This is a genomic window from Streptomyces argenteolus (assembly GCF_042902585.1).
Taxonomy (GTDB): domain Bacteria; phylum Actinomycetota; class Actinomycetes; order Streptomycetales; family Streptomycetaceae; genus Streptomyces; species Streptomyces argenteolus.
The window spans coordinates 266,915-323,125 of the sequence record NZ_JBIBEG010000007.1; the positions used below are offsets into that span (position 1 = coordinate 266,915).

50 protein-coding genes (1 of these 50 running past the window's edge) are annotated in these 56,211 nt (G+C 70.8%); 23 read left to right on the forward strand and 27 right to left on the reverse strand.

Features of this window, described 5'->3' with window-relative positions; genetic code table 11:
* Positions 1–126: 126 nt before the first annotated feature.
* The 3 genes from ACFY8O_RS24770 to ACFY8O_RS24780 all read right to left on the reverse strand — a co-directional run bounded on the left by ACFY8O_RS24770 (position 127) and on the right by ACFY8O_RS24780 (position 4,607).
* Positions 127–2,346, reverse strand: coding sequence for an NADP-dependent isocitrate dehydrogenase (locus ACFY8O_RS24770; protein ID WP_387905811.1), 2,220 nt, complete (start codon positions 2,344–2,346; stop codon positions 127–129).
* 149 nt (positions 2,347–2,495) lie between these two features.
* Positions 2,496–4,076, reverse strand: a complete 1,581-nt coding sequence (locus ACFY8O_RS24775; protein WP_387905814.1) for an amidase — start codon at positions 4,074–4,076, stop codon at positions 2,496–2,498.
* A 174-nt stretch (positions 4,077–4,250) separates the two neighbouring features.
* Positions 4,251–4,607, reverse strand: coding sequence for a hypothetical protein (locus ACFY8O_RS24780; protein WP_387905816.1), 357 nt, complete (start codon positions 4,605–4,607; stop codon positions 4,251–4,253).
* 209 nt (positions 4,608–4,816) lie between these two features.
* On the opposite strand from ACFY8O_RS24780, the gene ACFY8O_RS24785 reads away from it, so the two are divergent.
* Positions 4,817–5,575, forward strand: a complete 759-nt coding sequence (locus ACFY8O_RS24785) for a hypothetical protein (protein WP_387905818.1) — start codon at positions 4,817–4,819, stop codon at positions 5,573–5,575.
* On the opposite strand, the gene ACFY8O_RS24790 is transcribed toward ACFY8O_RS24785, so the two are convergent.
* The 8 genes from ACFY8O_RS24790 to ACFY8O_RS24825 form a co-directional block, all read right to left on the reverse strand.
* Entirely contained in the window at positions 5,538–7,091 is a 1,554-nt protein-coding gene (locus ACFY8O_RS24790; protein WP_387905821.1) for an NCS1 family nucleobase:cation symporter-1, read from the reverse strand. The genes ACFY8O_RS24785 and ACFY8O_RS24790 overlap by 38 nt on opposite strands.
* Before the next feature lie 115 nt (positions 7,092–7,206).
* Entirely contained in the window at positions 7,207–8,208 is a 1,002-nt protein-coding gene (locus ACFY8O_RS24795; protein ID WP_387905822.1) for a TIGR03842 family LLM class F420-dependent oxidoreductase, read from the reverse strand.
* A 162-nt stretch (positions 8,209–8,370) separates the two neighbouring features.
* A complete protein-coding gene (hydA, locus tag ACFY8O_RS24800; protein WP_145810409.1) occupies positions 8,371–9,771 on the reverse strand; it encodes a dihydropyrimidinase in 1,401 nt (466 codons plus the stop codon).
* A gap of 354 nt (positions 9,772–10,125) precedes the next feature.
* Positions 10,126–11,409 (reverse strand): aspartate aminotransferase family protein, encoded by a 1,284-nt coding sequence (locus ACFY8O_RS24805; RefSeq protein WP_145810407.1) that lies wholly within the window; start codon positions 11,407–11,409, stop codon positions 10,126–10,128.
* The gene (locus ACFY8O_RS24810; RefSeq protein ID WP_145810405.1) at positions 11,406–12,248 is read right to left on the reverse strand and encodes a nitrilase-related carbon-nitrogen hydrolase; all 843 of its coding nucleotides are present in this window, start codon (positions 12,246–12,248) and stop codon (positions 11,406–11,408) included. Before ACFY8O_RS24810 ends, ACFY8O_RS24805 begins: the two co-directional genes overlap by 4 nt.
* 199 nt (positions 12,249–12,447) lie before the next feature.
* Positions 12,448–13,782: a hypothetical protein gene (locus ACFY8O_RS24815; protein ID WP_387905826.1), complete on the reverse strand. Its 1,335-nt coding sequence runs from the start codon at positions 13,780–13,782 to the stop codon at positions 12,448–12,450.
* 132 nt (positions 13,783–13,914) lie between these two features.
* Positions 13,915–14,295 (reverse strand): PPOX class F420-dependent oxidoreductase, encoded by a 381-nt coding sequence (locus ACFY8O_RS24820; RefSeq protein ID WP_387905828.1) that lies wholly within the window; start codon positions 14,293–14,295, stop codon positions 13,915–13,917.
* Positions 14,296–14,493: 198 nt separating this feature from the next.
* Positions 14,494–14,769, reverse strand: coding sequence for a helix-turn-helix domain-containing protein (locus ACFY8O_RS24825; protein WP_387905831.1), 276 nt, complete (start codon positions 14,767–14,769; stop codon positions 14,494–14,496).
* A gap of 41 nt (positions 14,770–14,810) precedes the next feature.
* Here ACFY8O_RS24825 and map point away from each other — a divergent pair, with 41 nt between their 5' ends.
* Positions 14,811–15,578 carry a type I methionyl aminopeptidase gene (gene map / locus ACFY8O_RS24830; protein WP_387905833.1) on the forward strand — a complete coding sequence of 256 codons (768 nt, stop codon included), beginning with the start codon at positions 14,811–14,813 and terminating at the stop codon, positions 15,576–15,578.
* A gap of 31 nt (positions 15,579–15,609) precedes the next feature.
* On the opposite strand, the gene ACFY8O_RS24835 is transcribed toward map, so the two are convergent.
* Together ACFY8O_RS24835 and ggt are read right to left on the reverse strand one after the other, a co-directional pair.
* Positions 15,610–16,302: a glycoside hydrolase family 75 protein gene (locus ACFY8O_RS24835; RefSeq protein WP_387905836.1), complete on the reverse strand. Its 693-nt coding sequence runs from the start codon at positions 16,300–16,302 to the stop codon at positions 15,610–15,612.
* A gap of 150 nt (positions 16,303–16,452) precedes the next feature.
* Entirely contained in the window at positions 16,453–18,258 is a 1,806-nt protein-coding gene (ggt, locus tag ACFY8O_RS24840; RefSeq protein ID WP_145810398.1) for a gamma-glutamyltransferase, read from the reverse strand.
* 379 nt (positions 18,259–18,637) lie between these two features.
* On the opposite strand from ggt, the gene ACFY8O_RS24845 reads away from it, so the two are divergent.
* Positions 18,638–18,919 (forward strand): hypothetical protein, encoded by a 282-nt coding sequence (locus ACFY8O_RS24845; RefSeq protein ID WP_145810396.1) that lies wholly within the window; start codon positions 18,638–18,640, stop codon positions 18,917–18,919.
* Positions 18,920–19,008: 89 nt separating this feature from the next.
* Positions 19,009–19,308 carry a hypothetical protein gene (locus tag ACFY8O_RS24850; RefSeq protein WP_387905840.1) on the forward strand — a complete coding sequence of 100 codons (300 nt, stop codon included), beginning with the start codon at positions 19,009–19,011 and terminating at the stop codon, positions 19,306–19,308.
* Between the two features lie 148 nt (positions 19,309–19,456).
* Here the strand turns inward: ACFY8O_RS24850 and ACFY8O_RS24855 are convergent, their stop codons facing one another.
* On the reverse strand, positions 19,457–20,065 hold the full coding sequence (locus ACFY8O_RS24855) for an ABATE domain-containing protein (protein WP_387905843.1): 609 nt from the start codon (positions 20,063–20,065) through the stop codon (positions 19,457–19,459).
* A 93-nt stretch (positions 20,066–20,158) separates the two neighbouring features.
* Here ACFY8O_RS24855 and ACFY8O_RS24860 point away from each other — a divergent pair, with 93 nt between their 5' ends.
* Complete coding sequence (locus tag ACFY8O_RS24860; protein ID WP_387906114.1) at positions 20,159–20,950, forward strand: MBL fold metallo-hydrolase; 792 nt, start codon at positions 20,159–20,161, stop codon at positions 20,948–20,950.
* Positions 20,951–21,110: 160 nt separating this feature from the next.
* Here ACFY8O_RS24860 and ACFY8O_RS24865 read toward each other — a convergent pair whose 3' ends face one another.
* Positions 21,111–22,115 carry a LysR family transcriptional regulator gene (locus ACFY8O_RS24865; protein ID WP_387905846.1) on the reverse strand — a complete coding sequence of 335 codons (1,005 nt, stop codon included), beginning with the start codon at positions 22,113–22,115 and terminating at the stop codon, positions 21,111–21,113.
* A 132-nt stretch (positions 22,116–22,247) separates the two neighbouring features.
* Here ACFY8O_RS24865 and ACFY8O_RS24870 point away from each other — a divergent pair, with 132 nt between their 5' ends.
* Entirely contained in the window at positions 22,248–23,702 is a 1,455-nt protein-coding gene (locus ACFY8O_RS24870) for an MFS transporter (RefSeq protein WP_387905848.1), read from the forward strand.
* 193 nt (positions 23,703–23,895) lie between these two features.
* Here the strand turns inward: ACFY8O_RS24870 and ACFY8O_RS24875 are convergent, their stop codons facing one another.
* The gene (locus ACFY8O_RS24875; protein ID WP_387905851.1) at positions 23,896–25,137 is read right to left on the reverse strand and encodes a cellulase family glycosylhydrolase; all 1,242 of its coding nucleotides are present in this window, start codon (positions 25,135–25,137) and stop codon (positions 23,896–23,898) included.
* A gap of 722 nt (positions 25,138–25,859) precedes the next feature.
* Between ACFY8O_RS24875 and ACFY8O_RS24880 the strand changes: the two genes are divergently transcribed.
* The 3 genes from ACFY8O_RS24880 to ACFY8O_RS24890 all read left to right on the forward strand — a co-directional run bounded on the left by ACFY8O_RS24880 (position 25,860) and on the right by ACFY8O_RS24890 (position 29,118).
* Complete coding sequence (locus tag ACFY8O_RS24880) at positions 25,860–26,819, forward strand: ROK family protein (RefSeq protein ID WP_387905853.1); 960 nt, start codon at positions 25,860–25,862, stop codon at positions 26,817–26,819.
* A gap of 45 nt (positions 26,820–26,864) precedes the next feature.
* A complete protein-coding gene (gene manA, locus ACFY8O_RS24885; RefSeq protein ID WP_387905854.1) occupies positions 26,865–28,064 on the forward strand; it encodes a mannose-6-phosphate isomerase, class I in 1,200 nt (399 codons plus the stop codon).
* Between the two features lie 631 nt (positions 28,065–28,695).
* Positions 28,696–29,118 carry a hypothetical protein gene (locus tag ACFY8O_RS24890; protein WP_387905856.1) on the forward strand — a complete coding sequence of 141 codons (423 nt, stop codon included), beginning with the start codon at positions 28,696–28,698 and terminating at the stop codon, positions 29,116–29,118.
* A gap of 45 nt (positions 29,119–29,163) precedes the next feature.
* Here ACFY8O_RS24890 and ACFY8O_RS24895 read toward each other — a convergent pair whose 3' ends face one another.
* The 4 genes from ACFY8O_RS24895 to ACFY8O_RS24910 form a co-directional block, all read right to left on the reverse strand.
* On the reverse strand, positions 29,164–29,292 hold the full coding sequence (locus ACFY8O_RS24895; protein ID WP_387905858.1) for a hypothetical protein: 129 nt from the start codon (positions 29,290–29,292) through the stop codon (positions 29,164–29,166).
* Between the two features lie 249 nt (positions 29,293–29,541).
* Positions 29,542–30,414: a carbohydrate ABC transporter permease gene (locus ACFY8O_RS24900; RefSeq protein WP_387905861.1), complete on the reverse strand. Its 873-nt coding sequence runs from the start codon at positions 30,412–30,414 to the stop codon at positions 29,542–29,544.
* Positions 30,411–31,385, reverse strand: coding sequence for a carbohydrate ABC transporter permease (locus ACFY8O_RS24905; protein ID WP_387905863.1), 975 nt, complete (start codon positions 31,383–31,385; stop codon positions 30,411–30,413). Before ACFY8O_RS24905 ends, ACFY8O_RS24900 begins: the two co-directional genes overlap by 4 nt.
* Before the next feature lie 91 nt (positions 31,386–31,476).
* Positions 31,477–32,796, reverse strand: a complete 1,320-nt coding sequence (locus ACFY8O_RS24910) for an ABC transporter substrate-binding protein (protein WP_387905865.1) — start codon at positions 32,794–32,796, stop codon at positions 31,477–31,479.
* Between the two features lie 267 nt (positions 32,797–33,063).
* Between ACFY8O_RS24910 and ACFY8O_RS24915 the strand changes: the two genes are divergently transcribed.
* Both ACFY8O_RS24915 and ACFY8O_RS24920 read left to right on the forward strand, forming a co-directional pair.
* Positions 33,064–35,463: a glycoside hydrolase family 2 protein gene (locus ACFY8O_RS24915; RefSeq protein ID WP_387905867.1), complete on the forward strand. Its 2,400-nt coding sequence runs from the start codon at positions 33,064–33,066 to the stop codon at positions 35,461–35,463.
* Positions 35,460–36,488: a LacI family DNA-binding transcriptional regulator gene (locus ACFY8O_RS24920; RefSeq protein WP_387905870.1), complete on the forward strand. Its 1,029-nt coding sequence runs from the start codon at positions 35,460–35,462 to the stop codon at positions 36,486–36,488. Before ACFY8O_RS24915 ends, ACFY8O_RS24920 begins: the two co-directional genes overlap by 4 nt.
* Before the next feature lie 206 nt (positions 36,489–36,694).
* Here ACFY8O_RS24920 and ACFY8O_RS24925 read toward each other — a convergent pair whose 3' ends face one another.
* A complete protein-coding gene (locus ACFY8O_RS24925) occupies positions 36,695–37,069 on the reverse strand; it encodes a winged helix-turn-helix transcriptional regulator (protein WP_387905874.1) in 375 nt (124 codons plus the stop codon).
* Positions 37,070–37,166: 97 nt separating this feature from the next.
* On the opposite strand from ACFY8O_RS24925, the gene ACFY8O_RS24930 reads away from it, so the two are divergent.
* A complete protein-coding gene (locus ACFY8O_RS24930; RefSeq protein WP_387905877.1) occupies positions 37,167–38,048 on the forward strand; it encodes an NAD(P)-dependent oxidoreductase in 882 nt (293 codons plus the stop codon).
* A gap of 192 nt (positions 38,049–38,240) precedes the next feature.
* Here the strand turns inward: ACFY8O_RS24930 and ACFY8O_RS24935 are convergent, their stop codons facing one another.
* The gene (locus tag ACFY8O_RS24935) at positions 38,241–39,107 is read right to left on the reverse strand and encodes a class I SAM-dependent methyltransferase (protein ID WP_387905880.1); all 867 of its coding nucleotides are present in this window, start codon (positions 39,105–39,107) and stop codon (positions 38,241–38,243) included.
* A 140-nt stretch (positions 39,108–39,247) separates the two neighbouring features.
* On the opposite strand from ACFY8O_RS24935, the gene ACFY8O_RS24940 reads away from it, so the two are divergent.
* Complete coding sequence (locus ACFY8O_RS24940; RefSeq protein ID WP_387905883.1) at positions 39,248–39,832, forward strand: TetR family transcriptional regulator; 585 nt, start codon at positions 39,248–39,250, stop codon at positions 39,830–39,832.
* Positions 39,833–39,981: 149 nt separating this feature from the next.
* Here ACFY8O_RS24940 and ACFY8O_RS24945 read toward each other — a convergent pair whose 3' ends face one another.
* Together ACFY8O_RS24945 and ACFY8O_RS24950 are read right to left on the reverse strand one after the other, a co-directional pair.
* Positions 39,982–40,761 (reverse strand): SDR family NAD(P)-dependent oxidoreductase, encoded by a 780-nt coding sequence (locus tag ACFY8O_RS24945; RefSeq protein WP_387905886.1) that lies wholly within the window; start codon positions 40,759–40,761, stop codon positions 39,982–39,984.
* Complete coding sequence (locus ACFY8O_RS24950; protein WP_387905888.1) at positions 40,758–41,249, reverse strand: YbaK/EbsC family protein; 492 nt, start codon at positions 41,247–41,249, stop codon at positions 40,758–40,760. Before ACFY8O_RS24950 ends, ACFY8O_RS24945 begins: the two co-directional genes overlap by 4 nt.
* Before the next feature lie 121 nt (positions 41,250–41,370).
* Between ACFY8O_RS24950 and ACFY8O_RS24955 the strand changes: the two genes are divergently transcribed.
* Both ACFY8O_RS24955 and ACFY8O_RS24960 read left to right on the forward strand, forming a co-directional pair.
* Entirely contained in the window at positions 41,371–41,889 is a 519-nt protein-coding gene (locus tag ACFY8O_RS24955) for a helix-turn-helix domain-containing protein (RefSeq protein WP_387905891.1), read from the forward strand.
* 326 nt (positions 41,890–42,215) lie between these two features.
* Positions 42,216–42,962 carry a hypothetical protein gene (locus ACFY8O_RS24960; RefSeq protein ID WP_387905893.1) on the forward strand — a complete coding sequence of 249 codons (747 nt, stop codon included), beginning with the start codon at positions 42,216–42,218 and terminating at the stop codon, positions 42,960–42,962.
* Positions 42,963–43,095: 133 nt separating this feature from the next.
* Here the strand turns inward: ACFY8O_RS24960 and ACFY8O_RS24965 are convergent, their stop codons facing one another.
* The 3 genes from ACFY8O_RS24965 to ACFY8O_RS24975 are packed head-to-tail and all read right to left on the reverse strand — an operon-like array spanning position 43,096 to position 47,752.
* Positions 43,096–44,778, reverse strand: coding sequence for a nitrite/sulfite reductase (locus tag ACFY8O_RS24965; protein ID WP_387905896.1), 1,683 nt, complete (start codon positions 44,776–44,778; stop codon positions 43,096–43,098).
* A gap of 44 nt (positions 44,779–44,822) precedes the next feature.
* Positions 44,823–46,067, reverse strand: coding sequence for a hypothetical protein (locus tag ACFY8O_RS24970; RefSeq protein ID WP_387905899.1), 1,245 nt, complete (start codon positions 46,065–46,067; stop codon positions 44,823–44,825).
* A complete protein-coding gene (locus ACFY8O_RS24975) occupies positions 46,064–47,752 on the reverse strand; it encodes a hypothetical protein (protein ID WP_387905901.1) in 1,689 nt (562 codons plus the stop codon). The genes ACFY8O_RS24970 and ACFY8O_RS24975 overlap by 4 nt, the downstream gene beginning before the upstream one ends.
* 568 nt (positions 47,753–48,320) lie before the next feature.
* Here ACFY8O_RS24975 and ACFY8O_RS24980 point away from each other — a divergent pair.
* The 8 genes from ACFY8O_RS24980 to ACFY8O_RS25015 all read left to right on the forward strand — a co-directional run.
* Positions 48,321–49,007 (forward strand): phosphoadenylyl-sulfate reductase, encoded by a 687-nt coding sequence (locus ACFY8O_RS24980; protein WP_387905902.1) that lies wholly within the window; start codon positions 48,321–48,323, stop codon positions 49,005–49,007.
* The gene (cysD, locus tag ACFY8O_RS24985) at positions 49,004–49,918 is read left to right on the forward strand and encodes a sulfate adenylyltransferase subunit CysD (RefSeq protein WP_387905904.1); all 915 of its coding nucleotides are present in this window, start codon (positions 49,004–49,006) and stop codon (positions 49,916–49,918) included. Before ACFY8O_RS24980 ends, cysD begins: the two co-directional genes overlap by 4 nt.
* 2 nt (positions 49,919–49,920) lie before the next feature.
* A complete protein-coding gene (locus ACFY8O_RS24990; RefSeq protein ID WP_387905907.1) occupies positions 49,921–51,234 on the forward strand; it encodes a sulfate adenylyltransferase subunit 1 in 1,314 nt (437 codons plus the stop codon).
* Positions 51,228–52,376, forward strand: a complete 1,149-nt coding sequence (locus ACFY8O_RS24995; protein WP_387905909.1) for an aliphatic sulfonate ABC transporter substrate-binding protein — start codon at positions 51,228–51,230, stop codon at positions 52,374–52,376. Before ACFY8O_RS24990 ends, ACFY8O_RS24995 begins: the two co-directional genes overlap by 7 nt.
* A 4-nt stretch (positions 52,377–52,380) precedes the next feature.
* Complete coding sequence (locus ACFY8O_RS25000) at positions 52,381–53,184, forward strand: ABC transporter ATP-binding protein (RefSeq protein ID WP_387905912.1); 804 nt, start codon at positions 52,381–52,383, stop codon at positions 53,182–53,184.
* A complete protein-coding gene (locus tag ACFY8O_RS25005) occupies positions 53,171–54,088 on the forward strand; it encodes an ABC transporter permease (protein WP_387905915.1) in 918 nt (305 codons plus the stop codon). The genes ACFY8O_RS25000 and ACFY8O_RS25005 overlap by 14 nt, the downstream gene beginning before the upstream one ends.
* A gap of 5 nt (positions 54,089–54,093) precedes the next feature.
* Positions 54,094–54,930 (forward strand): sirohydrochlorin chelatase, encoded by an 837-nt coding sequence (locus ACFY8O_RS25010; RefSeq protein WP_387905918.1) that lies wholly within the window; start codon positions 54,094–54,096, stop codon positions 54,928–54,930.
* A 68-nt stretch (positions 54,931–54,998) separates the two neighbouring features.
* Positions 54,999–56,211, forward strand: the beginning of a protein-coding gene (locus tag ACFY8O_RS25015) for a type I polyketide synthase (protein WP_387905921.1). 5,066 nt of this gene lie beyond the right edge of the window; the window shows 1,213 of its 6,279 coding nt (coding positions 1–1,213); it begins with the start codon at positions 54,999–55,001; its stop codon lies beyond the right edge, outside the window.

Sequence of the window (56,211 nt, forward strand, 5' to 3'; positions counted from 1 at the left end):
GCCCCCGGCCGCGCCCCGCCCGCCGCCCCCCCGGGGCCCCCCCCCCCCGGCGGGGGGGGGGGGGGGGCCCGGCCCCCGCCAGGACGGCCGTCAGGCGTGGTGCCGCGTCCGTGGACGCGGCGAGGATCAGCCGAGGGTCGCGATGGCCTTGTTGAAGGTGGCCGACGGACGCATGACGGCCTCCGCCTTCGCCGGGTCGGGCTGGTAGTAGCCACCGATGTCGGCCGGCTTGCCCTGGACGGCGATGAGCTCGTCGACGATGGTCTGCTCCTGCTCGGACAGCGTCTTCGCGAGCGGGCCGAACGCCTCGGCGAGCGCGGCGTCGTCGGTCTGCTTCGCCAGCTCCTGGGCCCAGTAGAGCGCCAGGTAGAAGTGGCTGCCGCGGTTGTCGATGCCACCGAGCTTGCGGCTCGGGGACTTGTCCTCGTTCAGGAACGTGCCCGTGGCCTTGTCCAGGGTGTCGGCGAGCACCTTGGCGCGCGCGTTGTCCGTGGTGGTGGCCAGGTGCTCGAAGCTGACCGCGAGGGCCAGGAACTCGCCCAGGCTGTCCCAGCGGAGGTAGTCCTCCTTGACGAGTTGCTGGACGTGCTTGGGCGCGGAACCGCCGGCGCCGGTCTCGAAAAGTCCGCCGCCGTTCATGAGCGGGACGACGGAGAGCATCTTCGCGCTGGTGCCCAGCTCGAGGATGGGGAACAGGTCGGTGAGGTAGTCACGCAGGACGTTGCCGGTGACCGAGATGGTGTCCTCGCCGCGGCGGATGCGCTCCAGGGAGTACGCGGTCGCCTCCTCCGGGGTCCGGATGGAGATGTCCAGGCCCTCGGTGTCGTGGTCGGCCAGGTAGGTGTTGACCTTGGCGATGAGGTTGGCGTCGTGCGCGCGGCCCTCGTCGAGCCAGAACACGGCCGGGTTGCCGGTCGCCCGGGCGCGGGTGACGGCGAGCTTGACCCAGTCCTGGATCGGGAGGTCCTTGGTCTGGCACATCCGGAAGATGTCGCCGGCGCCGACGGCCTGCTCCAGTACGACGTCGCCCTTGCCGTCGACGACCCGCACCGTGCCGGTGGTGGGGATCTCGAAGGTCTTGTCGTGGCTGCCGTACTCCTCGGCCTTCTGCGCCATCAGGCCGACGTTGGGCACGGAACCCATGGTCGACGGGTCGAAGGCACCGTTGGCGCGGCAGTCGTCGATGACGACCTGGTAGACGCCCGCGTAGCTGCTGTCCGGGAGGACGGCGAGGGTGTCGGCCTCGTTGCCGTCCGGGCCCCACATGTGACCGGAGGTACGGATCATGGCCGGCATGGAGGCGTCGACGATGACGTCGCTCGGCACGTGCAGGTTGGTGATGCCCCTGTCGGAGTCGACCATCGCGAGGGCGGGGCCCTCGGCGAGCTCGGCCTCGAACGACGCCTTGATCTCGGCGCCTGCGTCCACGGAGTCGAGGCCCTTGAGGATGCCGCCGAGACCGTCGTTGGGGGTCAGGCCGGCCGCGGCGAGCACGTCTCCGTACTTCGCGAAGGTGTTCGGGAAGAAGGCGCGGACCACGTGACCGAAGATGATCGGGTCGGAGACCTTCATCATCGTGGCCTTGAGGTGCACGGAGAACAGGACGTTCTCGGCCTTGGCGCGCGCGACCTGCGCGGTGAAGAACTCGCGCAGCGCGGCGACGCGCATGACGGCCGCGTCCACGACCTCGCCCGCGAGGACCGGTACGGACTCCCGCAGCACGGTGGTGGTGCCGTCGTCGCCCGCGAGCTCGATGCGCAGCGAACCGGCCTCGGAGACGACGACGGACTTCTCGGTCGAGCGGAAGTCGTCGACGCCCATCGTGGCGACGTTCGTCTTGGAGTCGGCGGACCAGGCGCCCATGCGGTGCGGGTGGGCCTTGGCGTAGTTCTTGACCGACGCGGGGGCACGGCGGTCGGAGTTGCCCTCACGCAGGACGGGGTTCACCGCGCTGCCCTTGACCTTGTCGTACCGGGCGCGGACGTCCTTGTCCTCGTCGGTCTGCGGGTCGTCCGGGTAGTCCGGAAGCGCGTAGCCCTGCTCCTGGAGCTCTGCGATCGCGGCCTTCAGCTGCGGGATCGAGGCCGAGATGTTGGGCAGCTTGATGATGTTCGCGCCGGGAGTCTTGGCCAGCTCACCGAGTTCGGCGAGCGCGTCATCGATACGCTGGCCGGCCTCGAGACGCTCCGGGAAGCCGGCGATGATGCGCCCCGCCAGGGAGATGTCGCGGCGCTCCACCGTGACACCCGCGGTCGAGGCGTAGGCCTCGACGACCGGCAGGAACGAATACGTCGCCAGGGCAGGGGCCTCGTCGGTGTGCGTATAGATGATGGTCGAGTCAGTCACCGGGTGCTCCGCTCCACGTCTGCAACATTGCTTGACATCAAGATATCTCGTGACCGGCCCCCTCTCCACAGTGGCCCGCACCCATGGCGGCGGAACGGATCACTCCTGTCCGGCGGCGCCCGGAGCGCCGGGGCGGGGGCCCGGGGCGCTCACCCCCCGTCGGCGGGGCTGAGCGGCGGCGCTTCGTGGGACGGCGGCCGGTGCTCGTACCAGCGGCGGTCGGCCTCCAGCTGCGCTGCGAGCGAGATGAGCCGGGCCTCGCTGCGGGAGGGGCCCAGCAGCTGGGCGCCGAGGGGCAGGCCGTCGCGCGTGAAGCCCGCCGGGACGTTGACTCCGGGCCAGCCGAGGACGTTCCAGGGCCAGGCGTAGGGGCACGCCGAGGTCATGGCGAGGTCGGTGCGCCAGGCGCTGAGGTGGTCGAACGCCCCGACCCTCGGTGGCGGGGCCGCCGTGGTCGGGGTGAGCAGCACGTCGTAGCCCCCGCGGGAGGTGTCGAAGAAGGCACCGATCCTGGCGTGCTGGCGCACCTCCCGCGCGCGTGCGGCTCGCACGATCCGCCCGCCGAGTCGGGTCCCCGTGCGCAGCGCGCTGCGGGTGCGCGGGTCGAGGAGCCCGGGGTCGGGATGGCGCGCGGCGAGTTCGGCGATGCCGGCGGTGGCGCGCGGGACGAAGGAGAGACCGATGAGCCCGAAGCGGGGACGCGCCTCCTCGACGTGGTGACCGAGCCGGGCGAGTACGTCGGCGAGCGCCGTGACGGCGCGCACGACCTCGGGGTGCGGCGCGTTGCGGGTGAGGGTGAGCGGCGGCGTCAGACAGAGGGCGACGCGCAGCCTGCCGGGCTCTCGGCGGGCTGCCGCGGAGGCGTCGAGAGCGGGCGGCCGGTGCGGGTCCGCGGGGTGAGCCCCCGCCGCGGCGTCCAAAAGCAGAGAGGCGTCGGCGACCGTGCGGGCGAGGGGGCCGTTGACGGTGAGCCCCTGGAAGGCGTCGCTCTGCGGGTGCACGGAGATCCGGCCGCGCTGCGGCTTGATGCCGACGAGATGGGTCCAGGCCGCAGGGATGCGGATGGAGCCCGCGCCGTCCGAACCCAGTGCGGCGGGGACCAGTCCCGCGGCGACCGCCGCCGCCGAGCCTCCCGACGAACCTCCGGGCGTGTGGGCGGTGCTCCACGGGTTACGGGTGACGCCGAAGGCGGGCCCTTCCGTGAAGGCCCACTGCCCCAGCTCGCAGGAGTTGGTCTTGCCGACGATCACGGCACCGGCAGCGCGCAGCCTGCGCACGGCCTCGCTGTCGGCGGCGGCGGGCGGCAGCACTCCGTCGCATCCGAAGTATGTGGGCATGCCGGCCACGTCGGTGTCGTCCTTGACGGCCACCGGCACGCCGAGGAGCGGCAGCCTCTCCCCCGCGGCGAGCCGCCGGTCGGCTTCGGCCGCCTCGGCGAGCGCGGCCTCCGTGCGCAGCTGGCGGAAGGCGTTGAGGGGCTGGTGGCTCGCCTCGATGCGCGCGAACGCCTCGGCGACCAGTGCGGCCGAGGTCGTCGCGCCCCCGGCCAGCCGCTCCGCGCACGCGGCGAGCCCTGGCGCGGCAGGGGGAACGGATTGCGTGGCCAGCCCCGCGTGTGTGCCCCGGCCCGGCTGTGCGTCCTGGTCCGCCCGCCTGCGGGGGTCCGGCTGGGGGCGCGGGTCCTCGGGCCTGCCCGGCCCGGTCCGCTCCGCGTGCTCTGCTGAGGACATCGCCACCGCCTCCTCGCCGCCGCCGAAGCGTGCTGCCCCCTGGTCCGCCCCAGGGCCGCCCGAGCGGGTCTACTGGAGAGTAACCAGACGGGACGGACCACTCAAGCACGCCGCACGCGGAGGCGGAGCCCGTCTCCTCAGGCCTGCGGGAGACGGGTCCACGGCCGTCGGGCCCTACGGCCGCACGTGGATCTCCCCGATACCCGAACCGAGACCGGCGCAGTGGGCGGTCGACTGCCCGGACTGACCCGGGCTCAGCGTGACGTGCTCCCCGTCCACGTCGGGCGACCAGCCGCAGACCAGGTGGACCCAGAAGGTCTGGGTGGCCGAGCCGTTGTTCTTGCAGAGCGCGTAGCCGGTGTAGTCGTCGACGGCGTGCTTGCCCGTGTGGCACGAGAGCCCCGGCGGGACAGCGGCCGGAGCCGCGGCGACCGCCGCGGTGGCCGTCGCCCCGAGGGCGAGGGTCAGACCGGCGACGGCGGCGCCGCGTGCCGCCGTACGAACGGTGGTCCCCTGGAACAGCTTCTTCATGTCTCCCCTTGGTTCCGGTCGGTTCCGGTGATCTTCAGGGCAGCTCTTCCCCACGTTCCGTAGCCGAAAACAGCGCCGAACCTCACCCTCCGTACACCGCTCACGGCGGGCACGCAACCGCGCGCGGGCGTACGCTCATCAGGAGGGCGCACCGGCTCGACGATGTCACCCGCCGGGGCCCTGGAGCGGAACGTTTCCGAGGAGGCGCCGTGGCAGCACAGCGCATCGCCGCCCGCGCCGCCGCCTGTGCGGCGTTCGTCGTGCTCGCGGTCACCAGCGGCACAGCGGTCCGGGCCGACGACGACATCGAGTCGCTCCCCGCCGAGCAGATCGCCGACCGCTCGCGCGACGCGCTGCTGGACGTGCGGTCCCTGCACCTGCGGGCGCAGGGTGACCTCGGGGAGAACCGGTCGGCGATGACGGTCGATCTCACCCTGGACAGGAACGGCAACTGCGTGGGCGACGTAGACCTGGGGAGGGACCAGGGCAAGGTCGAGATCATCAAGCGCGGTGACGGGGTATGGCTGAAACCCGACGCGGACTTCTGGAAGAACCAGGTCCCGGTGGGCGGCTCGGCCTTCGACGCCGTGCTCGCCGGGCGGTACATGAAGGGCGACGCCTCGGACTCCCGGCTGCGGCCGGTGGTGGAGGCCTGCGACCTGGACACCTTCCGCGAGCTGGTGTCCGACAACGCGGCCACAGGGGGCACCTTCACCAAGGGTGAGGTCACGACCGTCGACGGCGTCCGCGCCGTCCCGGTCACCCGCACCCTGCACGACCGCCGGCTGACGGCCTACGTGGACACCGGGGGCGAGCACCTTCCCGTACGGATCACCGTGGCCGGCGACGGGGCGGACGCGGCCGTGGACTTCTCGGGCTTCGACAAGCCGGTGCCCACGGCCACGCCACCCGCCGACGAGACGGTGGACGTCAGCGCTCTGCTCGGCCGGGCTCCGTCGCAGTCCTGACCCCCGTACTCAGCAGCGCGTACAGCACCAGCGAGGAGGCCAGTCCGACCGCCCAGCCGTAGTCGGCGAGCGGTTCGAGCACCGGGACCAGGCCGTCCGCGGGGAACGGGCCCTTGCCGGGGGCCGAGTGGGAACCGCCCACCGCGAGGACACCGCCGACCACGAAAGCGGCCACGGCGCGCCAGTTCCACCCGCCGGTGTACCAGTAGCGGCCCCCGGGCCGGTAGAGATCCGGCAGGTGCAGCACCGTGCGGCGGACGATCCAGTAGTCGGCTATCAGAATGCCTGCCACCGTGCCGAGCAGGCCGCCGACCAGTCCCAGCCAGGTGAAGATGTACAGCTCGGGGGTCTCGGTGAGCTTCCACGGCATGATCACGACGCCGACGACACCGGTGATGAGGGCGCCCGTACGGAAGTTGACGATCCTGGGCGCGAGGTTGGCCAGGTCGTACGCCGGTGACACGACGTTCGCCGCGATGTTCACGGAGATGGTGGCGATCAGCACGGTGATCAGCCCGAAGAGCAGACCGAACACGTTGTCCGTCTTCGCGACGAGCTGGACCGGATCCCAGATCGCCTCCCCGTACACGGCCTGGGATCCGGAGGTGACGAAGACGGAGAGCAGCGCGAAGAACGTCATCGTGGTCGGCAGCCCGAGCGACTGGCCCCAGATCTGCGCACGCTGGCCGGCGCCGAAGCGGGTGAAGTCGGGGATGTTCAGGGAGAGCGTGGACCAGAAGGCGATCATGCCCATCAGCGAGGGGAAGAAGACCGGCCAGAAGTCGGCGCCCCAGCCGAGGGCGGACGGCTGGTCCAGGAGCGGGCCGAAGCCGCCCGCCTCGACCGCGACCCACACCAGCAGGGCGACCGCACCGACGAGGACGAAGGGAGCCGCCCAGTTCTCGAACCGGCGAAGGGTGTCCATGCCCCGGTAGATGATGGCCAGTTCCAGGGCCCAGAAGAGGACGAAGCACAACCACAGCGTCCAGGGCTGTCCACCGATCTCACCGGCCCGGGCCCAGCCGCCGAAGATCTTGCCCAGCAGCGTGAAGATCCCGACGCCGCCGATCCAGGTCTGGATCCCGAACCACGCGCAGGCGACCGCGGCCCGGATCAGCGCCGGCAGGTTGGCGCCCCGCAGCCCGAAGGAGGCGCGGGCGAGGACGGGGAAGGGAATGCCGTACTTGGGGCCGGCGTGCCCGGTCAGCAGCATCGGGGCCAGCACGATCAGGTTGGCCAGGGCGATCGTGAGGACGGCCTGCTTCCAGTCCATGCCGAGCGCGACGAGTCCGGAGGCCAGCAGCCAGGAGGGGATGTTGTGGGCCATCCCGATCCACAGGGCCGCGAAGTTGTACGTCGTCCACCGGCGCCGCTCCAGCGGCACCGGAAGCAGGTCGTCGTTGACGAAGGGCGAGTCCTCGGGGACGGTCCCCGGGGCGAGTTCGATCCGGCCCGCCGGGTCGGCTATCGGCTCCCCGGGAACGGACGGTGGGACGGGTGGGACGGTGGCGGTCATGCTGGTTCGACCCTTCGCTCGGGGGAGGTGCCGTGCGGGGCGTGGGGCACGCGGGGCGTGAGGGGCGCGCCCGTGGGTACGGGACGCGCGGCGGGCGACGGGCGCGCGGAGGAGATCAGCCGGTGAGCGCCGGGATGACGGTCGAGCCGTAGGCGTCGATGGTCGCCTCCCGCGCGTCGTGCATGTTGTAGACGGCGAACTGGTCGACGCCCAGGTCGCGCAGGACCTGGAGCTTCTCGATGTGGGCCTCGGGCGGGCCCAGCAGGCAGAACCGGTCCACGATCTCGTCGGGGACGAAAGCGGTGTCCGGGTTTCCGGCGCGGCCGTGATGGCTGTAGTCGTATCCGGAGCGCCCCGCGATGTACTCGGTGAGCGCGTCGGGGACGAGTCCGGAGTGCTCCCCGTAGCGCGAGACGAGGTCGGCCACGTGATTGCCGACCATGCCGCCGAACCAGCGGCACTGCTCCCGGGCGTGGTCCAGGTCCTCGCCGACGTACGCGGGGGCCGCCACGCAGATGGTGACCGCGTCCGGGTCGCGGCCGGCCTCGGCGGCGGCGTCGCGTACCGCCTTGACCATCCACTCGGTGAGGTAGGGGTCGGCCAGCTGGAGGATGAACCCGTCGGCCTTCTGCCCGGCCAGTGCGAGGGCCTTGGGACCGTACGCCCCCATCCAGACGGGCAGGCTGCCGTTCTTGACCCAGGGGATCTGGACCGGCTGGCCGTCGACCGTCGCCTCGCGCCCCTCGGCGAGGTCACGGATCACGTCGATGGCCTCACCGAGCCTGGCCAGGGTGTTGGGTCTGCGCCCGGCCACCCGCATCGCGGAGTCGCCTCGCCCGATGCCGCAGACGGTGCGGTTGCCGTACATCTCGTTGAGCGTGGCGAAGGTGGACGCGGTGACCTCCCAGGTGCGGGTGCCCGGGTTGGTGACCATCGGCCCGACGATCAGCCGGTCCGTGTGCTCCAGGATCCGGCTGTAGATGACGAAGGGTTCCTGCCACAGCACGGCCGAGTCGAAGGTCCAGCCGTAACGGAACCCGTTGCGTTCCGCCCGGCGCATCAGCCCCACGACCGCCGAGGCGGGTGGGTCGGTCTGGAGGACAAGTCCGAAATCCATGACGGTTGCTCCTACTCGAAAGACGGGCGCGCGGCGCGCGGGTGGCGGCGGTCGAGGGTCCCGGCCCACGGCTGCGGGGTGCACGAGGACACCCGCGTCGCGGGGACCGTCCCCGGGGCGGCCCGGGGCGGCCGGCCACTTCGGGCCGGTGAGCACGACCGCTCAGTTCGTGTACTGGCAGATCCCTCTCGGCACGTAGGCGCCGTGCCCGGCGTGACCGACGTAGGTGCGCTCCTCGATCACCGGGACGCCCCGCGAGAGCACCGTCTCCACGCGGCCCGTGACCCGCTTTCCCTCGTACGCCGAGTAGTCGACGTTCATGTGGTGCGTCTCGGCGGAGATGACCTGCTCGGCGTGCGGGTCGTAGACCACGATGTCGGCGTCCGCGCCCGGGGTGATGGTCCCCTTCTTCGGATAGAGCCCGAACATCCTGGCCGGCGTCGCGCAGGCGATCTCGATCCAGCGCCGACGGCTGATGTGGCCGTCGACGACAGCCTGGTGGAGCAGGTCCATGCGGTTCTCGACCCCCGGCATGCCGTTGGGGATCTTCGAGAAGTCGTCGCGGCCCAGCTCCTTCTGCCCCTTGAAGCAGAACGGGCAGTGGTCGGTCGAGACCACCTGCAGATCATTCGTCCGCAGGCCTCGCCAGAGCGCTTCCTGGTGGTCCTTGGGACGCAGCGGTGTGGAGCAGACGTACTTCGCGCCCTCGAAGTCCGGCTCCGCCAGATTGTCCGTGGACAGGAAGAGGTACTGCGGGCACGTCTCACCGAAGACGGGCAGCCCCTCGTCACGGGCTCGCGCCAGCTCGGCGACCGCTTCCCGGGCCGAGACGTGCACCACGTAGACGGGGGCGCCGGCGACCTGGCTGAGCCGGATCACCCGGTGCGTCGCCTCCGCCTCGAGAAGCGCCTTCCTCACCTCGCCGTGATAGCGCGGATCCCTTTCCCCCCGGGCGAGGGCCTGCTCCACCAGCACGTCGATCGCGAGGCCGTTCTCCGCATGGGTCATCACCAGCCCGCCGTTCGAGGCGGCGCGCTGCATGGCCCTGAGGATCTGGCCGTCGTCCGAGAGGAACACCCCGGGGTAGGCGGTGAAGAGCTTGAACGAACTGATGCCGAGGGAGACGAGCTTGTCCATCTCCCTCAGCGAGGACTCGTTGACGTCGGACATGATCATGTGGAAGGCGTAGTCGACGGCGCACTGCCCGTCCGCCTTCGCGTGCCAGGTGTCGAGCCCTTCCCGGAGCGAACCGCCCCTCGGCTGGATGGCGAAATCGACGAAGGTCGTCGTGCCGCCCCAGGCGGCGGCCCGGCTCCCCGTCTCGAAGGTGTCCGAGGCGAGGGTGCCGCCGAACGGCATCTCCATATGGGTGTGGGCGTCGACACCGCCCGGAATGACGTACTTCCCGGTGGCGTCGATCCTCCGCTCGGCGGTCCATCCCGCGGCGGCGTCGGTGCCGTGGGCGGCGAGGGCGGCGACGCGTCCCCCCTCGACGAGCACGTCGGCGTGGATCTCGTCCGACGCGGTGATGACGAGGCCGCCGTGGATGACGGTGCGGCTCATGTACCCCTCCTCGCTGTGGCGATACCGGTGCTGCTCACCGATGAAGACGCTGCTGTTCCTGCGCGGCCGGCCCGGCCGGCTCCCCGGCGCCGGGCCGGGGGCCCGCGGTCGTGCACACGGGGCGCGACGGTGCGCCGAACGTTCGTACACGGATCGATACCGCCGCGGCGGACGTCCCTCACCCGCCCGGCGCGGTGGTACCGCGCCGGGACCTTCTCGTCCGACTCGGGCTCCCTCCTTCGTCCAGGAGTCCCAGCGTCCGTCACGGAACCGGTCGGCGGCCTCCCCCGTGCGGGGGGTGGGTCTCCCCCGCACGAGGGAGACCCGGGAAGCCCGGACGGATGGGCGGGTCCGTCATCCGGCCGCCCGCAACGCCTCGCCCAGGATCGCCGCGCCCTCCTCCGCCTCCTCGACGGTCAGCGAGAGCGGCGGCGCGATCCTGAGCACGCTGGTGTTGTGGCCGCCGCCCTTGCCGATGAGCAGCCCTCCCTCGCGGGCGGCCTCGAGCACCGCCGCTGCGGCGTCCGGATCGGCCTCGTCGGTGCCGGGCCTCACCAGTTCGATGCCGATCATGAGCCCTCGCCCGCGCACCTCTCGCACGGCCTCCGACGCCGCGCCGACGGCGCGGAGCCGCTCGATGAGCAGGCCGCCGACCCGCCGGGCGTTGCCCTGGAGGTCGTGTTCCAGCAGGTACGAGAGGTTGGCGAGGCCGGCGGCCATGGTGACGGGGGACCCGCCGAAGGTCGAGATGGAGTTGGCGTCCAGGCAGTTCATGACGTCGGCCCGGGCGACGACGCCGCCGATGGACATGCCGTTGCCGATGCCCTTGGCGAAGGTGAGGATGTCCGGCGGCCCGCTCGACGCGTGCGCCTGCCAGCCCCAGAAGTGGTCGCCGGTGCGCCCCCAGCCGGTCTGCACCTCGTCCGAGATCCAGAGGATGCCGTGCCTGTCCAGGACCTCACGGAAGGCCGCGTACAGCCCGTCGGGCGGTGCGGTGAAGCCGCCGACGCCCTGTACGGGTTCGGCGATCAGCGCCGCGGCACCCCTGGTGTGCCCGAGCAGGTCCTCCAGATCGGCCACGCACGCCTTCACGAACCGCTCGTCGTTCAGCTCCGCGTAAGGGCCCCGGCTGCGGACCGCCCCATGGACGTACAGAGTCTGCAGCGGCGACAGACTCGTCGTCGACCAGGCCTTGTTGCCCGTGACGGACACCGCCGAGAACGACCTGCCGTGGTAGCTGTTGCGCATCGCCAGGATCTGGTTCGAGCCGCGGTAGGTGGTGGCGAGGAGCAGGGCGGCGTCGTTGGCCTCGGTGCCCGAGGTGGTGAAGAAGACGCGGGCGTCCGGGATTCCCGAGAGCGCGGCGACCCGCTCCGCCAGCTCGACCATGGGCCGGTTGAGGTAGAGGGTCGAGGAGTGGATGAGGCGGCCGGCCTGCTCGGCGACGGCCTTGGTCACCTCGGGCAGGGCGTGTGCGGTCATCGTGGTGAGGATGCCGCCGAAGAAGTCGAGGTAGCGGTTGCCCTCGGCGTCCCAGACGTGGCGGCCCTCGCCGTGGGTCAGCTCCAGGGGCTGCCGGTAGTAGAGCGCCAGCCAGTCGGGGCTGACGGCCAGGTGCCGCTCGTGCAGTCCGCTCACGGCTCCACCAGCCCGTCGTAGGCGTCCGGACGGCGGTCCCGGTAGAAGGCCCATTGCCGGCGGACCTCGTCGATCAGACCGAAGTCGAGGTCGCGTACGAGGAGTTCCTCCTCCTTGTCGCTGGCGACCTCACCGACGAACTGTCCGCGCGGGTCGACGAAGTAACTCGTCCCGTAGAAGTCGTTGTCGCCGTACTCCTCCTGGCCGACACGGTTGATCGCGGCGACGAAGTACTCGTTGGCGACGGCGGACGCGGGCTGCTCCAGCTGCCACAGATAGCCGGAGAGTCCCCGCGAGGTGGCCGAGGGGTTGTAGACCAACTGAGCTCCGTTGAGTCCCAGTTGGCGCCACCCCTCCGGGAAGTGGCGGTCGTAGCAGATGTAGACACCGACCTTGCCGACCGCGGTGTCGAACACCGGCCACCCGATGTTGCCCGGCTTGAAGTAGTACTTCTCCCAGAAGCCCTTGACCTGCGGGATGTGGTGCTTGCGGTACTTTCCCAGGTACGTGCCGTCGGCGTCGATCACCGCCGCGGTGTTGTAGTAGAAGCCGGACTGTTCGAGCTCGAAGACCGGCACGACGATCACCATGCCCGTCTCCCTCGCCAGGTCCCGCATGCGGCGGACCGTCGGCCCGTCCGGCACGGGCTCCGCCCAGCGGTAGTGCTCGGGCTCCTGGACCTGACAGAAGTAGGGGGCGTTGAACACCTCCTGGAAGCCGATGATTTTGGCTCCCTGCCGGGCTGCCTCGCGAGCGTGTTCCTCGTGCTTCGCGATCATGGATTCGGTGTCGCCGGTCCAGGTCGCCTGGACGAGTGCGGCGCGTACGACATGGGACATGAGCTGCTCCTTCGACGCGGCGTCAGAGAGCCTCTACGTGTTCTCTACGCCCGTAGACACGGTGCGTAGGAGGAGAACGTAAGCCCCGTCACACGACGGGGCAAGACCATTGCCGTGAACCGGCGGAGTCGATCATGTTTCGTACCCGAGCGGTCCATACCGCCGCGCGGGGCCCCGCCGGGGGCTCCCGGGCCGGCTCCTACGGCGCGGCGATGCCCGCCACCCGAAGGGCGTGGACCACGTCCCACTCCCGTGCGGCGGACACCTCGCGGGCGGCGGCGAGGAGTTGAGGGACGAGGTGTCCCGGGCCGCCCTCCGCGACGCGCGCGGCGTCCTGCGGCGTCCGTACGCGCACGAAGGCGCCCAGCAGCGCCCGCGCCTCGAACTCCAGACCGGCTTGGCCGAGGGCGACCACGGCGTCGGCGATCTCGCCGGCGGGACGGGCCACGCCCTGGCGCAGCAGCCGGCCGCAGTCACCGTGGCGGCCGGCGGCGGCCAGCGCCCCGGCCGCCGCGGCGAGTTCCGCGGGCGGCAGGGAGGACACCTCCCACAGCAGGCTCGCCCAGTCGGCTTCCAGGCCCGCCGCGTGAAGGGCCTCGGCGAGCACCGGCAGGCGGCCCGGAGGCCAGCCCGCCGCCTCGCAGAGGACGACGTGCGCCTCGCCGCTGCGGCCCTCCGCGCGCAGCCGTACGAGCAGTTCCACGGCGTCGTCGGCGGCCCGGCGCGCGTCCGGATCGGCCTGCGCGCCAGGGGATGCCGGCGCCGGCCTGTCCTCCGCGGGGGCCCCGCCGAAACGGGCCCCGCGCGGTGCCGTGGCCGACGGCGAGGCGGACGGCAGGACGGGTGTGACCGACGGGAGCGGGGCCGCCTCCGCCTCGTCCTCGATCTCCAGCCCGGCGAAGCGCGCCCCCCGCGCCTTCCTGCGCTTGGGCGCGGGCGCACGGGCGGGGGCGGGTACGGACTCGTCCTCCACGGGGCGCCGAGGCCCCGGGACCGGGGTGACGGCGGAGCGGCTCGCACCGGCCTCCGGCTCCACCCGGGACCGGTCCTCCCGTACCGCCCGCTCCGCGGCCGCCAGCCGGTTACGGATCTCCGCACACCGGGCCGTGGCACGGGCATGGTCGTCGCGCGCCCACGCCAGGGCGTCCGGCTCCCCGCCCGGCCCCTCCGCAGTCCGCACGCGCTGCGCCGCGTAGGCCTGCTCCCGGAGCATCACATCCAGCCGGTCGGCGAGCGCCCGCACCCCACCTGGGCGTACGTCGTACGCGGCGGCCGACGCGGCGCACAGCTCGGCGGCCCGCACGGACTCCCGCGCGGCGTACGCGGCGCCGCGGACGGCGGCGAGGTCCTGGAGCAGCGACTCCACCACGTCCCACGGCGGAACCTCGGTGCCGTCGAAGCAGGCACGCATGCCGTCCGGATCGCGCGCACAGAAGACTCCGTACCATCCCCGGCCCGGGTCGAGCAGCGCGGCCAGGTCCCGTAGGTACTGTGCGAACACCCTTACCTGCACCGCATGCTGCTGCACCGTCACCGTCGCCCCCACCGGCCGCCCGACTGGAATTCCCCGGTCCGCAGGCATTCGACCGCAGGTGTGTTACGGGCGGGCTACGCGGGCTTTTCCGGCACGGTGCGTCCGGAGCGCGCGGCGGGAGGGCACGCCCCCTCAGAGCGTGACGGCGATACCCGTGTGAGGGCGCTTACCGAGGCGCGCGACCATGGCGGGCCAGTCCACGAGCCAGAACTTCCACGTGTACTTGCGGGCCAGCACCTTGCGCACCGCGGCGGTCCCCGCTTCGTCGAGCAGCCGGGCCGTGCCCTCGGCGCTCGGCGCGCCCTCGGCGATCCGGCCCCGTACGTCGCAGACGGTGACGACGACCCGGCTGTCGTTGCGCAGCCGCTTGACCTTCCATGAGTCGGACCGCGTCCAGATGTACAGCACACCGCCGTCGGCGGCGGCCCAGACAGGGGTGGCGACGGGCGTGCCGTCCTTCCGGTACGTGGTCAGGCTGACGTACTCACTGCGGGCGAAGTCCTGGAGAGTCACGGGCGCGACCCTACTCCGGCACACACCGGGAACGACAGTTCGACGCGGGGAGCGGCGGCACCCGGACCCCACAGCCGCAGGCGGCCCCGCGCCCGAGAGCCGGTCGCCGGCGGCGGCCCACACCCGGACGCGGCAGTCACGGCCCGGAGCGCCGCGCTCGTCAGCCGGGAACCCGTGCCCCACATCAATGCGGCGGCGCTACGCCAGGAGCGGGAGCTCCCCCCGTTCCGGCAGTGCCGCGCAACGCGTGAGCAGTTCGTCCATCGACATGCCGAGCGCTCCCGCGAGCGCCGCCACCGTGAAGAACGCGGGGGTGGGTGCCCGACCCGTCTCGATCTTGCGGAGCGTCTCGGCCGAGATCCCCGCACTGGCGGCGACCGAGACCATGCTGCGTGCGCCGCGTGCCTCACGCAGCAGTTCGCCGAGCCGCTCGCCGCGTCGGCGCTCTTCCGGAGTCAAGGGGTTCCGTACCATGCCGTCATTCTAATACCGGTCGGACCGGTATAGTAATTGGCATGGTTCAGCTCAAGACAGATTCATCGATCGAAGCGATGCGGGAGACCGGCCGAGTCGTCGCGCACGTGCTCGCCGCCGCGCGGAAGGCTGCGGTGGTCGGCGCCACCCTGCACGAACTCGACGAGGCGGCTCGCGAGGTCCTGCGCGCGGCGGGCGCCGGCTCCCCCTTCCTCGACTACCGGCCGCACTTCGCCCCCACCCCCTTCCCGGCGGTGATCTGCACGTCGGTGAACGACGCCATCGTGCACGGCATCCCCACCAACTACCGGCTCCGCGACGGCGACCTGGTGAGCGTCGACGCCGGAGCGACCCTGAACGGATGGGCGGGTGACTCGGCCGTCAGCTTCGTGGTGGGCCGGCCGCGGCCCGAGGACGTCCGGCTGGTCGACACGGCGTTCGCCGCACTGGACGCGGGCATCGCGGCGGCGGTCGTCGGCAACCGGATCGGCGACATCGCGCACGCCATCGGCACGGTGTGCCGGGGCGCCGGATACGGCATCCCTGACGGGTTCGGCGGGCACGGGATCGGCAGGCAGATGCACGAGGACCCGTCCGTACCGAACGAGGGGCGCCCCGGCCGCGGCATGCCGTTGCGGCACGGAATGGTGCTGGCCATCGAGCCGATGCTGATCGGGGGCGGCACCGACGAGTTCCACGCGGACCGTGACGGCTGGACCCTCCGTGCGAGTGACGGCAGCCGCGCGGCCCACGCGGAGCACACGGTGGCCATCACGGACGCCGGGCCCCGCATCCTCACCGCGCCCTGAACGGTCCGCACCGGGCGCCCTCACCGGCCGGTCAGTCCCCCGCGACGAACACCCGGGCCAGGGCCTCGCCCTTCTCGACGGCCGCCTCACGGTCCTCGACGGGCGACACCTCGGAGCCGCGGAACAGGATGTAGGTGACCCCGGACGCCACACCGCCGGTCCTGGGGTCGGGGTCGATCCCGAGCGCCCGGGCCGTGGCGTACGACGCCTCACCGATGATCCCGGCGGGGCCGGTGTCGCCCACGACGGCGTACCGGACCTTGCCCCCGTGGATCACGGCGGCGACACCGCCACCCTTGATCCCGTACTCGGCGTACTTCCAGAGCGGCCCGGGGCCCGGCACCACGACGTACAGCAGCGTGCCGGAGTCCAGCGGCTTGCCGGCCGACGTCTGGAAGGCCGTGGCGGGCAGGAAGGAGGGGTCCGTCCTCCTGTTGCAGACCGCGGTGGTCCTCCCGTCGCAGTCGATGTCCATGTCCGCCTCCCAGAAGACGGCTCGCTTCGTCCCGCACACCGGGACCTTCGCCGGCCGGCCCTGGTCCGTCCGGTACAGGCCGTGGGAGATCCGGTCGCAGGTCCGCACCTTCGCCAGCAGCTCGGCGGCGCCGACCGTGCCCTCACCGGGGCCTGCGCCGACCAGGGAATCAGCTGTGGCGGGGAGAGTCGCCGCGGCCAGTGCGGCGGCTCCGGCGGCGGCGGAGAGGGCGAGCATTCGCGTACGCACCGTGGGGGATGCCCTTTCGCTGGACGTGGAGGGCCCTGGCGGGCCCTCCCTTGCCGACGGCCCGGTCGCCCGGCTGCCGCACGGCCTCGGGGCCGGTACGACGCGGGTGCGCGTCGTACCGGCCCCGAGGCCCTGGCGTGTGGCGAGCCGTCACGGACGGCCACTCGGTCGGACCACCATCGCCGAGCCCCCGCCGCGGCGCACCTTTTCGGCGGCGGCGAGCCACCGGCCGTCGGGAAGCCGCTGGACACCCGTGGCCGCACCGATCTCCGGGTTCACCTTGAACACGTGTCCGAGCGCCTCCAGCTCCGCGCGGACCGGGCTGTTCCACAGTCCGGGCTCGATCTCGGTCGTGGCGGAGTTGCGCTGGCTGGCGCGCGGCGCGGCGATCGCCTCGACGAGCGGAAGCCCTCGGTCGAGGTGTCCGGTCAGGGACTGGAGCACGGTGGTGATGATCGTGGCACCGCCCGGCGAGCCGAGGGCCAGTACCGGCGTGCCGTGCTCCAGCACGACGGTCGGCGAGATCGAGGAACGCGGGCGCTTGCCGGGTCCGGGCAGGTTCGGGTCGTGGACCGCCGGAGCGGCCGGAGCGAAGGAGAAGTCGGTCAGCTCGTTGTTGAGCAGGAAGCCCCTGCCCGGCACGGTGATGCCGCTGCCACCGGTCGACTCGATCGTCAGCGTGTACGCGACGACGTTGCCCCACTTGTCGGCGGTGGTCAGATGGGTGGTGTTCTCCCCCTCGTACGTCGTCGGAGCGGCCTTGCCACCGGACGCGCAGCGGGCCGGGTCACGTGGGTCGCCCGGAGCGAGCGGGCTCGTGAGGACGGCGTCGTCCTTGATGAGGCACTCGCGCGAGTCGGCGAACCGCTGGCTGAGCAGTTCCCGCGTCGGCACGTCCTCGAACGCCGGGTCGCCGACCCAGCGGCCCCGGTCCGCGAAGGCGATGCGGCTCGCCTCGATGAGCCGGTGCAGGTACCGCGTCTCGCTGGCCTTCGAAAGGTCCGTGGACTCCAGGATGTTGAGGGCCTCCCCCACGCTCGTGCCTCCGGAGGACGACGGTGCGATGCCGTACACGTCGAGGCCGCGGTAGGAGATCTTCGTCGGTGCCTGGCCGAGCGCGCGGTAGGCCTTCAGGTCCTCGGCCGTGAGGTCTCCGGGGCGCACCACGCGGGTGGCCGCCGGGTCCACGGGGGGATTGCGGACAGTGGACACGATGTCCCGGGCCAGTTCACCCCGGTAGAGCTCGTCCACGCCCTCGCGGCCCAGCGTCCTGTACGTCCGGGCGAGATCCGGGTTCTTGAAGACCGAACCGGTCACCGGCAGTTGCCCGCCCGGCAGGAAGAGTGCGGCGCTCGCGGGGAAGTCGGCGAAGCGTGCCTGGTTGGCGGCGGTCTGGGAACGGAAGGTGTCGTCCACCACGAATCCGTCGCGGGCCAGCCGCTCGGCCGGTTCGAGCAGCCGGCGAAGCGGCTTGGTGCCCCAGGCGTCGAGCGCCTTCTCCCAGGTGGCGGGGGTGCCGGGGGTCCCGACGCCGAGACCGCTGGTCACGGCGTCGTTGAAGGGGATGGGCTGCCCGTTCTCCAGGAAGAGCGAGGAGTCGGCACTGCGCGGTGCGGTCTCGCGGCCGTCGATGGTGCGTACGGTGCGCGTCCTGGCGTCGTAGTGGACGAAGTAGCCGCCCCCGCCGATGCCCGCCGAATAGGGCTCGGTGACGCCCAGTGCGGCCGCGGTCGCCACGGCGGCGTCGACGGCGTTGCCGCCCTGGCGGAGCACCTCGATACCGGCCGCGGACGCGTCGGCGTCGACACTCGCCACGGCGCCTCCGTACCCCACCGCCACGGGCGACTTGGGGACCGGCGCGGGTGGCGCCGGTGAGGCGGGGGCTGCCGCACCGAGCGAGCCGATGACGGCCACGACGCTGAGGATCGACACATTCCGGCCTACGGAACGACGCATCCGTACCTCCAAGGAAGGATCGTCCGCGCAGGGTAACGCCGCATCCCACGGATCGTCAGGACCGCCTCGGCCGTGTGTCCGGCGGACCGCTCCCGCGCCCGCCCATGAACGACGACGTACGCGACGCGTCGACCCGCTTGTGACGGGGTGCGCAGCCGGGTCGGCAGGTGTGTTCACTCGTTGTTGCTTCCGGCGTCCATGGACCCGCAACGGCGTCTCGAGTTCCACGCACAGGTCTCCCGAGAACAGCGACCGGGATGTGCCGGCCTCGTCGAACAGGACCGTGACGTCGAGCGGTAGTTGGCGGATTCGGGCGACAGTGGGCGAGCTCGCCGTTGCAGTATTCGCTCAGGCACTCGTGTGATGTATGGGAGGAGTCATGGACTTGCTCACGGTCCTCGACGAGGCGGTGACCGCTCTCAGAACCCCTCTGGGCGAGGACGACAGGGAGCAGGGCTGGACCGATGAGCTCCGCAGAGAGGTCCAGGAAGAGATTTCCGTGAGCCGGTCGGTCCTTCGCCGCCACGGGGCTCACATGGTGCGGTATCTGCGTCCGCGCCTGGACGAGTGGATCGAGAGGGAAGGGATACGGCCGGGACGGCTTCACCACCTGGTGGCTGAGGTGCAGCGCCGGCTCGTCGAAGCGCGCAGTGCGGCCTGAGCCACCCTCGTTGAACTGTCTCCTCGAAGCAGGGGTGCCGAGGGAGGGTCCGCCCGGTCTCCGTCCTCCTGGCGGGCCTTCTCGACGAGGTGTCGGCCGACGCCCGCGATGCCGTCGTGGGACTCCTGCGCCACATGGTGACGGGCGAGTCCGACGAGGAGGAAGTGGCCCTGGGGAATGCCGATCTCGGCGATCAGTGCAGGGCAGCCGCACGCAATGGCGTGTGGCTCGTCCACCGCGAACTGGGGACCCGGCACCGGGAATCGGCGGAAGCCGTCCTCGAACAGATCGAGAACGACAAGCCGAGGCTCGCCGCTTATCCGGCGGGTATCCGCGGCACGTGGTGTGCGGATCCTGCGGCCTGTCGGCCGAAGCGGCAGGGCCCCTGAATACAGGCTCGTCCCCTGGTCCCGAGGGCCCCTTCCGCACGCTCACCACACGATCTCGTTGATGTGGGCCGGTGGAGCGTGTCCGGTGTGCCGGTGCGGCTGTTCGTACGGCCGCCGGGCGGTCCACGGGAGGGCACCGGCGGGCTCGTCAGTCCGAGGCGCCGCTGCGCCGGGCGTAGGCGCGGGCTGCACGGGCGCGGTCGCCACAGCGTGTGGAGCACCAGTGGCGCCGACCGTGGGTGCGCAGGAGGAACCGGTCACAGGGGACTGATCCGCAGGCGGCGAGGATGTCGGCGTCGGGACCGGTGAGCAGGTCGGCGGCGTCGGCGGCCAGGGTCGCCAGTGCGTGGTTGACGGCCTGGTCGGTGGGGTGCGCCTGGACGCGGCGCGGTCCTCGGACCCCGTCCCAGGCGAGGAGGGGGGCGGTGGGCACGGCCGTGAGGGCCTCGTTCACCGCGCGCAGGGACTCCTCGGGCGGGGTGGTGGCCCCGACGCGGGCGGCGAACAGGGCGCGGATGTGGTCGCGCAGTGTGCGCATCCGCTGTGCGCACAGCTCGTACAGCTGCACGTCCGGGGTGGTCAGGTCGTGGGCGGCGAGCCAGCGCATGGCGGATTCCGGGGCGGCGAGCAGGTCGTAGCTCTGGTCGGCGGGCAGGGTGGCGGCGGTGTCGGCGAAGTCCAGGGAGCGGTACCGGTCGGCACCCGGCGCCGGGGACAGAGCGGTCTTCGTGAGGTCGGCGGCCAGGGTGTCGTCCATGCCTCTCATGTTAGCGCTTGTGTTTTTCCGTGATGCCTGCCTAGTCTGGCATCACGTTAACCGCAGGTTTTTTTCGTGAGAAGCGGAGACATGATGTCCCAGCTCAACGCCAGCCAGTTCCCGGTCCGCACCTTCGGCGGTCCGACCGCCCTGTTCGAGTACGGCGGCCTGCGCTTCCTGACCGACCCGACCTTCGACGGCCCCGGCGACTACGCCTCGCCCGGTGGCCCGACCCTGACGAAGACCGCCTCCTCCGCCACCACACCCGCCGACCTCGGCCCCGTCGACGTGGTCCTGCTCTCCCACGACGAGCACGCCGACAACCTCGACACCTCGGGCCGTGCCCTGCTCGCCGACGTCCCTCTCACCCTCACGACCCCCGGTGGCGGCAAGCGCCTCGGGGCGAATGCCAAGGGCCTGGCCGACTGGGAGACGGTCGAACTGGAGCGTCCGGGCGGCGGCACCGTCACCGTGACCGGAGTTCCCGCCATCCACGGCCCCGGACCGCGCGAGGAGATCGAGCCCTTCACCGGCCAGGTCGTCGGCTTCGTCCTGACCGGCGAGGGCCTGCCGACGGTCTACGTCAGCGGCGACAACGCCTCGCTCGACGCGGTCAGGGAGATCGCCGGCCGCTTCGCCCCGATCGACACCGTCCTCCTGTTCGCCGGAGCACCCCGCTTCCCCGTGCTCTTCGACGGCCGACCGGTCGTCCTGGACAGCGTCCAGGCCGCCGAGGCCACCCGGATCCTTGACGCCCGCCGCGTCGTCCCGGTCCACCACGACAGCTGGGCCCACTTCACCGAGGGCCGCGACGAGCTGGAGGCAGCCTTCGCCGCCGCGGGCCTGACCGACCGCCTGGACCAGGACTGGGCGCAGCGCGCCTGAGCCCGGACCGCGCCTCAGGAACCGAGACCTCGCGCCAGGTCAGGGCTCCCCAGCGGGCCCACTACGACCTGGCCGACATCATGGACCAGCTCACGGCCGGCTCCCCCGGCTGACGCCGCTCGCTAGGGGGACGGTTCCACCAGCCTGCCGGGCGGCGTGCTCACACGACGTGGACGCCCTCGTCCCGGGTCCGCGGACGACGGCCGAGGCTCGGCACGCCCCCCTGGAGAGCCACAGGCGCTGTCCCCGGCACTGCCCTCCGGGGATCGCCCTGCGCCATTTCCCTGGCCACCTCGCGGGCGGTGCCGGCGAAGGCCTGCACCGCGCCGGTGGCGTGGCCGGCCCGCCACACCAGGCCGTAGCCGGTCGGCCCCGCGTCCGCGAAGGGAACGTAGGCAACACCGGGGCGGCCGTAGTACGTCGCCGTGTGCGCGGGTGCGAGCAGTGCGCCCTTGCCGCCGGCGACCAGCATCAACGCCTCCTGCATATTGGTCATGCCGGGGCCCCGGGCGATCGGCCGGCCGCTCGGTGTGTGGGTGGGGACGTGGTGGGCCAGCCAGTAGGCGGGTACGTTCCCGACGATGGTCAGCAGGGGTACGTCGGCCAGATCCTCGAGGAACACCGTGTCCCGAGTGGCGAGTGGATGCGTCGAGGTGATCGCGAGGATGCGCTCCTCCGCGAAGAGCGCCGGCCCCTTGTCCAGATCCTCCTCCCCCACCGGAAGCTCTGTGATCTGGACGTCGAACTCGCCCTGGCGTAACGGTCCGTACGGGTCGGCGAGGGGGACCTCACAGATTTCCACGGCCAGCGTGGGGTGGCTGTCGCGCAGTGCCTCCGCCGCCTTCATGACGATCTCGCCGGTCAGCGGGTTCGAGAAGCCGGCATGCAGGACGGCGTCGATGCCGCGGGCGGTGGCGGCGGCCCGCTCCAGGGCGGCCTCGATCGCGCGGTGGTGCGGTTCGAGATCGGCGCGCAGCTGCCGGCCGAGCGAGGTGAGGGCGACGCGACGGCTGGTACGAACGAACAGGGGTGCGCCGACGCGCCGTTCAAGACGCTGAACGAGCTGGCTCACGCGGGCCCGGGACAGCCGCATCCGGTCAGCCGTGCGGCCGAAGTGCAACTCCTCGGCCAGGAGGAGGAAGCACTCCAGTTCATCGCGTTCCATCGACGTTCCCCAGGTCAATCGGATCGGTAACCCTGGCTGAACGAACGTTGCTATCTTCGCCGTTGTTCCCTCAAGGCGCCCTGGCTGATGGTGATCGGGCCGACAGCATCCCCACACCATCAAGGAACTGACATGAGTCCACAGAAAGCAGCGACGGCTCTGGGCGCACGCGACTGGGGCGTCCTGCTCGTCCTGTGCGGCGCGATCTTCCTGGAGGGCATCGATGTGGCCATGCTCAATGTGGCCCTGCCTTCCATCCGTGCCGACCTCGGCCTGTCCACCGGCTCCCTGCAGTGGGTCATGAGTGCGTACGTTCTCGGATACGGCGGCTTCATGCTGGTCGGCGGACGGGCGGCCGACCTCTTCGGGCGCCGCCGGATGTTCGTCTTCTGGCTCTCGGTCTTCCTGCTCTTCTCCGGCCTGGGCGGATTCGCCACGGAAGCCTGGATGCTGGTCGTCGCCCGGTTCGTCACGGGAGTCGCCGCCGCCTTCATGACCCCGGCCGGCCTGTCCGTCATCACCACCAGCTTCGAAGAAGGCCCGCAGCGAAACAAGGCGCTGCTCTTCTACTCCGGCACGGCGGCCGGCGGCTTCTCGATCGGCCTGGTCGTCGGAGGACTGCTCACCTCGGTCGGCTGGCGATGGGTGTTCTTCGCCCCCGTCGTGCTCTCCGCGCTGATCCTGTTCGCGGCGCTCGCCTTCCTGCCCAAGACGTCGCGTCCCGACCGCACCGGACAGAGTGTCGACCTGGTCGGCGGCGTCACCATCACCGCCGCCGTCGTACTGCTCGTCCTCGGCGTGGAGCGGGCCACCCACGCCGGCCTCGCCTGGACCCTCGGCACACTGGGCGCGGGCCTCGCCTTCCTTGCCGCGTTCATCGCCACCGAACGCCGCTCAGCGTCCCCGCTCGTCCGCCTCGGCATCTTCCGCAGCGGCGCCCTGGTCCGGGCCAACCTGGCCGGACTGCTTTTCGCGGCGGGCTTCTTCGGCTTCCAGTTCCTGGTCGTCCTCTACCTCCAGGAGCTGCGCGGCTGGACGACCCTTCAGACCAGCTTCGCGATGATCGTCATCGGCGTCGACGCGATCCTCTCCCCTGTCCTCACTCCGAAGCTGGTGAACCGCTTCGGCAACGCTCGGGTGATCTTCGGCGGGTTGCTTCTGGCCTCGCTGTCGTACGCCCTGTTCCTGCCGCTCGGGGCCGACTGGACGTACCTGGCGATGTTTCCCAGTCTGATCACCCTCGGAATCGCCTTCTCCCTCGCCTACGGCCCGCTCACCATCGTCGCCACCGAGGGCGTCAAGGAAGAGGAGCAGGGCTTGGCCGGCGCACTGCTCTACACCTCCTTCCAGTTCGGCGCCGCGCTCGGCCTCTCCACGGTCACCGCCGTCAATGTCTCGGCCACCGCATCGACGTCACCCGGCGCGCTGCTCGACGGCTACCGGGCGGCCCTGTGGGTCCCCCTCGCCGCGGCCCTGCTCGCTGCGCTCATCAGCGCCTTCGGACTGCGCACCGGGCCGACGGCCACGGTGGTCGCATCGGGGGAACCCGCGGACCGTGCCGCTGACGAACTTCCCGCCTCGCACTGATCCGGGTGACGGCAAGGACGGGCCCGCGCGCCGGGAATGCCGTTTCGCGGGCCCGACGGGACTGACGTCGGCTTGCTGCTCGGACGCGGTGATCGATCGTGCGCCCCACGGGGAACCGAGGAGACCGTGGGGCTGTCGGACGCGGTGCCTCCCGCTGTGGTTCGGGAAGGCACCGCGTCGGGAGCGTCAGCGGTCAGCGGTCCGCTGAGCTGCCGCGGACCACGCAGGAGCGGTTGTTCTCCCAGCCCCAGCCGTCACCGTCGGGGTCCGAGGAGGCGGAGGCGCAGTACGGATAACCGTTCGGGGCGGTACCACCCCCGCCGCTTCCTGTGTCCGCCGAGCTGCCGCGGACCACGCAGGAGCGGTTGTTCTCCCAGCCCCAGCCGTCACCGTCGGGGTCCGAGGAGGCGGAGGCGCAGTACGGATAACCGTTGGGGGCCGTACCGCCGCCCTCCCCGCCGGAGGCACCACCGTAGACCGTCGCGGGCTTGGACGTGGTCGAGATGCCGTTGGCTCCGGTGAGGAAGCGGCTGCCCCAGGTCGTGGGCGCATCCGCGTCGAAGCCGTTGACCATGTCGAGGTACTCGACTCCGCTGCCGTTTCCGCTCCAGGACCAGCCGAGGTAGCCCACCTTGAGGGACTGGGCGGTTGCCATGATGGCGTCCTCGTCCGGGTTGCCGTCGCTGTGCGCGTTGCCGAACTCCCCGACGACGATGGGCAGCTTGTTGCTGACGAAGTGGTTGAGGTAGTCCTGCACCTCGGCGGCGGTGTCGTACACCCCGTACATGTGGATCGAGAAGACCGTGTTGCGGTCGGGGTCGGAGGCGAAGACGGAGGCGGCGTTGGACTTCATGGTGTGGGACCAGTCCTGGCCCCAGTTGGGTGCGTCGACCATCAGGGCGTGGTGCAGGCCGGCGCCGCGGAGCTTTCCGATCGCGTTCTTGGTGGCATCGGTCCAGGCGGAGTAACCGGTGTTACCGAAGGGCTCGTTGCCGATGTTGATGACGATGTAGTTTTCCTGCCCCTGCAGGGCGCTCTTGACGCCGATCCAGTAGTTGGCGGCCTGGTCCAGGGTGCCGGCGGCGCCGTCCTCTCCGTATCCCGTCGTGTCGTGCACCTCCAGCACGCAGATCAGCTTGTTGGCTTTGCACTGGCCGATGAGGGAGGACACTTCGGACGCGCTGGTCCTGGTCCAGCGGTCACCGCTGGCGAGGACGATGCGGACCGTGTTGGCTCCGGTGGCGGCGATGTCGGCGATCGAGCCGGTTTCGCCCGGATACCAGACGTGGGCGTGGTTGACGCCCCGCATCACGAACTCGTTCCCGTTGGCCTCGTACAGTCGGCCGTCGGTGACCCGCAGCCCCGTCGCGGCTTGCGCGCTGGTGGCGGTCCCGAAGACGGCCAGTACGGCGCCGAACAGGCCGGCCAGGGTCATGGCGACGACCGTATACAGAGTGTTTCTCTCCGGCGGTTTCATATCTCTCCTCACGTGAGGGCTGCAACAGCCCTGGCGGGTCCGGGAAGATGAGTCGGATTCCCGGGTACGGCTTCTCGAGCGGCGTGGCCGACGGCTGTGCGGGCCGCACGGCTCCGGAGATGGTCCCCGACGATCGGTCGGTGTTCCGGCCTCCGCAGACAACGTTGTCGTCGCTCTCGGCGGAGGGTGGGGACCGGATCACGCACATGGCATTCGACCGGGAGCGACACGCCTGTACCGGATAGCACCTGCGGACAGAAGTGACCCCAGGGCGCGCTGTGTTGCAGCAGGGGCCTCGGTCTCCGGCCACGGGCCGGATGTCGCACCCATATGAGGCACCGAATGTTCCAGCCATGTCAATAGAAGTGTCACGACGGTTTCAGCGTCCGTTCCGCCCGCGTCGGCATCGCCGCAAGACCGCGTCCGCCGAACGCGTCGGACCAATCCCGGCCGGTCTCGCCACAATGGGCGATAACAGGAGGCCGGCGGCCTCGGCCCGCTCTCGACTCGGAGTGGTACCGCCTCGTTCGCGAAGAAAAGCGTCCGCGACTCCACGCCACACCATCAGGCAATTTTGCGAAACAATTACTCAACTAAAACGGCTCACTGGACAACGTTGTCAGAACCGGGCACAGTGGCGATCCCGAGCGATCGGGCACTCCACTCGAGAAGGGCAGAACGTGACGGTGTACGGAGCACTCGACATCGGCGGCACCAAGATCGCAGGGGCGCTCATCGACGGGAAAGGCCGTCTTCTCGCGCGAGCGCAGCGCGCGACCCCGGCCACACGACCCGCGGCCGACCTGGCGGCCGCCGTGATGAAGGTGCTTGACGAACTGGCAGCCTTTCCGGCCTGGGACGAGATCTCCTGCCTGGGCATCGCCAGTGCGGGCCCGGTCGATACGGTCGCGGGCACAGTCAGTCCGGTCAACATTCCCGGCTGGCGCGGGTTCCCCCTCATCGATCTCGTGCGCACCCACCCTCGCCTGCCCCCGGGGGTTCTCCCGGTTCTGGTCGGGGACGCCGTCGCCATGACAGCGGCCGAACACTGGCTCGGTGCCGCGCGCGGGTTCGACAACGCCCTCTGCATGGTGGTCTCGACCGGGGTCGGAGGCGGGTTGATCCTCGGCGGGAAGGTGCACGCAGGCCGCACCGGTAACGCCGGGCACATCGGCCACATCAGCGTCGACCACGAGGGTCCGCACTGCGTCTGCGGGGCCCCGGGGTGTGTCGAGAGTCTGGCGAGCGGAACGGCGATCGCCGCCCATGCCCGGGCCCTCGGGTGGACCGCCGGGCCCGGTGCGTCCTCGAACGCCGCCGCAGTCGCCGCAGCGGCCCGCGAGGGGGACGAGCGCGCCCTCGCCGCCTACCGGAGATCGGCGCGAGCACTGGCTGCCGCGATCGCGGCGACGGCAGCCCTCGTGGAGCTGGAGCGGGTGGTCATCGGAGGCGGCGTCGCGCAGGCCGGTGACGTGCTGTTCTCTCCACTGCGGCGGTTCATGAGCGACTACGCGGTGCTGGACTTCACCCGTGGTCTCTCCGTCGTCCCCGCCGGTCTCGCCCTGGACGCCGGACTCATCGGAGCAGCCGCCACGGCATCCGCCCAAGCTGCAACACCGGCGGGGATCCCGCACTTCTGACACCGCCGTGCGCCGCCGTCGGCGGCACCCCGGAAGGGAACACCCGTGGATCGACTTCTGAACACCATTCGCCCCTATCCCTGGGGCTCCACCACCGCTCTGGCCGACCTGATGGGCACCACCGCCGACGGCACGCCACAAGCCGAATTGTGGATGGGAACCCATCCGGCGGCGCCCTCACGGCTGCTCCGCGCCTCGGGGCCCCAGACGCTCGACGCGGTCATCACCTCACGGCCGGCCGCCGAGCTCGGAGAAGCGACGCTGCGCAGGTTCGGGCCTCGTCTACCGTTCCTCCTCAAGCTGCTGGCCGTGGAGGCACCGCTCTCCCTCCAAGTGCACCCGGACCTGGCCCAGGCCGCCGTCGGGCACAGGATCGAAAACGCTCAGGGCATCCCTCTCGACGCGCCTCACCGCACCTACCGGGACGACAACCACAAGCCGGAAATGATCGTGGCGCTCAGCGTCTTCGAGGGTCTCTGCGGCTTCAGGACGCCCGCGCACTGCGCTGACCTGCTCGAGGCGCTCCGCCTTCCCGAACTCGCCCCGCACATCACAGCGCTGCGGGAGAAACCCGAAGAGGCCGCCCTCCGGGCCGTGTTCTCGGCCTTCCTCGCCGCCCCCGGGACGCTGGTCGACGCGGTGACCGCGTCGGTGGCCCACCAGGCGGAGCACGCGGGGAGAGACCGGTCGGCCTGGAAGGCGTATGACGGGATCGCCCGGGCCTGTCCCGGTGATCCCGGGCTGCTCGCCGCCTTGATGCTGCACCACGTACGACTGGACCCGGGCGAAGGCATCTTCCTGGGAGCCGGAGTCCCGCACGCCTACCTCGGCGGGCTCGGCGTCGAGATCATGGCCTCGTCCGACAACGTCCTCCGATGCGGCCTCACCTCCAAGCACGTGGACCCGGAGGAACTTCTGCGCGTGGTGAGATTCACCGCCTCGCCCGTACGGGTGTTGCGGCCCACAGCGCACGGAGTGGGAGCCGAAGAGGTCTATCCCGCCCCGGTCGACGACTTCCGGCTCTCCCGCGTCCGCCTCTCCGCCGGATCCTGCACCGTCCTGGACGCGACCGCGCCCCAGATTCTCGTCTGCACGGGCGGGCGCATCCGCCTGAGCAGCTCCGGCAGCTCGCTGAGCCTGGGGCCAGGGGACTCCGCCTACGCACCGGCGAAGGAGCAGGTGACTCTCCGGGGCGAAGGTGAAGTCTTCCGGGCGACTGTCGATGCAGGACAGGGCTCCGCATGATGTGCGGATAACGCACCTGTTTACACCCTGATGTCACTGAACCGGTTTGGTCGCTGTACCTTCTCGGGAGAGCTGCTGAGGACCGTCAGGCATGCAGAACTCCGGGCATCCGACCTCGACGCCTGCACAACGCTCGACAAACTCAAAGATCAGGCGATCTGCGATTGAACTCGGACGCGCCCTCAGACGCCTTACGCGTTCTTTCGTTGAAACGAATTCTCTTTCTCGTGCGGCGGCCCGTGCGCCTCTCTCCTGAGGGGTACGTTTTCCGACTGCGCGGCCGCGGCTCCGTTTTCCAGCCCGGGAAAGGGCGAACCCACCCCATCTCCTGAGGAGCTGTACGCCCCACCTTCCGCGGGGTGGGACTGATCGCGGCGGAGAGGGCGTGACGAAGGCCGCCGGTGCACGCCGAGAGGCACCGTATATCGGCGTAACGCGGCACACGGCATGTTCAGGAAGCCCGGCCCGCGTCTGCCGAGGGACTCGGCATCACACCGAACGAGTTCGCCGGCATGCACCGCCGGCCGGTTCGCAGCCATCCCCGGCATCCAGGCCTCCTGCTGCCGCACCACCCAGGACCTCCAGACGCTCTTCGACTGCCACCGCCGGCCTTCGGCGAGGCGGCGTCCCGATGACAGTCGTCCATGGCCGTACAAAGACCGCCGTCCGCCGCCATGTCGCTCCCGGCAAGGCGGTCCCGCTGTACCCGGAAGCGGTCAGGTTCGCCGACCGCTACGACTTCGCCTTCGACGTTCTGGCCGCCTGCCGGCCCACCGGCAGGGGACGCGTCGGACGGCGGGCCCTCATCGTCCGCGACCACGTCCTGCCCGGCCGGCCCTTCCCCAGCGTCGAAGAGAAGGACGCCGCCTTCACCACCTGGGTGCTGCGGCGACAGGCCCATGCCCAGGGGGACTTACCAGCAGACCATCAGCGAGCGGGCGGCCCGCGACCACAGGGCCCTCAAACCCGTCGGGGACTCCTCCTTACCCGCCCGCGAGCGATCCGCCGCAGCGTCTACGACGTCGAAGAGTCCCCGACGGACGGCCCCTCGTAGCCCTGCTGAACCAGGCCGCGACCCCCGGGTCGAAGTCGGCCGCCGTCAGCCGGCGGTCTGCACGTCGAGCGGTTGGCGAGCCTCCGAGTCGGCCAGCGGCGTGGCATGGGCGTGGCCCTTGAGCAGGACGAAGTCGTCGATGCCCACGACCCGAACAGGCCCAGGCTCGGTCATCGCGCTGGTCCGCAGCAGCCGTAGCGAAGTGTCCTTCGCCGCCGTCGTGCCCAGCCTTCGGGCGAGCCGGGCTCGGGGCCGTCCGGCCGGCAACCTGGGCGATCCTGCCGTGCAGCACCCACTGGACGGGCGCCGCGGATACGGGACGGGAGAGGAACCCGTTCCGGCGGCCGCGCGGCGGCGACGGCCGTCCTGGCGTGGCCGCGACCGCACGGCTGCGGCCCCCCGACAAGGGGCCTGGCGCCCGTGCTACTTGGTCGCGCCCTGGGCGAAGCCGTTGTAGATGTAGCGCTGAAGGAAGAGGAAGGCGATCAGCGTGGGAACGATGACCAGGACCGCTCCCGCCGAGATGTTCTCCCAGTGGGCTCCGAAAGGGCCCTTGAAGCGGAACAGGGCGGTGGAGATGGTGCCGAGCTCTGGGGAGGGCATGTAGAGGAAGGGGATGTAGAAGTCGTTGTAGACGGTGATCCCCTTGATGATCACCACAGTTGCGACCGCCGGCTTGAGCAACGGCAGGATGATCTTGCGGTAGACGGTGAACGAATTCGCTCCGTCCAGTCGCGCGGCCTCGTCGAGGGAGACCGGGATGCCGCGGATGAACTGAAGGAAGATGTAGATCGAGACGATGTCGGTGCCCATGTAGAGCAGGACCGGGGCCCAGCGCGTGTCGAACAGTCCGAAGCCGTTGATCACCTGGAAGGTCGCGACCTGCGTGGTCACCCCGGGAACGAGGGTGGCGACGAGGAAGAGGCCCATGACGAGCTTCTTCATCCGGAAGTGGAATCGATCGATGGCGTAGGCCGTCATCGAACCGATGAGTACGGTGCCGGTGATCGAGAACAGCAGGATGAACGCCGTGTTCCCGAACGCCGTCAGCATGTGACCGTCGGAGAACGCGGTCGCGTAGTTGTCGAAGTGCAGCCAGTCACCCGGGAGCGACAGCGCGTCGTTCTCGGCCGCCTCCTCCGACGTCTTCAACGAGGTCAGGAAGACGACGGCGAGAGGGAGCAGCACCACCAGCGAGGCGATGACGAGCGAAAGGTAGACGAGGGTCTGTCCGAGACGCCCTCGTAGCCGGGCAGAACGAGGTGAGGGGACGGAGGTCCGCCGGGCCGTGGTCATACGAGGTCCACCTTGTCGTCGGGGACGAGCCGGCGCTGGATCCAGGTGATCAGCAGAATGATCAGCAGCAGCACCACGGCCGCGGCCGAGGCCAGCCCGGTCTTGTTGAACTGGAACGCGAGCTTCACCGTCTGGATGACGAACGTCGACGTTCCGGTCGCGCCGCCGGTCATGATGTACGGGATCTCGAAGACGGCCAGTGAACCGGAGATCGCCAGGATGATACTCAGGCTGAGGATGGGCTTGATGCTGGGGGCGATGATGTGGCGGAACTGCTGCCAGCGGGTCGCGCCGTCCAGGTCGGCGGCTTCGTAGAGTTCACCGGGAATCGACTGGATGGCGCCGAGGAACAGGACGAAGTTCAGGCCCGTGAAGCGCCAGACCGAGACCCCGGCGAGCGAGGTGTTGGCCGAGGTGGGGTCACCCAGCCACGCGTGGTCGCTTCCTGCTCCGAACCAGGACAGGACCGAGTCGAGGGTGCCCCCGTCCTGGAAGAAGTACAGGAAGACGAATCCGATCGCCACGCCGTTGATGAGGTAGGGGAAGAAGAGCAGCCCCTTGAACAGGTTGCGGAACCGCAGGTTGAAGCTGAGCACCGTGGCGAAGTACAGGGCGACGGCGATCTGTACGCCGGAGGCCGCCAGGTAGTAGAGGCTGACGAAGAAGACGCGGAACAGCTCGGGGCGGGTGAAGATCTGGACGTAGTTGTCCGCACCGGTGAAGTTGCGGTCCGGGCTGATGCCGTCCCAGTCGGTGAAGCTGTAATAGATCATGTTCGCCACGGGGACGTAGGTGAACGTGATCAGCAGCACCAGCGGCGCCACCAGGAAGAGCCAGGGCGTCGCGCGACGCAGCAGTTGTTGCCCCCGCGACCGGTGTGACGGCGCAGTGGGGCTGCCGGCGGTGGTCCTGCGCCGCGCGGGTGCGGCACGGTGCCTCTTCCCGCCCGCCACCTGGGTTGTTTCGGTCATATCGGGCCTTTCGTCATACGCGTCTCGATGCCTGGTACACGGGAGGGTGGGGCCCGGCCGGGGTCGTCCGGCCGGAGCCCACCTCGCCGGCTCAGGATCCGGCGGTCTTCGCTGCCTCGTCCCACCGCTTGTTCAGGTCGGAGAAGTAGTCCTCGAGGCTGCCCTTCTGGGCTCCGCGGGCGATGTCGATCAGCTTCTGCCGGTAGTCGGGCTTGTTGAGCCCGATCTCGGCGGCGTTGTCGATGTCGTTGACCTTGGCCGTCTCGGTCTCCGAGCGCTCCGTGAAGGTGACATCGTTGTCAACGAAGTCCTTGAGGGTGTCCGGCATCGGGGCCGACTTGAGGGTGGGTACGGCGCCCTCCTTGGCGGAGTAGCCCGACTTCTCGGTGAACCAGTCGATCCAGGCGCGGGCCGCCTCCTTGTGCTCGGAGTGGATGTTGACGGCCTGCTGGTAGTCGGAGACGAGGGTGGCGCAGTGACCGTTGCCCTTCAGGACCGGAAGGGGCATGTAGCCGATGTCGTCCGGGTTCTTGCCGGCCTTCTCGGCGGCGTCCCGCATCTGGGTGATGGACCAGGAGCCCACCATCATGGAGCCGATCTCACCCTTGGCGAGCTTGGTCTTGGAGGCTTCCCAGTTGGTGGTGCTGGGGTCCTCCTCCGACAGCCCTCCCTTGACGATGTCGTACAGCAGGGTGTCGATGACCTGCAGTTCACCTCCCTGCTTCCACGGGGAGGCGGGGCCCGCGAGCTTGTTGGTGGCGTTCTCGTCGCAGGTGACCGAGCCGATGTTGGTGGTCCACTGAACCAGCGGCCAGCCGTCCTTGAAGTTGGTGTAGTAGGGGGTCGCGCCGGTCTTGGTCTTGATCGCCTCCAGTCCGGCGAGGAACTCCTCCGACGTGGTGGGCCAGGCGGTGACGCCCGCCTTCTTCCACAGCGCCTTGTTGTAGACGAAGCCGTTGGCCGTACCGAACTGGGCGATGCCGTAGACCTTGTCCTTGACGGCGGACTTGTCGCTGAAGCGGTACTTGTCCGCCATCTTGATGGAGGTGCCGAGCGGGGCGAAGAACGTGGGGTAGTCGTTCTTGGAGACCGAGGCCGGGATCATGAGGACGTCGCCGTAGTCCTTCGTGTTCATCCGGATCTTGACCTCGCCCTCGTAGTCGGTCAGCCCCTCGAACCTGACCTTCACCTTGGGGTAGATCTTGTTGAACTCTGCCGCGTACGCCTCCATGGCCCCGCTCTGGACCAGGTCCGTCCGCTGGGTGAGGACCGTGATGGAGCCGGTCGCCTTGCCCGGGTCGGCGGGGGCGGTGGCCGTTTCGGTCGAGGGCGCCCCGCCCCCGCCGCAACCGGTGACGGCGAGTGCCGCGACGGTCAGAAGTACGCCCGCAAGCGTCTTCGTGTTCCCCATGTGCCCAACTCCTTAGATGGCGGCTCAGGTCTGCGGTGGGATGTTGGCACGATGACAGGACGCATGTGAACCGGTAAAGCTCCTATTTCCGCGACGATGCCTAATCGTTACCATGTGTTGCGATCAAGCGTCGAATGAGGCGGATCGACGCCTCCTGCATGACGGTTTCGTTACTAGACCGGTTTATGGACAGTGATCAATCGAGGGGTTAGGTTGTGTGCCGTCATCCATCTGAGAGCGCGCGAATTCGGGCGATTGGAGCCGCACATGAAGGACGTCACCCAGCTCGACGACGGCTGGAGCCTGCGCCACGGCCAGGAGCTGCTGCCGGCCCAGGTCCCCGGTTGTGTCCACACCGACCTGCTGGCCGCCGGAGTCATTCCGGACCCCTTCCTCGACCTCAACGAGACCGACGTCGCCTGGGTCGGCCGACGTGCGTGGTCCTACGTCGCCGACGTGTCGCACGACAGCGGGCACGAGCGCACCGACCTCGTCTTCGACGGCCTGGACACCGCCGCGCGGATCACCTTCGACGGCCGCGAGGTCGGCAGCACCCGCAACATGCACCGCACCTACCGGTTCGACGTCACCGGAGCGGCCGGCGAGCTGGAAGTGCACTTCACCTCCGCCTACGAGGAGGCCGAAGCGGTCCGGGCAGTCACAGGAGACCGCCCCAACGTCTATCCCGAGCCCTTCCAGTACATCCGCAAGATGGCTTCCAGCTTCGGCTGGGACTGGGGACCGACGCTCGTCACCGCGGGCATCTGGCGACCCGTACGGCTGGAGCACTGGTCGACGGCGCGGCTCGCGTCCGTGCGCCCGCTGGTCACCGTCGACGGCGGCACGGGAAGTGTGGAGATCCGGCTCCAGGTGGAGCGTACGGCCCGCGGCGCGGCCAGGAGTCTGCTGGCGCGCGCCACGGTCGCCGGAGAGCACGCGGAGGTCCGCTTCGAGGGCGAGGAGGCCGTGCTGCGCCTGACGGTCGACGAGCCGCGGCTCTGGTGGCCGCGCGGATACGGTGACCAGCCGCTGTACGGCCTCGACGTCACCCTGTCCGACGACGACGGGCAGCTGGACGCCTGGCACCGGCGCATCGGCTTCCGCACCGTCGAACTGGACCGCACGGCCGACGCGCGGGGCTCGGGCTTCACCCTCGTCGTGAACGGCGAGCGCGTGTTCGCCAGGGGCGTCAACTGGATCCCCGACGACGTGTTCCCCTCCCGCGTGACCCCCGAGCGCTACCGCACCCGGCTGAGCCAGGCGGCCGACGCCAACGTCGACCTCGTACGCATCTGGGGCGGCGGCATCTACGAGGACGAAGCCTTCTACGACGTCTGCGACGAACTCGGCCTGATGGTCTGGCAGGACTTCCTCTTCGCCTGCGCGGCCTACCCGGAGGAGCAGCCGCTGCGAGGAGAGGTGGAGGCCGAAGCCCGGGACAACGTCGTCCGCCTCATGCCGCACCCCAGCCTGGTCCTCTGGAACGGCAACAACGAGAACCTCTGGGGCTTCCGCGACTGGGACTGGGAGCCCGGCCTCGCGGGCGACTCCTGGGGCGAGGGCTACTACCTGGGTCTGCTGCCCCGCCTGGTCGCCGAACTCGACCCCACCCGCCCCTACGCCGCGGGCAGCCCGTGGTCCGGATCGTGGGACCACCACCCCAATGACCCCGACCACGGCACGTACCACTCCTGGGAGGTCTGGAACCGCCAGGACTATGCCGAGTACCGGGCGAACGTCCCCCGCTTCGTCGCCGAGTTCGGATGGCAGGCGCCGCCCGCCATGGCCACACTCCGCCGCGCGCTCCCCGAGGAGGCGCTGGCCCCCGACTCCCCCGGCATGCTGCATCACCAGAAGGCCGAGGACGGCAACGGCAAGCTCAACCGCGGCGTCGCGCGGCACTTCGTGCTCCCTGACGACGACTTCGACCGCTGGCACTACCTGACCCAGGTCGTCCAGGCCCGAGCCGTCGCCACAGGCATCGAACACTGGCGCTCCCACTGGCCCATCTGCGCGGGCACCGTGGTCTGGCAGCTCAACGACTGCTGGCCGGTGAGCTCCTGGGCCGCGATCGACGGGGACGGCCGCCCCAAGCCGCTCCACCACGAGCTGCGCCGGGTCTACGCCGACCGGCTCCTGACACTGCAACCCGCCGAGGAGGGGCTGGTATTCGCCCTCGTCAACCAGTCCGCCACCGAGTGGCACACCACGGTGGTACTGCGCCGCACGGAAGCGGACGGCTCGGCTCTCGGCCGCAGCGTGCAGGAGGTCGTCGTCGCCGCGCGCTCCGTCCTGCGGCTCCCGGTTCCGGCCGGGGTCATGCCCGACGAACACACCACCAAGGAGTTCCTCGTCGCCGATGCGGACGGTCTGCGCGCCCTCCACTTCCCGGTACCGGACAGAGAGTTCTCCTACACGCGGCCCGACTATGACGTCTTCCTGGAACCGGTCGAGGGCGACGGCGGTAAGGTCGACGTCGTGGTGAACGCGCATACCCTTGTCAGGGACCTCCTCCTCCAGGCCGACCGGCTCGGCCCCGAAGCCCGCGCCGACCGGGGTCTCACCACCCTGCTCCCCGGCGAAGAGACCCGGATCCGCGTGTCCGGCTGCGGCAGCGTGACGCCGGACGCCGTACGGGCCGCCCTGTTCTGCGCGGACACGAAGTGAACAGCCCTGCCCGCATCACCATCAAGGACGTCGCGGCCCGGGCCGGCGTGTCCAAAGGCGCAGTCTCGCTGGCGTTCAACCGCAAGCCGGGTGTCTCCGAGGCGACGCGCGAGCGGATCTTCGAGGCAGCCCGAGACCTTGGCTGGGCACCGAACCAGACGGCGCGCAGCCTCTCCAGCCAGCGAGTCGACATCGTCGGCCTCGCCCTGTGCCGCCCGGCCCGGCTGCTCGGCCTCGAACCGTTCTACATGGACTTCATCTCCGGAATCGAGAGCATCCTGGCCGAGCGGTCGTGCTCACTGCTCCTGAGGCTGGTGCGCGACGTCGACGAGGAGATCGACCTCTACAAGACGTGGTGGCGCAGTCAGACGATCGCCGGTGGCATCCTCGTCGACTTCGAGGAAAACGATCCGCGGGTTCCGGCCCTGCAGGCCGTCGGTCTCCCGGCCGTAGCTGTCGGACACCCGTCGCTGACCGGCTCCTTTCCCGCGGTGTGGACGGACGACGCCACAGCGACGGCCGAAGCCGTGCGCTACCTGGCCGCCCTGGGGCACCGCCGGCTCGCGCGGGTGGGCGGGCCGGCCAGGTTCGGGCACAGCGCCATCAGAGCCGCAGCTTTCGCCTCGACGGTGCGCGAGCTGGGGCTCGAGGAAGGACGGCAGATCGCGACCGGATTCGACGAACGAGAAGGGGCACGCGCGACGCGTTCCCTCCTCCTTTCCGCGAACCGTCCCACAGCCATCATCTACGACAACGACATCATGGCGGTCGCCGGAGCAGGCGTCGTGGCGGAGATGGGTCTCGTCGTCCCGGACGATGTCTCCTTGCTCGCATGGGACGACTCCCAGCTGTGCAGGATCACCCACCCCACCCTGTCTGCCATGAGCCATGACGTCCACCACTTCGGTGCGGAGGTGGCCCGCACTCTCTTCTCCTTGATCGAGGGCACGCATACCGGAGCTCTCCAGGTTTCCACTCCCTCGCTCACACCGAGAGGATCCACCGCACCAGCTCCCCAGGAATGAGCCGCCCCACCCGCAGCGAAACACAGGCGCGTCCCCCGGCGCATGCGTCACGAACGCGGCGCTCGGCGCCGGGACTCTCCCGGCTCGGGGTGGTGCGCCGCTCGAAGCGCCACAGGGCGGTGGCCACTCGACACGACGGGCTCGCCGTCCGCTACGAGGCCACCGCGCTGGTCGCGGCCGTCAACGAGCGGCTTGGACCGGCACGTTCACGACAGACGCCGCCCTGCCTTCTCCTCCGGTCCTCGACCGGCCGGCCGCTCGCGCCCCCAGGCGGCCAGCGGCTGGAGTGCGTCGTTGAGGCGCTTGCCTTCCTCGGTCAGTGAGTACTCGACGCGGGGTGGCACCTCGTCGTAGGAGACACGGTGCACGACACCGTCCGCCTCCAGCTCGCGCAGGTGAGAGGCCAGCACCTTCTCCGTGATCCCCGGAAGCAGCCGACGCAGCTCGCCGAAGCGACGGCAGGGGTGTTCGTGGAGCGCCCAGAGGATCAGCACCTTCCACTTGCCGCCGATCACCTCCATCGCGGTGTCGATCCCGCAGACATGCCCGTCCGGTGTGCCCGGCCGGTTCAGCGTTGTCATCCCCCCACCCTTCCGACGTGCTCGCTCACCCCGGGGTAACCACCCACTGCCAAGTGCGTACTTGATCGCCTCCGGACTCGCGGCCAGCCTAGTCGGCATGGCACAGAACACTGTGGAGAAGACACCCGTGACGCTGCTGGGCCTCGGCGTGATGGGGACCGCGCTGGCCCGTACCTGGCTTGCCGCCGGCCACCCGCTGACGGTCTGGAACCGCACCCCGGCCCGCGCCACGCCGCTCGCCGCCGAGGGGGCGAGGGTCGCGGACACCGCCGCTGAGGCGGTCGCAGCCAACGCCCTGGTCGTCGTCTGCCTACTGGACGACACGTCGGTCGACAAGGTGCTGGCCGGCACCGACCTGACCGACAAGGACGTGGTCAACCTGACCACCAGCACCCCTGCCCAGGCGCGCGCCCGCGCCGAGTGGGCCCGCCAGCGCGGCGCACGCTACCTGGACGGCGGGATCATGGCCGTCCCTCCGATGATCGGCGTCCCGGAAGCCGGCGGCTACGTGTTCTACAGCGGATCGCCAGAGCTGTTCGAGCGGCACCAGCAGACCCTGGCCGTACCGGCCGGCACCACCTACGTCGGCGAGAACGCGGGTTTCGCGGCCCTGCACGACGTGGCCCTGCTCAGCGCCATGTACGGGATGTTCGCCGGATCCGCGCACGCCTTCGCGCTGATCCGCAACGAGGACATCGACCCCGAGGCGCTCGCCCCGTTGCTCGCCGACTGGCTCGTCGCGATGGCCCCGGCAGTTCACCAGACGGCCGAACAGCTGCGGAGCGGTGACTACACCAAGGGTGTCGTCTCCAACCTCGCCATGCAGGTGGCCGGCACACCGACTTTCCTGAGTACCGCCGAACAGCAAGGGGTCAGCCCGGAACTGCTCAGCCCCTACTTCGAGCTGATGCGCCGCCGCCTGGCCGAGGGCAGCGGCGAGGAGGACCTGACGGGCGTGATCGACCTGCTGGTCCACTGACCGGCCACGTGCCGAACGAGAAGCGACCGTGCTGGTCACAGGTCCCGACGAGCAGCTGTGACCAAGCACTTTCGCGACAGGCTCGGGGCGGCGCCACGGTGGGCATCGATGAATGGCGAAGTGATCGGCCCCTCGCGTCCAGCAGGACCGCACGCGGTTGAGGATTCCTGTCCTGCCACCGACCGGGGTGGGTCAGGGCCTGCCGGACGGGTCGGTCGGGCGAGACGCCGTGACCAGCCACGACGTGCTGCGCAGCCGGACCGTGCCGTCCGCTGCCTCGTGGGCGCGCAGGTGGTCCGTCAGCGTGCGGAGGGCATGGGCCCGTGTGGTCATGTCGGCCTGCTCCATCAGGTGGCGACCGGGGCCGGTTCCCAGCAGGAAATCCGCCGCGTCTCCGGCATCGCGCCCCCACACGCCGTACACCTGCGCCTGGTTGAGGGTGACGCCGGTGAATCCGGCTGCGGTGAGGACGACTCGGACGCGGTCGGGCGAGGCCAGGGAGAACATGCCGGGCGCCCCCGGCTGCCCGAAGTCACCGACCGGCAGAACGTCACGCAGTGATGCCATTGCCGTGACCCAGTCGTTGAGCGCGGCCTCGGCCGGGCAGACGAACGCCAGGCGCCCGCCGGGGCGCAGCGCCCGGCCTACGTTGCCGAAGGCGGCTACGGGGTCGGTGAAGAACATCACCCCGTAGCGGCTGATCGCCGCGTCGAAGGAGCCCGCTTCGAGCGGGTGGACCTGCGCGTCGCCCTGCGTGAAGGAAACGTTGCCGATGTTCTCCCGCTCGGCGCGGGCTCGGGCCTCGGCCAGCATCGGGGCTGACAGGTCGAGGCCCAGCGCGCGGCCTCCCGGTGCCCGGAGCGCAGCGAGGCGCGTGGTCTGGCCCGAGCCGCAGCCGAGGTCGAGGGTCCGGTGGTCCTCGGTGATACCGGCGGCGTCCAGGAGCGGCTCGTCGAAGCCCTCGTTCACGGCGTTCCAGCGGTCCTGGTTGCGGGCCCAGTGGGCTCCTTCGGAGCCGTTCCACGCCTGTGCCTGTTCGGTGTTGACGATGTCCGGCACGGAGGGCCTCCTACGGTGGATGACGGAGAATGGGCGTGCGCCCAAACTGTATGGGCGTGCGCCCAAACCGGCAATCCCCGCTACCATCCGAGCGGTTGTGCTCTTCGAGGGCGGCGGAGTCGGAACTGAGGGAGGAACCCATGGCACCGCGCGGAGTGGCGACCCCGGACGTACGCGAACGGCTGTTCGCCGCCGCCGAGCGCGTCGTGGAAAGAGAGGGCCCCGGCGCACTCACCAGCCGGTCCGTCACGACCGAAGCGGGCTGCGCCAAGGGGCTGCTGCACACGCACTTCGCGGGGTTCGACGAGTTCGTGGCCGAGCTCTGTCTCGACCGGTTCGCACGGACGGCGGCGAAGGCGCGGGCACTGTCGAGACTCGCCGGCCAGGGCACGGTGGCGCACAACCTCGAAGCCGTCGCCTTCGCGCTGTTCGACTCCGGCGGTCCCGCCATCTCAGGCCTGGCCATGACCCGCCCCGCCGCCGCGCTGCGTATCCGCGAGGCTCTCGAAGGCGGGGCGCCCGGCTTCACCACGATCCAGGAGGCCATCACCGGTTACCTGAAGGCCGAGCAAGGGCTGGGCCGAGTGGCGGGAACCATCGCCCCGGACACCGTGGCCCTCGCCATCGTCGGTACCGCCCACCACCTCCTGATGACCGGCAGGCCCGACACGCCGGACCCACGACCGGCCCTGGGGCGCCTGGTGGCCGCGATGGTGGACGGCTAGCCAAGGAAGGGCCACACGAGCCGCAGACTGCGGTGAGTCCGAGGGGTGGGCCGGGTGGGGGCTCCCTGTCGCCGGACCGGTCACGGCAGGTCACCGTACGACGGGCGCTTGAACCCTGCGCAGATGTTGTCAGCCAGAGGCCGTCGCTGTCAGTGGGCGGTCCAGCCTCCGTCGACCGGAAGTACGGCGCCCGTGAGGTAGGAGGCCGCCGGGCCGGCCAACAGGAGCGCCGCGCCGACCAGTTCCTCAGGGTCGGCCCAGCGCCCCATGGGGACCTGGTGATCGAGGAAGTCCCGTACCTGCGGGTCGTCATCGATGCCGTCGTTCAGTGGTGTGCGAAAGGGGCCTGGAGCCAGCGCGTTGACACAGATGCCGGTGCCGGCGAGTTCGGCACCGAGGCTGCGGGTGAGTTGGATGACCGCGCCCTTGCTGGCCGCGTAGCCTGACCGGCCTGCGGCACCGACGAGCCCGAGAGCACTGGCCAAGGTGACGATGCGGCCGTATCCGGCCCTGCGCATCACCGGCACAGCGGCCTGGCAGGCGAGGAAGGTTCCGACGACGTTGACGTCCAGGCAGCGACGCAACGTGGCAGCGTCGAGCGCCCCGAGGTCGCCTCGGGCCTGGATCCCGGCGCTGGTCACCAGCACGTCAAGACGGCCGTACTCGGTGACGATCTCCTCGACGAGGTGGTGAACCTCGTCCTCCTTGGTCACGTCGCAGGTGAGACCCGAGGCAGCACGGCCCGTCCGGGCAGCGATCTCGGCCGCCGCCTGACGGCAGGCCTCCGGCCGCCTGCCGGCCACCACCGTCGTACATCCGGCGGACGCCAGGCCGAGCGCGATGGCCCGGCCGAGCCCGGTCGAGCCCCCGGTGACCAGAGCCACCTGCCCGGACAGATCCGTCCCCGGCCCGACAGGCCCCTTCGTCATGGGCCGACCGGGAGCAGACGTCCACCCGTGAGCCGGACGAGTTCTCCAGCGGTGGTGGGGAAGACCGTGCGGGGGGTTCCGGCGGCGGCCCAGACCTGGGCGTGATCGACGAGAGCCGCATCGACCACGGTGGGAAGTGCTCGGGGGTGGCCGACCGGGGCCACTCCCCCGATCGCCTGTCCGGTGGCCTGGCGCACCTGCTCGGGAGTGGCGCGCTGGAGCTTTCCGCGTCCCCACCGGGTGGCGAGTGCGGCGGTGTTCACCTTGTGCTGACCGCTGGTCAGGACCAGGACGGCGTCATCGTCGGAGATGAACACGAGGCTGTTGGCGATCGCACCTACGTCGCACCCCAGGGCCGAGGCCGCCTCGACTGCCGTGCGCGTCGACTCCGCCAGCTCCCGGACCTGCCCCTCGACACCGGCCGCGGCGAGCGCGCGGGCCACCTGCATGCTTCGGACGGGCAGGGACGCGTTTTCCTGAGACACCATGAGACTCCTTCACGCGAGGTCGCGCCGTCATGTGTTCCATATACAGAACGTTCCGTATGTGGAACGATAGTTCTCCGGCGGCACCGGAGCAACTGGCTTCGGCGACAAGGAGGAGCTCACCATGGACCTGGCTGCCCGCGTCGGATTGCGCCTGAGGGAATTGCGCCAAGCGCAGGGGGTGTCCCTGTCCGAGCTGGCCCGCAGGTCCAAGATCGGCAAAGGGACGCTCTCCGAATTGGAGAGCGGCCGGCGCAATCCCACTCTGGAGACGCTCTACGCCCTGACGACCGCCCTCAAAGTGCCGCTCAGCACCGCGCTGGACAACCTCGCGATCCCCACCAAGATCTCCGGTCATGCCGTGGACGCCGTCCTCACCGAGCGATTCGAGGCTGCCGCGGCGGTCACGGAAACCTACCGAGTGCGCATTCGCGCCGGAACGACGCAGGAGTCCGCCGCCCACGCCCCCGGCACGACGGAGCACATCATCGTCCTCGCCGGCACCGCGCGCGTCGGCGCAGTCTCCGCTCCTGCCCGGATCGGCCCCGGTATGCACGCCAGTTGGGCCGCCGACGTGCCGCACGTGTACGAAGCGCCGTCCGGAGACGTCGAGGCTCTGCTGATCGTGCGCTACCCCCGGTGAAACCCTCATCGGGCCCCCGCCGGGGCCGACGGCGGTCGGTAGCTGCTGTCGCCGGGCGCGGCGTTCCGCCTCGGTCTGTTCGGCTACGTTCTGGTCGGCGACCCCGCAGCGGCCCGCTTCTGACGTGCAGGGGCAGCACGTCCCCCTGGTCTCGCACTCGCCGTGACCGCGCCGACCAACCAGCGGATGGCTGTCCGGGTGCCCACCGCTCGCCCCCGGCTTTCTGCCGAACCTGTCCGGGAAGGTCTGCGAAGGCACGCCGCCTCGCACCGACCGTCAGGACCGCCCCGGCCGAGCGTCCCGGCGGACCGCTACTATGCCCGCTCATGAATGACGACGTGCGCAACATCGTGCTCGGCCTCATAGCCGCCGGGATCAGTGCCACCCTCGGCTGGCTCGCCCGCACGTATCTGTGGCGGCGCAAACTCCGGCGCAAGCAGGCCTTCTTCGGGCTGCCGGACAACTCCGAGTGCCTGCTCGTCGTCAACCGCGAGGCCGGGGGTGACGGCGCGGTCCACCGCCACGACGTCTTCGCCCTGCTGGAACTCTCGGCACTCATCAAGGACTGCTCGGCACACGCCCAGATCGTCTCCCACGACACCGCGCAGCAGGGCTTCGGCGAGCGTACGGAGTTCTGCGTGGGCGGGCCCGCCTCCAACCGGCGCATGGCCGCGCACCTCCAGTCGCTGCTGCCGGGGGTGAAGATCAACCTCACCCCGGAGCCCGGCCCGGACCGTGCCGCGTTCCAGGTGGGATCGGAGCGCTACCGGCTGGAGGCGGGCACCAGCGAGTACGTCCTGCTGGCCCGGCTGACGGGCAATGAGGAGACGCGGCCGGTCTTCCTGTTGTGCGGACAGCGGGCCATCACGAATCAGGCGGCCTCGCGCTACCTGGTGCGCCACCACGAGAAGCTGCAGCGCAAGCACCGCGGCGGCTCCTTCGTGCTGCTGCTGAAGGTGGTCAACTCCCAGGCGTACGGGCCCGACGTGGTGGAACTGGTCGGCGACGTGACACGAACGGCGCAGGCCCCGTTGCCCGCCGCGCCCCGCCCCTCCCACCGGGCCGCCGGCTGAGCCGTGGCCACGGGACCGGGTGGCACCCCGGTCCCGTAGGCACAGCCCGGTCCGCTCCGGCGCACACGGCGGGTCCCCCGCGACCGCGAGGGGTGGGCCGTCGGGGCCCCCTCCCGGCCGCCGGGGTGCGCCCTCAGGGCCTCAGGTCGTCCTCGTCGGCACGGGCAGCCCACTGTGCGAAGGTCTCCGTGACGTCCGCCCGCCCCGCGAGGTAGCGCCGGGTCAAGGTCTCGACATAACCGGGGAGTTCCTCCGCGGTGGTCTTCAGTCCCCGCAGCTTCCTCCCGAAGCCGGGGCTCCCGTTCCCGGCCAGCGCGAGCCCTCCGCCGAGGTGCACCTGGAAGCCCTCGACCTGGTGGCCGCCGGGACCCGCGACCAGCTGCCCCTTGAGGCCGATGTCGGCGACCTGGGTACGGGCGCAGGCGTTCGGGCAGCCGTTCAGATTGACGGTGATCTCCGCCTTCGTCTCCGGAAGGCGCTTCTCCAGTTCATGGACCAGCTGTGCGGCGCGGCCCTTCGTCTCGACGATGGCGAGCTTGCAGTACTCGATGCCCGTGCAGGCCATCGTGGAACGGCGCCAGGAGGAGGGTTCCGCCTCCAGACCCACATCACGCAGGTCGCGCACGAGCGGCTCCGGATCTGCCACGTCGAGCACCAGCAGCTTCTGGTAGGGCGTGAGTCGTATCCGCTGGGAGCCGTGCAGCTCCGCGATGTCGGCGAGCGCCGCAAGGCACGTGCCGGACACCCTGCCCGCCAGGGGTGCCACCCCGACGTAGTGGCGCCCGTCCTTCTGGTGGTGGACGCCGATGTGGTCGAGGGGCACGGGAGGCAGGGCGGGGGCGGGGCCCTCGCGCAGGGGCCGGCCCAGGAACTCCTCCTCCAGGACCTGCCGGAACCGCTCCACGCCCCAGTCGGCGACGAGGAACTTCAGCCGGGCCCGATTGCGCAGCCGCCGGTATCCGTGCTCGCGGAACAGCCGGACGACGGCGAGCCAGACCTCCGGCACCTCGTCCAGCGGGACCCAGACGCCCAGCCGCTCGGCCAGCCGTGGCGCGGTGGACAGGCCGCCCCCCACCCGGACGTCGAAGCCCGGACCGTGCACGGGGTGCACGGCTCCCAGGAAGGCGAGGTCGTTGGTCTCGTAGGGCCCGTCCGGCAGCCAGCCCACGGTCGTCTTGAACTTCCGCGGAAGATTGGAGAGTTCGGGATCGCCCACGAACCGGTCGACGATCTCCCTGACTGCGGGGGTGGCGTCCACGACCTCGTCCTGGGACACCCCGGCGACGGGACTGCCCACGATCACCCGCGGGCAGTCCCCGCAGGCCTCGGTCGTGGACAGCCCGACCGCCTCCAGCCTGCGCCAGATCTCGGGGACGTCCTCGATCCGCACCCAGTGCAGCTGGATGTTCTGCCGGTCGGTGATGTCGGCCGTGTCGCGGCCGTACCTCGTCGAGAGGTCCGCGATCGTGCGCAGCTGCGTGAGGTCGAGCTGCCCCCCGTCGACCCGGACACGGAGCATGAAGTACTCGTCGTCGAGTTCCTCGGGCGCCAGCACCGCCGTACGCCCGCCGTCGATCCCCTGCCGCCGCTGGGTGTAGAGCCCCCACCACCGCAACCGTCCCCTGAGGTCGTCGGGCGGTATCGAGGCGAACCCCTGCCGGGCGTAGATCTCCTCCACGCGCCGGCGGATGAGCAACGGGTCCTCCGCCTTCTTGAACCGCTCGTTGGGGTTGAGCGGGTCACGGTGGCCGAGGGCCCATTGCCCGTGATGGCGCGCCCCGGCCTGCTGCGGCCGGCCTGCGGATGGCGTGGTCATGCGGTTCCCTCCCTGAGGGGTACGGGTGGTGCCTGCCGTTGCTGCTACGCCATGGGGCCCGTGACCGGGGTGATCATCCCGTCGGGCAGCCAGTTCGTCCCGGCGGCTCCGTGGTGCCCCGTCCCCCCGGCTCCCGAGCCCGGGAGGTAGGCCACCGCCGCCGCGTAGAGCTGTGCCGGGGCCTGCCGGACGCCGCCCAGCGCCCGTTGCCACTCCTCGTAGCCGACGGCGGTGGGCTGCTCCCCGGGATAGCGCCGGGCCAGGGCCGTCACGTACCGCATGGGCATCGGGTCCCGTGGGGAGTACCGCAGGGCGATGAGCTGCCCGGCCGCCGGTTTCAGGGCCGGTGCGGTCAGCAGCCAGGGCGCCAGGTACGTGCCGCGTGCCTCGATCGTCTCGCCCGTGACCCCGCTGATCGTCCTGTCCGCCCCGGACCAGCCCGAGACGATCACCAGGGGGTGGCGCCCCTCCTCAGGTCCGACCACCCGCAGGCCCGCCCGGGCGGCCTCGGACCGCACCACCTCGCCTGCGCCGGCACCCCGCGGGGAGGCGTCCTCGGCAAGCGCGAGGGTCTTCTCGCCCCGCTCCCTCAGATGGCGGACGGTCGCGCCGAGGGCCGACGCGTCCTGCGCGGAGAGGCGGTCGGCCGGGCAGGTGACGGGCCGTTCCGGCTCCGCGGACGCCGCCGCGGCTCCGACCACGGCGCTGGCGCACTCCGGGCCGTCCGGACCGGCCAGCGTGGGGCGGGACTCCTCCTCACCGCGGCCGGTGTCCAGTTCTACCTCTCCGACCACGCCGCCGGTCTCGACCCAGAGGCTGCTCCGGCCGGGGGCGAGGTCCACGGTCACCCACGTGCGTGTGCTGCCCGGCCACCGCCGGCCGGCGACGAGGTGGTCGCGATCGGTGCCCGCGGAGGCTTTCGGTGTCGTCACGGAGACCAGGTTGGTGCCCGGACGGTTGGGCACGACCGTGACGGTCACGGCCTCCGCGCCGGCCTGGAAGACCGCCTGCACCGGGCTGCCCGCGGCGGGTGCCGCCTCGGAATCCGGTGTCCGCGCGGGTGCGAGGCTCACCAGGACGGCGACCGCGAGCACCAGGCAGAAGTAGCCGGCGCTGACCGCGCGGCGGCGCATCCTGCCGCTGCGGATCATGAGCAGGCCGCCGCCGAGGCCGAGGGCGAGGACGAGGGCGGTGGGGAGCAGGTCACCGCCCGGTACGAGGGACTGCCCGAGGTGACCGAGGGGTGCTCCGGCCGCGGTCACCTCGTGCAGGGGGGTGGTGTCTCTCACCGCAGGGCACGATCGCTGACCACGAACAGCACCCCGTGCGGTCTGCTGTTGCCGGTGGCGCCGTGGGGCCAGGACTGCCGGTCGAAGCTCACGCAGGGCTTCTTGGTCACCTCGTCGCGGAAGGACCGGTCGGGTGAGATCTTGCCCTTCGCGTCCAGGTCGAACATGCAGACCCGGTGGTCACCACCGCCGCCGAAGGTGCCGGCGATGAAGTAGTTGGACGTGGCGATCCGCCTGATCCGGTCGGTCTCGCGGTACTTCCCCTTCCCGTCGCGGGCGAAGTTGTCCATCGCGCCCCAGTGCGGACCGCCGTCGGTGACATCGCGGATCGGCATGACGTCGACCAGCTCGGGGCAGTCGCGTTCGTCGCCGCCCTCGGAGACCTCGTGGAGCTGGTCCACCGAGCACCGGGCCGAGTTGCCGGAACGCAGCAGCTTCTGGATGTCCAGGACGTAGAGCATGCCGGTCGTCTTGTCGAGCGGCTTCCCGTAGGGGGTCGACTGGCCCATCACGGTGTGGAAGAGGTAGCGGTCGTCCGGACTCACCGCGAGCCAGCTGGAGTTGTCGCCGCCTCCGGTGACGGTCTCGTCCTCCTGGAAGGACCGGTAGGCGGTGGTGTCGTCGAACACCTCCTTCCACTCGGGCTTCCCGGCCGCGATGTCCGGGGTGTAGAAGACGGCGCCGCCGGCCATGGAGGAGACGAACGCCCCCCGGTGCCCGGGCTTGTTCGGCAGTGCCGTCTCCATGACGACGCGGGACTCGGCGAAGGTCGCCGAGGCCTCCAGCGGGGCGCGGGGCCCGTCGGGCACCTTGGTGACCGAGAGCAGTTCCGGCCGGGAGCGGTCACTGATGTCGAAGACGCGCACGGTCTGGCGTGCCACGGTCGGGCCCGACGCCGCTGCCGACTTCGCCGTGGCGCCGGGCGCCGCGACGCTTCTCGCCTCCGCAAAGTCGCTCGCCACCATGAGGTCGAGGTCCTCTCGGACGGCTATGCCGTGCGGGTTGGCGCAGGTGGCCTTCTCCAGGGAGGGCACGTTGGCGCACCGGTTGGGGTCCTCCCCCTCCTCGGTGGCGGCGGGAATCTCGGCCAGGGTGCGGCCGTCCTCGCCGATGTGCACGATCTCGCCCGGTGACCCGCCGGCGCCGTTGCCCTCCCTGACCTCACCGTTGGTGTACGTACAGTTCCCGGTGACGTTCGGGCCGCCCATGTAGGTGCCGTAGGCGGTGCCGTCCTTAAGCACCTGGTAGGCGTCCGGCAGCGTCCCGCACGGGGTGTCCGTGGGCGTGTTGACGCCGACCAGCTTCAGCTCCGGGAGGGCTCGGGTGTCGAAGACGAACGTCGTGTCGGAGTAGATACCGCCCGCGTAGAGGCGGTCGCCCTTGTGCCAGACGTACTGCATGTGGTGCGGCTCGTTGCCTGTGCCCGGCCCCGTGGTGACCGTGTTGGCCACCTTGCCGTACGAACGTGAGCCGGGGGTCGCGTCGATGACGGTGAGGAAGTCGGGCGCCGAGGGGTCCTCGGAGCCGGCCCAGGCGAGCAGCCATTCGCGGCCGGGGCCCGAGGCGGCGCGGACCAGGTGGTTGGTGGCGGTGTAGGTGACGCCGTCCCGTGCCTCGAACCGGGATGTCGAGGTGACGGGAGTGTCCGCCGCCTGGCCGGACCCGGACAGAAGTCCGGTGGCCATCCCCAGCGCCATGAGTCCCACCACGGCACGCCGCGCCGCTGTATTACTTCGGAGTCTGCCCGTCGGCATCTCTGCTTGCACCCCTTTCGAATTTCTGCGACCCGGCTCCGGAACGGTCCGAATTCGCCGTCAAATCTTTTGCGAAATGTTTCCGGTGAACTGTCGCAGGGCCCGCTGACGGACGTCTGATGTACGGCTGGCTCCGCACTGACGCAGGAGAGGGCCGGGATACCGGACGGGAGAGCCGCCTGCCGATCGCGATCAGCCCGAGGTCAGCGTCGCGTATACCGGCCTCGTTAATCTGCTCGCGCTGCACAGGGTGGGACGGGGACGAGACTCCGACACCAGCCGCTGGACTTCCCTGATCGCCTGGCGGACCCCTGCCGTCGGCAGCCAGTTGGAGGGTCCGTGAGCGAGCGCGTAGCACCGTTCCACTGCCCATATTGCGGAGACGAGGATCTGCGGCCGTCGAACGACGCCGGCGGAGCTTGGGAATGCATGGCGTGCCTGCGCGCATTCAAGCTCTCTTTCCTCGGACTCCTCACCCGGGGATTCACCAAGGAAGCCAATGATGCGCATATCTGAGCAGTGGGCCCTCGATGCGGGCCGCAGACTCGAGAACTCCTCGGCGACCGAGGTGCTGCGGTGGGCCGCCGACTCCTTCGGGAAACGCTTCTGCGTCACCTCGTCCATGGAGGACGCGGTGGTGGCTCATCTCGCCTCCCGGGTCATGCCCGGTGTGGACGTGGTGTTCCTCGACACCGGCTACCACTTCGAGGAGACCATCGGCACCCGGGACGCGGTGGACGCCGTGATGGACGTCAACGTCGTCACGGTGACCCCGCGCCGGTCGGTGGCCGAGCAGGACGCCGAGTACGGCCCGCGCCTGCACGACCGCGACCCCGACCTGTGCTGCGCGCTGCGCAAGGTCGAGCCGCTCCAGGACGCGCTGGCTCCGTACGACGCGTGGGTGACGGGTCTGCGCCGTGAGGACTCGCCGGGCCGGGCGACGACTCCGGTCGTGGGCTGGGACCGGGGCCGGCAGAAGGTGAAGATCTCGCCCGTCGCGCGGTGGACACGGGCCGACGTGGACGCCTACATCGCCGAGCACGGTGTGCTGACCAATCCGCTGCTGGCGGACGGTTACGCCTCCGTGGGCTGCGCGCCCTGCACCCGGCGGGTACGGGAGGGCGAGGACGCCAGGGCCGGGCGCTGGGCCGGGCGCGGCAAGACCGAATGCGGGTTACACGGATGACGCCGACGCCGACGGTCCTCGTACGGAGCCATCTGGACTCGCTGGAGTCGGAGGCGGTGCACATCTTCCGTGAGGTGGCGGGGGAGTTCGAGCGGCCGGTGATCCTCTTCTCCGGCGGCAAGGACTCGATCCTGATGCTGCACCTCGCGCTGAAGGCCTTCGCTCCCGCCCCGATCCCCTTCACCCTCCTGCACGTCGACACCGGGCACAACTTCCCCGAGGTCCTCGACTACCGCGACCGCACCGTCGAGAAGCACGGTCTGCGCCTCCATGTCGCCTCCGTCCAGGACTACATCGACGCCGGCACCCTCCGCGAGCGCCCCGACGGCACCCGCAACCCCCTCCAGACCGTCCCGCTCACCGAGGCCATCCAGCAGCACCGCTTCGACGCCGTCTTCGGCGGCGGACGCCGCGACGAGGAAAAAGCCCGCGCCAAGGAACGCGTCTTCTCCCTCCGCGACGAATTCTCCCAGTGGGACCCCCGCCGCCAGCGCCCCGAACTCTGGCAGCTCTACAACGGCCGCCACGCCCCCGGCGAACACGTCCGCGTCTTCCCCCTCTCCAACTGGACCGAACTCGACGTCTGGCAGTACATCGAGCGCGAAGGCATCGAACTCCCCCAGATCTACTTCGCCCACCAGCGCGAAGTCTTCAACCGCAACGGCATGTGGCTCACCGCCGGCGACTGGGGCGGCCCCAAGGACCACGAAAAGGTCGAGACCCGCCAGGTCCGCTACCGCACCGTCGGCGACATGTCCTGCACCGGCGCCGTCGACTCCGACGCCACCACCCTGGACGCCGTCATCACCGAGATCGCCGCCTCCCGCCTCACCGAACGAGGCGCGACCCGCGCCGACGACAAGATGTCCGAGGCCGCGATGGAAGACCGCAAGCGCGAGGGGTACTTCTAACCATGACCACCACTACCGAGCAGCTCTCGGCCACCACACTCCTGCGCTTCGCCACCGCCGGATCCGTCGACGACGGCAAATCCACCCTCGTCGGACGCCTCCTGCACGACTCAAAATCAGTCCTCACCGACCAGCTCGAAGCCGTGGCACTGGCCTCCACCAACCGCGGCCAGGAAACACCCGACCTGGCCCTCCTGACCGACGGGCTGCGCGCCGAGCGCGAGCAGGGCATCACCATCGACGTGGCCTACCGCTACTTCGCCACCCCCCGGCGCCGGTTCATCCTCGCCGACACCCCCGGCCACGTGCAGTACACCCGCAACATGGTCACCGGCGCCTCCACCGCCGAACTCGCCGTCGTACTCGTCGACGCCCGCAACGGCGTCGTCGAGCAGACCCGCCGCCACGCCGCGGTCGCCGCCCTGCTGCGCGTCCCTCACGTCGTCCTCGCCGTGAACAAGATGGACCTCGTGGACTACGCGGAGCCCGTCTTCGCCGCGATCGCCGAGGAGTTCACCGCCTACGCCGCCTCCCTCGGCGTCCCGGAGATCACCGCGATCCCGATCTCCGCGCTCGCCGGCGACAACGTCGTGGAACCCTCCGCCCACATGGACTGGTACGGCGGCCCCACCGTCCTGGAGCACCTGGAGACGGTGCCGGTCAGCCACGACCTCACCGCCTGCCACGCCCGCTTCCCGGTGCAGTACGTGATCCGTCCGCAGACCGCCGAGCACCCCGACTACCGGGGATACGCCGGCCAGATCGCCGCCGGAGTCTTCCGCGTCGGCGAAAGCGTCTCCGTGCTGCCCTCCGGACGCACCACCACGATCGAGGGGATCGACGCGCTCGGCGAGAGCGTCGACATCGCCTGGGCACCGCAGTCGGTGACGATCCGCCTGGCCGACGACATCGACGTCTCGCGCGGCGACCTGATCGCGCCGGCCTCGGACACGCCGGCCACCACGCAGGACGTCGAGGCGACCGTCTGCCACGTCGCCGACCAGCCCCTCACCGTCGGCCAACGCGTACTCCTCAAGCACACCACCCGCACCGTCAAAGCCGTCGTCAAGGACATCCCCTCACGCCTCACCCTGGACGACCTCTCGCAGCACCCCGCCCCCGGCAAGCTCGTGGCCAACGACATCGGCCGCGTCGTCGTCCACGCATCCGAGGAGCTGGCCCTGGACCCCTACCACCTGTCCCGCGCCACCGGTTCGTTCCTGCTGATCGACCCTGCCGACGGCACGACCCTGACCGCCGGCATGGCCGGGGAGGCCTTCACCGTCCAGGCCCTCGGACGGGCGCGGCCGTGCTGACCGCGACGGGTGGACCCACGCGGTCACGCACCCGGCTCTCCCGGCTCGCTCTCGCCACGGTCCTCCCCCTCCTGCTCTCGGCCGCCTGCGGCTACGGCTCCGAGCGGCCCTCGGACGCCGTGCCGGCCGCCCTGCCCGGCGACCCGCTCTCGGTGGACGAGGTCCGCATCGGCTACTTCCCGAACCTGTCCCACGCCACCGCCCTGGTCGGAGTGGAGGAAGGGCTGATCCAGCGCGAGCTGGGCGGTACCCGGCTGCGTACGTCGACCTTCACCGCGGGCCCGTCCGAGATCGAGGCGCTCAACGCCGGCTCGGTGGACATCGCCTGGATCGGCCCGTCCCCCACGGTCAACGGCTATGTGAGGACGGGCGGCAACGCGCTCAGGATCATCGCCGGGTCCGCCTCGGGCGGAGTGAAACTCGTGGTGGACCCGGAGAAGATCAAGACCCTGGACGACCTCGAGGGCAAGAGGATCGCCACCCCGCAGCTCGGCAACACCCAGGACGTGGCGTTCCTCAACTGGGTCTCCGAGAAGGGCTGGAAGGTCGACGCCCAGAGCGGCAAGGGCGACGTCTCCGTCGTGCGCACGGGGACGAAGGTGGCGCCCGACGCCTACCGGACCGGCGCCGTGGACGGTGCCTGGATGCCCGAGCCCACCGCCTCGTACCTCGTCGCCGAGGGTGCCTCGGTGCTGCTCGACGAGTCGGACCTGTGGCCCGGAGGTTCCTTCGTCACCACACATGTGATCGTGTCCCGCACGTTCCTCGGCGAGCACCCCGACGTGGTCGAGGCGGTCCTGCGCGGTTCGGTGCGGACCAACGCCTGGATCGCGGCCGACGGCGACCGCGCCAAGGCCTCCGCCAACGCCGCCCTGAAGAGACTCACGGGCCGGGCGCTGCCGCCCGAGGTCCTCGATCCCGCCTGGGCGTCCATCGAGGTCACGAACGACCCCATGCCGGCCACACTCCGCACCCAGGCGGACCACGCGGTGAGAGCGGGGCTCCTGGAGGAGGCCGACCTCACCGGCATCTACGACCTCGGCCCGCTCCACCGCGTTCTGCGGCAGGACGGCAGGCCGCCGCTGCCCGCGGACGAGCAGCCCCTACCCACCGACACCCGGCAGACGACCCCCCGGAGGTGACCGGATGATCCCGGCCCCGACCGCCGAGCGACTCGGCCCCCCTCCCGCCGGCTCCGGCACGCCCGCAGTCAGGCTGTCCGGCGTCCACAAGTCCTTCGGTACGGACGGCAGCGCCGCCCCCGTGCTGCAGGACATCAACCTGGACGTAGGGGCGGGGGAATTCCTCTGCCTGCTCGGCGCGTCGGGCTGCGGCAAGTCGACCCTGCTCAACCTGATCGCCGGACTCGACCTGCCCACCGCAGGACGCATCGACCTGCCGCTCCGGCGCAGACCCTCCCTGATGTTCCAGGAACACGCGCTGTTCCCGTGGCTCACGGCGGGGAAGAACATCGAACTCACCCTGCGGCTGCGCGGCGTGAAGCGGGCGGAGCGCCGTGCGGAGGCCGAGCGGCTGCTCGAACTCGTACGCCTCGGCGGGGCGCATCGCAAACGGGTGCACGAGCTGTCCGGCGGGATGCGGCAGCGGGTGGCGCTCGCCCGGGCCCTCGCCCAGGACTCCGACGTCCTGCTGATGGACGAGCCGTTCGCGGCTCTCGACGCCATCACCCGTGACGTGCTGCACGACGAACTCACCCGGGTCTGGTCGGAGACAGGGGTCTGCGTCCTCTTCGTCACGCACAACGTGCGCGAGGCTGTACGGCTCGCGCAGCGCGTCGTCCTCCTGTCGTCGCGGCCCGGCCGCATCGCACGCGAGTGGACGATCGGCATACCGCAGCCGCGCCGCATCGAGGACAAGGACGTCGCCGAGCTGTCCGTCGAGATCACCGAGAGCCTGCGAGGGGAGATCCGCCGCCATGCCCGGCGTTGAGGCCCGACACGGCGCAGCCGCCCACCGGCGGGCGGTGCCCGGTTCTCCGGAGGACCTGGCGGACGTGGAGGCGGGGCTCGACTCCCTCGACTCCGTGCCGGTGCGCCGCACCCCCCTGTGGAGCCGGCTGCGCCGCAAGGTGCTGCCGCCCCTGTTCGCCACCGTGCTGGCGCTGGCCTCCTGGCAGCTGGCCGTCAGCACCGGGGTGGCCCCGCCCGACAAGCTCCCGAGCCCCGCGTCGGTCGCCGACAGCTTCCGGTACCTGTGGCTCCAGGGTTCGCTGTTCGAGATCATCTGGACGAGTGTGCGGCGGGGCCTGCTGGGCTTTCTCGTCGCCGTGGCGATCGGCACACCGCTGGGGCTGATCGTGGCCCGGGTCGCCCTGATCCGCGCGGCGCTGGGGCCGGTGCTGTCGGGACTGCAGTCCCTGCCGTCGGTCGCCTGGGTCCCGGCGGCGGTGCTGTGGCTGGGGCTCACCAGTTCGGCGATGTACGCGGTCATCCTGCTGGGGGCGGTGCCGTCCATCGCGAACGGCCTGACCGCCGGCATCCGACACGTACCGCCGCTCCACCTCAAGGTCGGCAGGAGCATCGGCGCGACGGGGTGGCGCAGTGCCTGGCACGTCCTGATGCCGGCCGCCCTGCCGAGTTACCTCTCGGGGCTCAAACAGGGCTGGGCCTTCTCCTGGCGCTCGCTGATGGCCGCCGAACTGATCGCCTCCTCGCCCGACCTGGGGGTCGGTCTGGGCCGGTACCTGGAGAACGCGCGGGAGAGCATCGACCTGCCGGGCGTCTTCCTCGGGATCGCCCTCATCCTGCTGGTCGGCGTCGCCGTCGACCTGCTCGTCTTCTGCCCGCTGGAGCGCCGGGTGCTGCGCAGCCGCGGGCTGCTCACCGAAGGGTGACCGCGATGAGGGATCCCGTCGGCCTCGTCGTCGCCCACGGCAGCCGGGACCCCCGGCACGCCGCGACCGTGCACGCGCTCACCACCCTGGCCCGGACGCTCCGGCCCGGCCTGAGGATCGAGACGGCCTTCCTGGCCCTGGGCACCCCGTCGGTACCCCGCGTCCTTGAACGGCTGGCGTCCGAAGGGGTACGCGAGGTCGTCGTCGTCCCCCTCCTGCTGACGCGGGCCTTCCATTCCGAGTCCGACCTGCCGGCCGCACTGCGCCGGGCTCCCCCTGCGCTGCGCGTCGTCCAGGCGGACGTCCTCGGCCCCTCCCCCCTCCTCCTGACCGCCCTGCAACGACGCCTGGAGGAGGCGGGGCTGGGCCCCGGCGGTCCGCCCTCGACGGGGCTGGTGCTCGCTTCGGCGGGTTCCACGGCTCCGGAGGCGTCGGCGGTGATCGCCGACGTCACGCGGGAGCTGCGGCAGACCGGCTGGTGTGCCGTGCGGCCCGCGTTCGCCTCCGGCCCGCTGCCCCGCACCGCCGACGTGGTGCGGGCCCTGCGCGCCGACGGCGTCCACCGGGTGGCCGTCGCTCCGTACATGATCGCCCCCGGCCGCCTGGCCGACCGCGTCCTCCTCGGCGCGCGGGAGGCGGGAGCCGAGGTCGTGGCCCCGGTTCTCGGCGCCGCGCCGGAGCTGGCCCGGCTCCTGGTCGACCGGTGGGAGGCGGGGGCCACGGGCCACGCGGAAGCCGGCCGGCCGACAGAGGCCGACGGCCGCGGAGAAGCCGCGCGCACGCCGGCCGGGGCGCCGATCAGCCCGTCGTCAGGCGGGCGTCACCCGGGCGTGTTCGCATGACGGGCGCCCGCCGCACCGGACCGGCCGGTCCGGTGCCGTCACATCCCTCAGTGAAAGGAGGCACGGCCGTGCCTGACACTTCCGCGCCCGACCCGCATCCCGCAGGGACGGAGGCCGAGCACGAACCGGTCGCCATCATCGGTGTCGGACTGCGTTTTCCCGGCGACAACGACACCCTCGACGAGTTCGAGGCGTTCCTCCGCGCAGGAGGCTCGGGCATCCGGCCGGTGCCGGAGGACCGTTGGGACGTGCCCGCCTTCACCCCGCACAACGACGAGGACCGGGGAAAGGTCCGCACGGCGGGCGGGGGCTTCCTCGACAACATCGACCGGTTCGACGCGCAGTTCTTCAACATCTCCCCCAAGGAGGCCCAGTTCATCGACCCGCAGCAGCGGGTCATGCTGGAGACGGCCTGGCGTGCGCTGGAGGATGCCAACCTCGATCCCGCGGCCCTGCGCCACGGATCCGGCGGCGTCTACATCGGCACCAGCCAGATCGACTACGCGCTGGAGCTCGACTCGCTGCCGTACGAGGACCTGGACGGCCATCTGGCCTCGGGCATCACCGCCTTCCCGATCTCCGGCCGGGTGTCCTACTTCCTCGGCTGGCGGGGGCCGAGCATGAGTGTCGACACCGCGTGCGCCTCCTCGCTGACCGCGCTGCACCTGGCGGTCGGCGGCCTGCGCCGCGGGGAGTGCGACATCGCACTGGCGGGCGGGGTGAACCTCCTGCACCATCCGCGGATCTTCGTGATGTTCTCCAACGGCAACATGATGGCTCCGGACGGCCGGTGCAAGACCTTCGACGAGTCTGCGGACGGGTACTCCCGCGCCGAGGGGGCGGGGGCCCTCGTGCTGAAGCGGCTCTCCGACGCCCAGCGGGACGGCGACCGGATCCTGGCCGTCGTACGGGGCACGGCGATCGGCCAGAACGGCGAGAGCGCCGGCCTCACGGTCCCCAACGGCACCGCCCAGGAACAGGTGATGCACCAGGCGCTGGCCGACGCGGGGCTGAAGCCCGGCGACATCCAGTACGTCGAGGCGCACGGCACCGGTACCCCGCTGGGCGATCCCATCGAGATGGGTGCCATCTGCGACGTGTTCTCGGACTCCCACACCAAGGAGGAGCCGATCAACGTCGCGTCGGTGAAGACCAATGTCGGTCACGCCGAGGCGACCGCCGGGGTCATGGGCGTGGTGAAGACCGTCCTGCAGCTGCGGTCGGCGACGATCTTCCCGCATCTCAACCTCGTCAACCGCTCACCGCGCATCCCGTGGGACC

What these genes read in the sequence shown, in the direction of transcription:
- ACFY8O_RS24775 (WP_387905814.1), bottom strand. Translation starts at nt 4,076, where the DNA reads ATGTCCTCAGCAGAGCACGCGGAGCGGACCGGGCCGGGCAGGCCCGAG.
- ACFY8O_RS24780 (WP_387905816.1), bottom strand. Translation starts at nt 4,607, where the DNA reads ATGAAGAAGCTGTTCCAGGGGACCACCGTTCGTACGGCGGCACGCGGC.
- ACFY8O_RS24790 (WP_387905821.1), bottom strand. Translation starts at nt 7,091, where the DNA reads ATGACCGCCACCGTCCCACCCGTCCCACCGTCCGTTCCCGGGGAGCCG.
- ACFY8O_RS24795 (WP_387905822.1), bottom strand. Translation starts at nt 8,208, where the DNA reads ATGGATTTCGGACTTGTCCTCCAGACCGACCCACCCGCCTCGGCGGTC.
- hydA (WP_145810409.1), bottom strand. Translation starts at nt 9,771, where the DNA reads ATGAGCCGCACCGTCATCCACGGCGGCCTCGTCATCACCGCGTCGGAC.
- ACFY8O_RS24810 (WP_145810405.1), bottom strand. Translation starts at nt 12,248, where the DNA reads ATGTCCCATGTCGTACGCGCCGCACTCGTCCAGGCGACCTGGACCGGC.
- ACFY8O_RS24825 (WP_387905831.1), bottom strand. Translation starts at nt 14,769, where the DNA reads ATGGTACGGAACCCCTTGACTCCGGAAGAGCGCCGACGCGGCGAGCGG.
- map (WP_387905833.1), top strand. Translation starts at nt 14,811, where the DNA reads ATGGTTCAGCTCAAGACAGATTCATCGATCGAAGCGATGCGGGAGACC.
- ggt (WP_145810398.1), bottom strand. Translation starts at nt 18,258, where the DNA reads ATGCGTCGTTCCGTAGGCCGGAATGTGTCGATCCTCAGCGTCGTGGCC.
- ACFY8O_RS24845 (WP_145810396.1), top strand. Translation starts at nt 18,638, where the DNA reads ATGGACTTGCTCACGGTCCTCGACGAGGCGGTGACCGCTCTCAGAACC.
- ACFY8O_RS24855 (WP_387905843.1), bottom strand. Translation starts at nt 20,065, where the DNA reads ATGGACGACACCCTGGCCGCCGACCTCACGAAGACCGCTCTGTCCCCG.
- ACFY8O_RS24860 (WP_387906114.1), top strand. Translation starts at nt 20,159, where the DNA reads ATGTCCCAGCTCAACGCCAGCCAGTTCCCGGTCCGCACCTTCGGCGGT.
- ACFY8O_RS24865 (WP_387905846.1), bottom strand. Translation starts at nt 22,115, where the DNA reads ATGGAACGCGATGAACTGGAGTGCTTCCTCCTCCTGGCCGAGGAGTTG.
- ACFY8O_RS24870 (WP_387905848.1), top strand. Translation starts at nt 22,248, where the DNA reads ATGAGTCCACAGAAAGCAGCGACGGCTCTGGGCGCACGCGACTGGGGC.
- ACFY8O_RS24875 (WP_387905851.1), bottom strand. Translation starts at nt 25,137, where the DNA reads ATGACCCTGGCCGGCCTGTTCGGCGCCGTACTGGCCGTCTTCGGGACC.
- ACFY8O_RS24890 (WP_387905856.1), top strand. Translation starts at nt 28,696, where the DNA reads ATGACAGTCGTCCATGGCCGTACAAAGACCGCCGTCCGCCGCCATGTC.
- ACFY8O_RS24895 (WP_387905858.1), bottom strand. Translation starts at nt 29,292, where the DNA reads ATGACCGAGCCTGGGCCTGTTCGGGTCGTGGGCATCGACGACTTCGTC.
- ACFY8O_RS24900 (WP_387905861.1), bottom strand. Translation starts at nt 30,414, where the DNA reads ATGACCACGGCCCGGCGGACCTCCGTCCCCTCACCTCGTTCTGCCCGG.
- ACFY8O_RS24905 (WP_387905863.1), bottom strand. Translation starts at nt 31,385, where the DNA reads ATGACCGAAACAACCCAGGTGGCGGGCGGGAAGAGGCACCGTGCCGCA.
- ACFY8O_RS24910 (WP_387905865.1), bottom strand. Translation starts at nt 32,796, where the DNA reads ATGGGGAACACGAAGACGCTTGCGGGCGTACTTCTGACCGTCGCGGCA.
- ACFY8O_RS24915 (WP_387905867.1), top strand. Translation starts at nt 33,064, where the DNA reads ATGAAGGACGTCACCCAGCTCGACGACGGCTGGAGCCTGCGCCACGGC.
- ACFY8O_RS24925 (WP_387905874.1), bottom strand. Translation starts at nt 37,069, where the DNA reads ATGACAACGCTGAACCGGCCGGGCACACCGGACGGGCATGTCTGCGGG.
- ACFY8O_RS24930 (WP_387905877.1), top strand. Translation starts at nt 37,167, where the DNA reads ATGGCACAGAACACTGTGGAGAAGACACCCGTGACGCTGCTGGGCCTC.
- ACFY8O_RS24940 (WP_387905883.1), top strand. Translation starts at nt 39,248, where the DNA reads ATGGCACCGCGCGGAGTGGCGACCCCGGACGTACGCGAACGGCTGTTC.
- ACFY8O_RS24945 (WP_387905886.1), bottom strand. Translation starts at nt 40,761, where the DNA reads ATGACGAAGGGGCCTGTCGGGCCGGGGACGGATCTGTCCGGGCAGGTG.
- ACFY8O_RS24950 (WP_387905888.1), bottom strand. Translation starts at nt 41,249, where the DNA reads ATGGTGTCTCAGGAAAACGCGTCCCTGCCCGTCCGAAGCATGCAGGTG.
- ACFY8O_RS24955 (WP_387905891.1), top strand. Translation starts at nt 41,371, where the DNA reads ATGGACCTGGCTGCCCGCGTCGGATTGCGCCTGAGGGAATTGCGCCAA.
- ACFY8O_RS24960 (WP_387905893.1), top strand. Translation starts at nt 42,216, where the DNA reads ATGAATGACGACGTGCGCAACATCGTGCTCGGCCTCATAGCCGCCGGG.
- ACFY8O_RS24965 (WP_387905896.1), bottom strand. Translation starts at nt 44,778, where the DNA reads ATGACCACGCCATCCGCAGGCCGGCCGCAGCAGGCCGGGGCGCGCCAT.
- ACFY8O_RS24975 (WP_387905901.1), bottom strand. Translation starts at nt 47,752, where the DNA reads ATGGCCACCGGACTTCTGTCCGGGTCCGGCCAGGCGGCGGACACTCCC.
- ACFY8O_RS24980 (WP_387905902.1), top strand. Translation starts at nt 48,321, where the DNA reads ATGATGCGCATATCTGAGCAGTGGGCCCTCGATGCGGGCCGCAGACTC.
- cysD (WP_387905904.1), top strand. Translation starts at nt 49,004, where the DNA reads ATGACGCCGACGCCGACGGTCCTCGTACGGAGCCATCTGGACTCGCTG.
- ACFY8O_RS24990 (WP_387905907.1), top strand. Translation starts at nt 49,921, where the DNA reads ATGACCACCACTACCGAGCAGCTCTCGGCCACCACACTCCTGCGCTTC.
- ACFY8O_RS25000 (WP_387905912.1), top strand. Translation starts at nt 52,381, where the DNA reads ATGATCCCGGCCCCGACCGCCGAGCGACTCGGCCCCCCTCCCGCCGGC.
- ACFY8O_RS25005 (WP_387905915.1), top strand. Translation starts at nt 53,171, where the DNA reads ATGCCCGGCGTTGAGGCCCGACACGGCGCAGCCGCCCACCGGCGGGCG.
- ACFY8O_RS25010 (WP_387905918.1), top strand. Translation starts at nt 54,094, where the DNA reads ATGAGGGATCCCGTCGGCCTCGTCGTCGCCCACGGCAGCCGGGACCCC.